Source organism: Sphingomonas sp. PSPC2-2 (assembly GCF_049897725.1).
Lineage (GTDB): Bacteria > Pseudomonadota > Alphaproteobacteria > Sphingomonadales > Sphingomonadaceae > Sphingomonas.
The window spans coordinates 1-57,671 of record NZ_JAFCWU010000001.1; the positions used below are offsets into that span (position 1 = coordinate 1).

Here is a 57,671-nt window from a genome sequence, read left to right on the forward strand (position 1 = left end):
GCGCCAGCCAGCAGCTGATCCAGCAGATCGTTCGGTATCGCAGGCTCTTTGCGTCGGGACATTTCGGGGCTCCTTCTTTCCCATTATGCCCGCCCGCACACGAAATTCCTGACACTCCCCGACCAGGATGGTCGAGAAGCGGCCATATTCGTCATAGATTAGATCGAAAACAAACTGGTAACTGTCGCTTGCGCGCCACAGCAGGCTCTGCCGCATGCCTTGAACATCGGTCGCTGGCGGAAGCGGCTGCGGATCGAAAATAACGATCTCGCCCGGCCCCTGCGGATAGAGACGATCGACCGCTATCGTCTCCGCCGACAGCGCCAGAACATCGTCGGAGACCCCGACACGTACGCATGGCGCGATCGGATCCGGGGTGCCGACCTGCCGCAATACCGTGTCTTGCCCTGCCCCGTCGACATTGAACACGAATCCGCCCGGGACCGCGACAATCCCATCCGGCGAAACCCTCGACCCCGCCGAAGGATGCAACTGAATCTGAACCTGCGGCTCCCCCGGCAATTGCGGCGCACGAACCACCAGGCCACGCGACGCGTCCTGACAGACGTCCGCCGCCCAAGTCAGCCCCCGCATTGTGAAAATTCCGGCTCCGTCATAAACAGAGAGCTGCTGCTCTCGCGGCCCTTTCGGCAGTCCTTTGGTCGCCTCCCCGCCTGCACGGTGATCGCCCACGTCCGCTTCCGTGCGGCGGATCAGCGGTTTTGCCAGGATACGAGCGCCAGCCGGCCCGGCACCGGCACCGCCCCCTTCCTGGATCAAGGCGAAATTGTAGAATGCACCTGGCGCGCCGTTGACCGTTGGCGCGGAGGTGCCGACGATCGTGCCGAAGCTGAAAATCCAGTCCGACCACTCACCGCCCGCGGCTATCGCTTGCAACCGCGCGATCGTGCGCTGGACATCGTCCGTTCGATAGGCCTGCCGCGGGCTGTAGAAGAAACATTCAGGTGCCATGAAGACTTTGAGCACCGGTCCCGCGCACGACGACGACGTCGCAGCCAGCGCCTCACGCGCGGTTTCCATAGCACGCGCCATCAACGCGCATCGCGCCTCAACATCGAGAGAAGTGCCATCCAAGGCTATATTCTGAAAATCGTCCCCGCCGGGATCGGATCCAACCGTATTTGCAACGTACGACACAAATTGAACATCACTATAATGCATTTGAAATACCCAAAATCACATTATTAAATCTACCAACGTACTTCGACATATATTGTCATATGGATTGGAACCGCGGATTTTTGGCAGAAGACACTGTTTTGGCGTCTCCGCGACGCGAGTCTGCGAATGCTGGTCGACCTTCCCCCGGATACCGCCGGTGACGCGTACCCTGCTCATTCAGCGCAGCACTTGGGCAGGCGACCATGCCGCCGTCAAAATGGAACAGGTGTTCGTGCCCTGGCTGCCGATAATGGATGTCGGCAAAAATCGTGAGACACGGCGTCCCCTCGATCAAAACGTCCCCCATTTGCCGCAGCGTGCCGTGAACATGGTAGCCCGATGAGAAGTCGACGGCGAACCAGCTTGGCCGATCTTCGTAAATCGCGACCTCGTGGCGCTCGTCGAGCGACGAGGCACATCGCACAATCGCGACAGCGGGCGGATCGAGATCCCCCGCGCGCCACGCACGGTCGAAAATGATTTCGAATACGAGGCGACCGTCGTTGGCGGTCCAGAAGCGGGTCATGTTGCGAAGCAACGACAATCCCTTTCCGCCCGAGGATCCTGCATCGCCACTCAAGCCATGACGACGTTTTGCAGGGAAAAGCGAAACGGGGTGGAAGTGGCATCGCCGCCGCCGCCGCTCATCACAATGTCCGCGCTGGCCAAGCCGAGCAAGGACAGTTCAGTTTTAACGGTGGAAAGCATTTGCGGATCGATCGCTTGCCCTTCCGAAACCGCCGACGCCGTACCCACCCACAGCGACGGCTTGAGCTGGAAGACCGCCATCTGCTGCGGCTGAACGCCTGCCTTGATGGCGAGCAGTCGGCCATCGCGTAAGACATTGGCGGTAATACGGGCATACGGTAACGCGTTGCGAACATGAACTTCGCCAGGTGCGGCTTCCGCAGCCCCCAGCGCAACCGCACAGTCGGAGCTATTGTGGCCGACCACAAAATATTGCGCGTCCCAGCCCGACACCGGACCGGTCGGCACCCCGGCTTCATCGGTTGCGACGACTTCTATGGCAGTGGGGAAAATAAAACGATGTGTTCGGCCCGGCGCACAGTCCGCAATCACCTTCCAGGCGATCGGCGCGTCGTCCGGCGTGCTCGCAAGGTTCTTCTGGAAAAGAACAACGGCGGACTTGTTCGCATCGTTGGAGTTATTGACGAAATTCAGCTCTATCGCCACCGCGCTTCCCCAAATCGCCACTCGACCGCCGAGCGCCCGCAGCCTTCACGCTGCGGAACCGCGAAGAACGCGACCCGTCGACCAGGAACAGAGGCATCGGGCGAATTATCCATGTCGGAACCCCTTCCCTCGTCCGGACAATCAGCCGTTCGAAGAATACGCGATCTTCTTGATTTCCGTGCCCATTACGGCCGCGAAAGGATGTGAAAAAACACACAGGTCGCGAAGCTATCTCGCACAGCTCCGCATATCGGGACACTCTCGGCGCACGACATTGAAGATCGAAAGGGGTTCAAAGTCGCGCCGAGCCTTGGTCCGCCCAACATAGCCGCATCGGAAGCGATCCGCATGGAACGTGGCAAGGGCCCCGGCAAAGGCTTCGCTGACATAGACCGATCCCGGCGCGACATTCGGTTCGATCCGGGCCGCAACGACGACGTGCGAGCCCACCACCGCCTGGTTTCCCAGGATCGGATTCATCAGCAGGTGGACCGGTCCGTAATGCCCGCCGATGCGCAACGCGAGCCAGCGCGGCAATCCACGCGCGCGCAAGTTCAGTCGCCGGTGCGCCGCCAGGATCGCCAACGCCGCCTCCGCTGCATCGGCCGGCTGGTCGAACACCAGGAACACCCCGTCCCCCCATGTCTCGATATGTTCGGGCTTACGCGCCAGCGTCGCCACCGCCTGCGCGATTTGCGCCATTACAACGCCGAAGAACGCCGGAATCTGATCATCTCGCAAGCTGCCGAAACCCCGCACGTCAACAAACAGCATCGCCTTCATCACCGTCGGCGGATGCGCAGTCTGAGCGCGCGGAGCCACTCGAAGGGGTGCCCGATCGAGCGTCAGGATGACCTGCCGCCGCGGTGCTGCGGCCCAATATGCCAGATCGGCAGCTACGTTGGATTGCGCGTCTCCGCCAGAAACCGCGAGTTGGACCGCTTCGGTCGCCAAAGCCTCGGCGCGAAGGATGGCACAACCGATCGCAAACTGGCTCGAATAGGTGAACACCTGATCGTCGCCGGCATATGGATCCTTGGTCGCAAGTCGAACCGACTGAGCGCAAGCAAGACATGCCTCGAAGCGACGGACCCAGCCTTGCCCAAAGGGCGCAACCGAATTTGCGACGAAGGAGCCGACAGAGGTAGGCAACACCACATGCAGTTCTGCGCCGCAGGCAACCAACGCCTCAGCCCATAAAATGTCCGCTCCGGCAGCCAGCCCCCCATAAGCGAAACCGACGCGGTTCGTGCGCAACACGCCCTGCATTTCCGCAGCCAGTGCCTCGGTCCGGCGCGCGCTCGGATCTGTTGGTTGATCGCGAGATTCTGGCAAGTTGAAGATGCGCCCCGTAAAATGCGCAACGCGCGGCGGGCGCAGCGGGGCAAGCCATGTGTTGGGAGCACCCAGCTCCTGCAAAATGATATCGATCTGCCCGAGGGTCGATGCGTGCGCGGTATAATCCTGCGGCGACCGTGCGATTGCCTGCGCCAGCGTTTCCGCCGCCGCCTCGGGCGCGCCAAGCAGGACCTGCGCCTCTGCGCGGCTTGCGAGGGCATAATAAGATTCGGTTGCGTCCCCTTCGACCACCGTGCTGGACAGCACCTTTTCGGCGGCCTGGCGCGCGCCATCCCTGTCCCCCGCGATCAGACTCATCGTGGCAACGTTGATCGCGCTGTATAGACCGCCGTGGCGCGCGTCGCTTGCCGCGTACCGCAGAGCCGACGCGCGCGCAAAAGCCCGGCGTCGCGCCCCCGACGAAGCCAAGGCGACGTCTTTTAGAAGGCGCGCACCAAGCGTCGCGGCCTCCGCATCGTCCGGATCGCCACCCAGGCGCCAGCGGGCATATTCAAGCCGCGCAAAATCGGTCGCTCCGGATCGCGCCAGACAGAGAACCGCAGCATGCGCAATTGCTGGAGAAACGCCATCGCGCTCGATGCGTCGATAGGCCAGATCATACGCAGCAAGATGCTCGCCGCGACGGATCAGCGCGGCGAGACGAGCATCCTCAACTCCTGCATCACGCAATGGCGGCAGCGGTCTTACTGACCCCCACCGTTTTCAATCTTGGGATCGAGGCCGATTTTTTGGCCGTGGCTATCGACGAACATCAAGCTATATTCATACACGCCAAGCCGTGCACATTGGAAAACCAAGCGAAATTTCGTCTTCGGGGCAGCAACATCCCCAACACTGTTATCAAGCCAGCTATAGCTGGAGAAATTTATACTGTAGTCGGCACCGACAACGAAAGGGCGATCCTGAAACGTCCAACCGGATGTAATGAGATCGTCTTTCAGGGAAAATATGATGGTGGTTGGCTCATCGACCGCCAGAACCAGCGGAACCGGGTTTTCCGGATCGATATAATTCATAAAATTGTAAGTCGAATCGATTCCGATAACAATTTCTGCTGTCAGTGCAGGCCAAACTTGAGTCATAATGATCCCCCGTCGTCACTAACTGTCATTTAAAACCGATTTCTTCCAAAAGGCAAGAAAATCTGGCCGCCGATAGCCCGAGGCGTAAAGACTTCGAACGGTTTTCTGCGCATGCTCCGCGTCGCCACGTTTCAACCATGCGCGAGCAAGCGTATCGCGCCCTTCAGGTGGCAAAACCGATTCAAGCGGAGCTAAGGCTGCGACTGCAAGATCTGCTTCCCCGCGTGCGAGCCGCGCAAAGCCAACCAGCATCGCGACTTGTCCCGGTTGTTTGCGGAGCGGGTGCGCCGTTACCTCCGCCAAAAGGGAAGCGGCCGCCCGCAAGGCGCTGTCGGGGTCGCCCGAGCGTTGCGAAAGTTCGATCTCCTGGCGCCGCCACCGCCCTTCGATCAGCGGCTTCCAGCGCCAGGTTGTCCCACCGGTCAAACGCAGCCGGGCAATCCGTTGCCGGGCGGCGGCGTGCGCCGCGCGAGCCGCCGGAAGGTCTCCCTTGGCAAGCGCCAAATCCACTGCATCGAGATCGGCGAGCGCCGTGTCCCCCAGCCACACCGCATTGCCCGAATCAAACGCGACCAGCTTGGCGAGGCCTGTCCGCGCCTGCCCCAGCACCGCGGCACTCTCGTCCAGTTTTCCAAGGTCGAGTGCCCGTCGCGCCAGGGCAATATCGGCAATAAACACCTTTTCTTCCAAAGGCCGGTTTGCCGAATCGCTCGCGAACTGGGTGTGCAGGATCGTCGAGGCGGTCGCGCGTTCGACATAGGCCTCCCGCAAATTCCCCAGAAGAAATTGCGCGTCCGCAACCCAGTTTTGTGCATCCACCAGATCCGCCAGGCGATCACTGTCTCCCGGAGCCTTCTGGCTGGCACTCTTAAACCCGGAGCGTGCCACCTCAAAGGCGGCGAGCGCATCGGCATAACGCCCTTGCTCCAGAAGGAGGGTGCCCAGGTTGCTCCGCGCATAGGCAGGCTCCAGTCGCCAGTCCGCACGCTTGGGGTCGATCTGCACCAGCATATCGGCAAGCCGGGCATATTCCGCAAAGCCGCGTTCAGCCGCTGCGACGTGATCCAGCTTCCACTGCACGAACGCCAGCCAATATACGTTCTGCGCATGGTCGAACAGGCGGGTGCCATCCTGCGGCGCACGCGCGACCAGCCGCGCCGATGTGGCCGCCGCGCTCGCAAAGGCCTGTTCGGCACCAGGCAAGTCCGCACGTTTGACGCGAATCGAACCGAGCAGCGTCAACGCCTTTGCTTGCTGGGCCAGCGCAGGGTCGTCCAGACGGTCATCGTCGATGCGGGCATAGTGATCGAGCACTTTGCGGCCAACCCCGTCGAGCACGTCCAGTCGCCCCACCGGCTCCAGCTTGCCGCGCAGATCGCCGAGCATGAAGGCGACCAGATCCTCGCTTTCGGCGGCTTGGCGCTGGGCCAGCCGCCGGGCATCGATCGCGGCAAGCGCGAGCCCGCCAAAGGCAACGCTCAGCGACACTGCAGCCGCGGTAATCGCCATCATCAGGCGCGTGCGCCGCCGCGCGTCGCGCTGTACCAGGAGGTCGAGCCCAACGCCCAGCAGTCCTGCCGCGAGTTTCAACCGGGCCAGCCGTCGCCCGTCCCCGCCAACACGCAAATCGGCGGCCAAAGGCTCTTGTCCGACAGGCAGAGCCTCGCGCAATCCCTGCGGGAGGCACTCCAACAGGGACTTTTCGGGCTGCGAATCGCCGACAAGCACGCACAGAACGCGATCCACCGAGTGCGTGGTGAGAAAATGGGCCAATTCCGCATTGACCCAACGCGACGCAAGTGCCGACGGAGAACACAATAAAATCAAATGAGAAGAGCGATCCAGCGCGCTTCGGATCGAGTCGCCAAGATCTGGCCCGGCCGACAATTCCGCCTGGTCGCGAAATATCGGACGCAGGCGGGTCGGTTTCTTCAAATCCGCGCCGATGTGGCGCGGCGGTCTGTATCGTTCCAGCGTACGGTGCAGCCACTCGGCCCAATACCGATCGCTATGGCTGTAACTGATAAACGCTATATAAGATCCAGACTGTGCCACGTACTCGCCCCCCGGCTGGCCAACGCGAAATGCCTAGGGCATTGAGCGTTTGATGCAAGATGTTGGTGGATCAAAACAAATCTCGCCGGCCGCAGTAGCGGCTGTGGACCGTTGCGCGCTGTTCCGCCACATGAGTCGCGCAGAGCGCGCGCATGTCGCCGCGCACACCGTGTGGCGGATCTATCAACGTGGTGAGCAGGTCGTGCGGGCACAGGAACCCGGCGAAGACGTCTATATCGTTGCTGCAGGAACTTTGCTGGCGAACCAGTTTTCCCGTGCCGGTCGTGAAATCGGATATCGCCGATTGGAAGTGGGCGCGCATTTCGGGGAGTTGGCCGCCATCGACGGAGCACCTCGATCGGCCAACGTCTTCGCTTTGACCGTGGCGGAGATCGGGCGGCTGCCCCAGACGCTGGTCAAAACGCTTTTGTCCGACTGCCCGGGCTTCACCCAAGCTCTGCTGGAAGATCTCACCGCAATGGTCCGCAGCCTCAGCGCCCAGGTTTTCCGACTGGGTGCGATACCGGCACCGTGCCGCCTGCAAATGGAATTGCTACGGATGGCCCGGGCGAGCGGCGTGGCGCAGGACAGGGCCCGCATTATCGGCATTCCAACGCATGCCGAGATGGCGGTATTGGTGGGAACGCAACGCGAAGTCGTCAGCCGGGAGTTTGCGAGGTTGTCCGCGCTCGGCCTGATTGCCCGGACCGGCAAGGATGTCGTAATCGCTGCCGTATCCGCGCTCGCTGCGGAAATCGAGCGCCAGGGCGGGGACGCGTCGCTGTCCGAATAACCTCGGCTCGCACCGCGCATCACTGCGCCCACCTTTAGCTTCCGGCCTGTTCAGCGTCCCGACCGCTCCCCTTTTGTAGCGAACCGGACGGGACGGCTGAGGTCATCCAATCATCCCGTCGCCCGCGCCCTTGGCCAACATTCGGCCGATCGCATCGAAGAGGGAATCCATCGCGACGGGCTTGAACAACACTTCGTCTGCCCCTTGTGCAAGGCAACGCTCGCGCAAATCCACCGCTGTGTCCGCAGTCACCACGATGATCGGGAGATGCGCCTTGGCATCGCCGCGCGCACGGATGCGCCGCAGCGTTTCAAACCCGTCCATACCGGGCATCCGTAAATCGAGCAGGACGATCTCGAAATCCTGCGCCTCGATCAGCGCCAGTCCAATTTCTCCGCTCTCCGCACCGGTCATCGTCGCACCAGCGACATCGAGCATGTCCTTCACGACGCGCCGATTCATCGGGTCATCTTCGATGAACAGAATGTTCACCGGGAGCACTCCACTACGGAATCACGAGAGTAAAAATACGCCATGGTGTGCATCTCTATCGTTTCATGCCGCTTGCGTTACAAGCACCTCCGATGCGGAAACGTCCGATGGCGCGGCATTTCCAAACATCGCGGCCGCCAGCGCCGCACCCGCGATAGGCTTGGCAATGACGCGGTCAATACCCGCCGACGCAAAGCGTGTGCAATCTTCGATATCCGGCGCGCGCCATAGCAACGTCGTGACCGCCCCGGTCGCCCCCAGCGCTGCCAGGCCCAGGTCGACATCGCTCTCCGCCTGCACTGTCGCATCGTCGATCAGAACACGGGTGACCCCGCCTTGCGCGATCCGGGCGACCGCTTCCTCCACGCTTGCTGCAAACAGCACCGTGCCCGCGCGCGCTTCCAGGACTGCGCGCAACATACTGCGCGAGATCGGATTGCGATCGAGGATCAGCAACGCTTCTGGCGTGGCAGCGGCCGAGGCCGTCTCGATCGTCGGAGCCGCTGCCAGCGCCAATGGCAGCGAAAGCGTGAACGTCGTACCTGCACCCGGCACGCTCTCCACGGTCACATCGCCGCCCATTGCACGGGCGAGGTTCTGACAGATGGTCAACCCAAGCCCGGTACCGCCATATTTGCGCGTCGTGCCGGCATCGACTTGACGAAACGATTCGAAGATAATGCCAATTTTCTCCGCTGGGATACCGATCCCCGTGTCGCTGACACCGATCCGGAGGGTCGTCCCCTCGGCGGCGGCGCGGACGGTGATCTGGCCGCTCTCGGTAAATTTCAGGGCGTTAGAGAGCAGATTGAAGGCAATTTGCCGCATCCTTGCCGGATCGCCTTCGATGAACTCGGGGCAAGATTGGAGATCGAGAACAAAATCCAGCCCCTTCCCCCGCGCCTGCTCTTCCCAAAGCCGCGAAACGTCGCGCAACATGCCCTTGAGGTCAAAGGGCACATGTTCGATCGTAAGGTTGCCCGTCTCCATCTTCGCGACATCGAGAATGTCATCCACCAGCGCCCGCATCGTCACGCCGGCACTGTGAACCACGCCGATCCGGTCGCGCAGGTGTTCCTCCAGGCCGCGATCGGCCAGCATAACCTGAGTCATGCCCAGGATCCCGTTGAGCGGCGTGCGAATTTCATGACTGGTCGTCGCAAGGAACTCCGTCTTGGCGGCCAATGCCCGGCCAAGCGCTTCGTTGGTTTTTGCCAAATCGACGTTTGCAGCTCGGACTTCGTTGCGGCTGCGACGGATCGTGACCAAGCCAAAGGCAAGCATCGACACGATGATGACGGTCGCCACGGCGAGCCCGCCAAAGATGGTTTGCTGGGTGCGTGCGCGGTTTCGGGCATCTTCGATGTTGCGCAGCAACTGCGCGCGCTTCAGCTTCTCAATTTTCAGTTCCTGGTTCGCAAAATCGAACCGGGCAGCGGCGAGCGCGGTATTGGCAGACGCGGCGAGCTTGGAGGTTTTATCGTCGACTTCTTTCAGAGCTTCCAGATGGACCAACGCCTGAGCTTGATTGTGGGTCTTTTTGTAAATGTCGTATGCGACCAGATGGCCCTCGCGCAGGTCGAGCGTCGAAGTGTTCCCATCGACGTTGACGAAAGCCCGCTCAATCAGACGTTGGGCCTCGGCAAGGTTACCGCGCAATCGCGCTGCCCAAGCCGATAACACCAGGAAATGATTGCGCGAGGTTGCGGCATCCGTTCCGCGATCGGCTTGTAACCCAAGCGCGATGCTGTGCTCGGCGGCCGCGCGCTGACCCGCGAACAATTGCGCCCGCGCGATATTCCGAAGCGTACTCGCCTCCAGTGCCGGCATTTTCAAATCGTGCGCCAGCGCCAGCGCCTTTCGAAAGGCAGTTTGCGCCTGGATAATTTTATTGAAATCCATCAAGCAAATGCCGCGGTTCGTATAAATTGAAAATAGAAGCCGCTGGTCTCCGTGATATATATCGGCCGACTGATCAAAATATCGTAGAGCCGTTTTAAAGTCACCGGCCTCCTGGTAGAGAAAACCGATACTGACGATGGCGATAGCGCGGCTGCGCGCGTCGCCAATATCCCGAAAGATGTTATGCGCCTGTTGATACGCCGACAGAGCCCCCGCGACATCTGCTTTTGCCAACCTCAAGCCGCCACGCGACAGCAATAGATCGCCATAGAGTTTTGTTGGCGAAGCGGGTTTCGCGACAAGTGAAATCGCGCGTTCGATGAGCGGCTCCGCCCGCGCTGTGTCGTTCAGGCGCAGATATGCTTCGCCCTGAAGCCATTGCGCGGTCGCCACGGCCGTATTGCGCCGCGCCATCGCGAGATGCGACGCGACGCCCTCCGCCGCTCTCGCGCGTTCAATCGCGATCAACGGGTCGCCGAACATTTGTGCCTTGGCGTCCGCCACCAGCGCGTCGTAGCGGACATCCCATTGCGCCAAGCTCTGCGCAACGGCCGGCCGATCGAGCTCCCACGCGCCGACCGCCATCAGGGATAGCGCCAGGATCAAACGGAACATAAGGTGCCTCATCGCACCCTTACTGTCAGAACAGTCCTTAAATTCGCACTAACTGACCGAAAATCGCGTTCTTAAGCGCTTTTCCAAAACGTAGCAGGCCGCTTAAACATCGATTGCCGGTCATCCTCTGCGGGGCGCGCGCGATATTCGTGCAGGAAACACCGAAAGGCATCGATCGATATCGGGCGGCTGATCAAATATCCCTGCACCATGTCACACCCCATGACCGAAAGCAGCGCCATCGCTGCCTGGGTCTCCACGCCCTCCGCCGTCACCTCCATATCCAGAGCATGGGCGAGATCGATGGTGGAGCGTACGATCAGCGGGTCACGATTGCTGCTGGTCAGCTGAAGCACGAACATCTTGTCGATCTTGAGTTCGCGTGCAGGGAGCTGCTTGAGATAGGCAAGCGAGGACAAGCCGGCACCGTAATCGTCGATCGCAATGACGATACCGCGATCTGCAAAAATCTGAAGATTGGAGATCGCGCATTCGGGATCGCGGATCACAGCCGTTTCGGTAATTTCAAAACCGATTTTTGCCCCACAATTGTGGGTCTTAGCGCATGCCGCTTCTACAAAATGTTTGTCGCTGAGAAGCTGACCCGAAATATTGATGAATATCGTCAGATCGTGTCCATCTGCCGCCAGGACTTTTTGATCCCGGATCACTTCGTCGAGCGTCCAAAGGGTGAGCGCGGAAATTTGCTGCGCCTGCTCCGCAACGGTGATGAAATCCCCTGGGAGAATCAGACCACGATTGGGGTGCTGCCAGCGCACCAGCGCTTCCGCGCTGGAAATCCGTTGCTCGCGCACATGCACTTTTGGCTGATATTGCAAGAACATCTCGCCATTCGCGATCGCCGCCGGCATCTCGCGCGTCAGGGTCTGCCGGTCGAAGGTCGGGGTACACACCGATAGATCGCGCAGCACGGGCTGATGCGTCGAACGCGCGTCTTCCAGCGCGCCTTCGGCCTCTTCGATCAACCGCACGGTTTCGATCGTCGCGAGCGGTGCTGCCGCCCCCCCAATCTCGATTTGAAGGGCGTGCGCCTCCCCATCCAAATCGAGCGGGATCTCCGCAACACCCCGCAAAACGTCCACTGCAACCCCGAGAGCAGCGAAACTTGCGCGCTCGAGCGACACCTCGATAGACGTGCGGCTGACGATCATGGTCGAGCTATCGGGTAGAACCGCCGCGATCCGACGCTCGAGATCCAGGGCGAGACTATCCGCCCCCACACGCCCGAACTTACGACGAAGGGCGGAGAAGTTCGCGATCTCGACGAGGCACACGATTTGCCACGTGTTTGAAGGATCGCCGCGGGGGGCGATGTCGATGCCCGATTGCACGAGGCCACCAGGTGCGTCTGACGCACTTTTTCGCCGCCCCGGAGGGCGACGCGGCGGATAAGGGGGTTGCACGGCACGCACCATGGATTTCGAGGTAAACGTGAGCAATAAACGAACCGTTAAACGTCCCGCTTCGGTCGCACCCGTCGCGGAAACGCGATTGCATTATCGTTAAGATTCAATTAATAACCCGAAGCACCCAACTGGGTGTGTAAGGGAGAAAATGTGATGTTGAGCTTCATCCTTGATGTGGTTTACGGCGAGGGCAGCCGCCCCTGGTAAATCGTTCCGTCGACCCGATGCGGGATTGATCCGTTCGATATTTGAGTAGGTTAACTCAGTATCGGGTCGATATTTTTGCAAAGATTGCCTGAAACGCCATCGCAATGTGCGCTGGCCGCGATGTCCGCAATGTGTCCCGATTCGGGAATGCGGGTGCGCGGTGCGAACCGTTCGAGACAAACCGCAAAAATAAATGACAACGCTGGAACATCGTTGCAGGTTGGTCGCTACGACATCGCCTCAACCAGCCGTGCCATGAACGCCGCACCCCGTTCAAATTGCGCCACCTCCAGATATTCGTCCGGCTGGTGCGCTTGCTCGATTGAGCCCGGGCCACAAATCACCGTAGAAAATCCCGCACCTTGAAATTGGCCGGCTTCGGCCGCGTACGGTACAGCTCGCGCCGGCCCATTGTCGCCAGCCAGGCGTCGCGCGAGCGTTTCTGCGGCCCCTTCCGCCTCGGGCGCGAAGGAGGGCGTTGCGGACCGCCGCACGACCGACACACCCGCATCCGCGAAGCGCGCGCGCAACGCACCGTCCTCCCGTGCGCATGCCTCCAGAAAAGGTGCCATGATCGTGTCCGGATCCTGCCCCGGCGGTGTGCGCAGATCGAACACAAAGCTGCATTCGCGGGCGAGGATATTCACCGCCGTCCCGCCCTGCATCAGCCCAATCGTCAAGGTCGCGTGCGGCGGGTGATAAAGCGGTGCCGGGTCGCCATGTCGTTCGAGCGACTCTGCCAGGTCCCGCAGTTGCGCCATGAGCCCCACCGCAACCATGTTGGCCGACACGCCAAGGTGCGTCAGGCTGGAATGCGCTTCATGCCCCTTCACCGTAACTCGCCAGGTCGAAATACCTTTGTGACCGCTGACCACCTCCATATTGGTCGGCTCGCCCACAATCACGGCAAGCGGTGCGGGCAACTCGGAGACGAGTTCGCGAATCATCGACGGGGCACCCAGGCACCCCACTTCTTCGTCGTAAGAGAAGGCCAGATGCAACGGCCGCGCTACATTTCCGTTGGCGAAGCGTGGCACCACCGCCAGCGCAAGCGCAAGGAAAGCCTTCATGTCGCACGTCCCGCGACCGTAAAGCCGCTCACCGCGCTGGGTCAGTATGAACGGATCGCTGGTCCATGCCTGTCCGTCGACAGGGACGACGTCGGTATGGCCGGAGAGCACCACGCCACCCGCCACCGCCGGGCCAATCGTCGCATAGAGATTGGCCTTGGTCTGGTCGGCATTCGACACGCGTCGGCTGGGCACGCCGTGACGGCGAAGGACATTCTCAACATACCCGATCAGCGCAAGATTCGAATCACGCGAGGTCGTGTCGAAACCGATCAGCGCTTCCAGATGCCGCAAACCGGCGCTTTTCAGGTCATCGCTCGTGGTCATATCACGCACCTTAGGCGCGCCCGTACGTGCTTGCCAATCACCCGGCTGCGGCATCCTCCCATCCGCCGCCAATCGCCTTGAACAGCGCCGCACTGTCCTGCCGCAGTTGCGCATCGCTGGCGACCAGTTGCTCGCGCGCGCTGAGCACCGCGACCTGCGCATCGATCAAGCTGTTCTGCGCGACGAAGCCGGTGCGGTACTGCGCCTCGACCGCCCGCGCTGTCGCTTGTGCGTCCGTGACCGCACGCCGCAACGCGGCGTTACGACGACGCTCGGCGTCGATGCGGGCGAGCGGATCCTCGACATCGCGCAACGCGCCAAGCACGGTCGTGCGATAGCGCAGATACGCCTGTTCCCGGTCTTCCTTGCGCAGGCCCACTGTTGCCTTGCGCCGCCCCCAATCCAGCAAGGGAAAGGTTATCCCCCCTACCCCCGTCGCCTGGATGCTATCGCCCGACACGAGCGATCCGAGCGAGGTCGAGATCAGTTGCGCCATCCCGGTCAGCTTGAATTTCGGGTAGAGGTCCGCCACCGCCACGCCAATGTCTGCGGTTGATGCCGCCAATTGGCGCTCGGCCGCCCGAATGTCGGGGCGGCGGCGCAACAGATCCGACGGCAACCCAGCCGGAACGACCGGAGCCGTCGGCAACGCGGGAAGCGGCCCGGTCAACTCCGCCGTGAGGCTTCCCGGCTCGGTGCCAAGCAGGATGCCGAGTGCATGAATCCGGACCCGGACATCCGCTCGTAGCGGCTCCAACCGGGCCTCGATGCTGGAGATCGATTGCTGCTGCCGTTTCACGTCGATCTGTGGGCTCAACCCGACTCTGGCAACGTTGTTCGCTATCTCCAGCGCACGCCGCTGCTGCCCGAGTTCGTCCTCGACCACGGCAATCTGTGCCTGATCAAGCCGTAGCGCGAAATACGCCTGGGCGACCTCGGCTCCCAAGGTGACGGCGGCATCGCGCTGCGACCAGATCGCCGCGTCGGTCCGTGCCAGGGCCCCCTCGACGCCGCGTCGCCCGCCGCCGAACAAATCGATCTCCCAACTCGCATCGAAGCCGGCGGCATAGGTGGTGATCCCGCTACCGGGCAGCGCAATGCCGCCACTCGAACTGCCGCTGTTGCTGCCACCGCCGGAAAAGAGGCTGGCGAGGGACGAGAATCCGGCATTCTTGCTGAATTCGACATGCGTCACATTGCCCGTGGCATCGACGGTGGGCTTGCCCACGGCATGCGCCGCGATCTCATCCAGGCGCGCCTGCCGCACGCGCGACGCCGCGATCGCGATCGTCGGACTGTCCTTCAGCGCGCGCTCGACCAGCGTCGTCAGCGTCGAATCGCCAAAAGCGGTCCACCAATGGGCTGGGTCGATTGCGGCACCCGGCACACCGGTCTGCGGCTCGGCAAAGGCGGCTGGGACCGCCATTGCCGGCGCATGATAATTGGGGCCGACGGTGCAACCGCCAAGCAAGGTTGCGCCGAGCAGCGCCGCCGTAACGAGAGAGCGGGTCAATGCGCCATGCCTCCACCACCGCCACCGGATTTGCCGGAGCGCATCAAGAAAACGACGGGCGCGACGCACAGCACCACGACCATCAACGAATGAAACACATCGAGAAAGGCAAGCATCGCCGCCTGCCGCTGTACCTGGCTGTAGAGCACGGCGAGCGGCGTAATGGTGTCCCCCGGCCCGCCAAACGCGCTCCCGGCCTTGGCCAGCCAGTCATTATAATTCGGGTTCAGCGGATTAAGGCCGTTAACCAGATCCGACTGATGCCGCTGCAGGCCCGATGCCAGCATCGTCTGCGACGCCGAAATGCCGATCGATCCGCCAAGATTGCGTGCCACGTTGAGCATGCTCGACGCTTGCGCGGTCTTGTTCTGCGGCAAGCCGACATAGGCCACTGCGCTGATCGGCACGAACAGGAAGGGCAGCCCCATTGCCTGATACAGGCGTGCCACCCCGGCATCGAGGAAGGTGATGTCGGCGTTGAGATGCGTCATGTTCCACAAGGCGAAGGCCTGAACGAGCAATGCCGGAAACAGCAACAGCCGGACATCGACCACCCCCGACAGCCGCCCGGCAAACGGCACCGCGACCAGCGTCGCCACCCCGCCGAAGGTCAGCGCCAACCCGGCCTGGAACGAGGTATAGCCAAGCACCTGCTGCAACATTTGCGGGATCAACTGGGTGGTGCCGAACAGGATCATCCCGGTCACGCCCATGACCAGCAACGTCAACGAGAAATTCCGGCTTTTGAGGAGCTTGAGGTCGAGCACAGGCTCGGAATGATGCGTTTCCCAAAAGCCGAGCGCGATCAGGGATACCGCCGAAATCGTCGTGGTCGCGATGATCAGGGTGCTTGCGAACCAGTCCTCCCGCTCGCCGCGATCGAGCGTGAGTTCGAAGAACCCCAGGCCGAGTGCGATGAGGATGATGCCGATATAGTCGACCCTGATACCGCGCTGAAGCAATTTCGCGCGATCATCCTTGATCGCCTTCGGTTCGTCGACAAACACGTTGACGAGAAACAGCGACACGATGCCGATCGGCACGTTGATGAGAAACACCCAATGCCAGCTGGAATTTTCGGTAATATAGCCGCCCAGCGTCGGCCCGAGTACCGGCCCGACCACGACGACGATCGCAAACGCCGCAAAGGCCATTCCGCGCAATCGCGGCGGGAAGGTATCGGCAAGCATCGATTGCTCGACCGGGGCCAGTCCGCCACCGCCAATCCCCTGCAAGACGCGCGCTATGACGAGCGTCGAGAGATTGGGGGCGAGGCCACACATCAGCGAGGACAGCGTGAACAGCGCGATCGAGATCATGAAATAGCGCTTCCGCCCGATCACGTCGGACAGCCAGCCGCTGATCGGGATGATGATCGCGTTGGCGACCAGATAACTGGTCAGCACCCAAGTGGCCTGATCGTTCGAGACCGAAAGGCCGCCCGCGATATGATCGAGCGCGACGTTCGCGATCGACGTGTCGAGCACCTCCATGAACGTCGGGATCGAGATGATCGCGACGATCAGCCATGGGCTGAAACTGCCCGCCGCCGATCGGGTCGGATCCCATCCATCCGCCCGCGGTGCGGCGCTCGCCATCTTAGCGCACCTTGACCGTGGGGATCACCGACATGCCCGGACCCAGCGGATATTTGCGCGGATCGGGTGCGTTCTTGGTATCAAACTCGATCCGTACCGGTACCCGCTGAACCACTTTGACGTAGTTTCCGGTCGCATTCTGCGGCGGCAGCAACGCAAACGCCTGGCCCGCGCCGCGCTGGATCGAATCGACATGGCCCTTGAACTTGACGTTGGGATAGGCGTCGACCTTGATATCGACGGGGTCGCCCGCAGTCATGTCGCGGAGCTGGGTTTCCTTGAAGTTCGCGGTGATCCAGATGTGATCGGGCACGATCGCCATCAATTGCGTTCCCGGCCCGACATAAGAGCCGATATTGACCTGACGGTTGACCACTTGCCCGGCTACCGGCGCGACCAGCCGGTTGTCGCCCAGCGTAACATTGGCCTGCCGTACCGATGCCTGCCGCGCCTCGATCACCGCACGGGCGGCGGCGACCTGACGGCGCGCCACCGCGATATTGGCGCTGGCGCTATCGATCTGCTGGCGCGCCGCAGCCGCTTCCGCTGCAGTGGAGCGCGCGGTCGCCCGCGCCGCATCGAGCTGCTGCCCGGCGACCGCCGCCGGATCAATCCGGCGCAGCGCTTCATAGCGCGCGAGATCCTGCTCCGCCTTGGCGGCGCTGGCGAGCGGGGCTCGTGCCTGCGCGACGGCCTGGTCATGCGTTGCCTGGCTTGCCACGACTTGCGCGCGCGCCTGCTCGAACTGGGCTTCCGCCTGCTTTGCGTTGGCCTCGGCTTCGGCAACCTGCGCCTCTGGCCCGGACGGCTCGATCACCGCCAGCAACTGGCCGGGTTGGACGTGACGGTTATCGATATCGGCAACCGCCTTTAGCGTGCCCGCGACCTTCGGCGCGATCCGCACGATATGAGCGTCGACAAAGGCATCGTCGGTCGATTCATACTGCCGCGCGTCCAGATAATAGAGCACCGCTGCGACCACGATCACCCCGACCACCGGAATGACGATGACCCAGAACAGCGGCTTGCGAAAAATCGACGGCTTCGCAGGTGCTGCGGCCGCCGAGTTATCCTGATCGGCCTTGGCGTCGGGTTGGGGCGTATCGCTCATGAAAGCTCCTGTCGTTCGGCGATCAGCCGGTCGAGAATGGCATCGGTATTGGCTGCGATCCGCGCGCCGAGCGCGGCAATCGCGGAGGCGTCCAGATCGGCGCGCTGCATCAGCTTAAGGACTGTCGCACGGGAGGCACGCAGCGTGACCACCTGCCCAATCACGGTGATCACAGCCACGCGCGCGGTGTCGCCCTCGTCCCGCCCGGTTGCGATCTGAACGAGATTGACGAGCGTTTGGAGCATCGTCCCCATCATCCCGCCGTAGATGCGCTCGAACGCCGCGGTCGGCTCCATCTGCTCGCGAATGATGAACAGCGAGTAAGACGTGTTTTTCTGGCCCGTCATCTTGTCGATCAAGCTCGCAATGATCGCGTGGATCAGCGCACGGGCGGCCGCTGGCGTAATCGCTTCGGGCACCCCGCCGCCCGCCAGATGCGATAGGGTATCGCCCATTTGCGCAGCGATATGGTCGGCGGCAGCCAGATACAGCCCTTCCTTGCCGCCAAAGTGATAGGTGATCGATGACATGGCCGTGCCGGCGGCGGCGGCGATGCTGCGCGTGCTCGCGCCTTCCAACCCCTTGGTGGCGAACTCCGCGATCGCGATTTCAAGAAGGCGCTGTTGAACCACAGTTTGTCGATAGTTCGTTCGAACGAACAAGGCAATCGGCAAATTGTGCAGCGCCGCAAAAACGCCTCTGCGCGCCTCAGGTTGCGCAGCTCAGGCGGTTATTCGGCTCTGCGCCGCACGGGTGGCCTCAGGAGTCGCAGGATTGGAAAACTCCATCCCGTCATCGACCGATCCATAGCGCAGCGCCAGCAGGTCTCGCGCGTAGTTTTGATGAACCCGCCAAGGTGTCTTGCTGCCCTGTTTCGGGAACTTTTCCATCGCACGGGTCACATAGCCCGAGCTGAAGTCCAGGAACGGCGCTGGCGTCAACGCAGCGTCGCCAACGCGCGGGGTTGCCTGTCGCAACCCGCGCTTCTTCATCGTGTTGAGCAGCCGACAGACATAGGCGCACGTCAGATCCGCCTTCAGCGTCCAGGATGCGTTGGTATAGCCGAACGAGGTCGCCATGTTGGGCACGTCGGAAAACATCATGCCTTTGTAATTGAAGGTTTTCGAAAGATCGACCGGGGCACCGTCGACGCTGAACGTTACGTCGCTCAACAATTGCAGCTCCAGCCCGGTCGCCGTCACCACCACGTCGGCGGGCAGTTCCGCGCCCGATTGCAGGGCGATCCCGTCATGGGTGAAATGCGCGATCGTGTCGGTGACCACCGAAGCCTTGCCACTCTTGATCACCGCGAACAGATCGGCGTCCGGCACCAGACACAGCCGCTGGTCCCACGGATTGTAGCGCGGCGTGAAATGCGTCGCGACGTCGTAATCGGCACCAAGCTCGCCCCGCACCATTTCGATCAAACGCTCCTTGGTCTTTTCCGGGCGTTTGCGGGCGAGGTTGAAGAAGAACATCTGGAACAGCACATTGCGCCAGCGCACGAGACTGTACGCCAGTTTTGCGGGCAATTTGGCGCGCAGCCAATTGGCCGTCGCGTCTTCGGCCGGTCGCGACACGACATAGGTCGGCGAGCGTTGCAGCATCGTGACGTGCGCGGCACTCTCCGCCATGGCGGGCACCAGCGTCACCGCGGTTGCCCCGCTGCCGATCACCACCACCTTCTTGCCACTATAATCGAGGTCGGCGGGCCAGAATTGCGGATGGACGATCCGCCCGCCGAAATCCTCCATGCCCGGCCACTCGGGCGAATGGCCGCGCGCGTAATTGTAATAGCCGCTGCACATAAAGAGGAAATTGCAGGTGAAAGCGACCGGCCCATCCGGCCCGTCCGCCTCGACGGTCCAGCGCGCGTCTGCCGTCGACCAGGCGGCGCGTTTTACGTGATGACCAAAGCGAATGTGACGATCGATACCATAGTCGCGCGCGGTATCGCTGACATACTTCAAAATCGAGGGACCATCGGCGATCGCCTTCGCCTCGGTCCACGGCTTGAACGCATAGCCCAGCGTGAACATGTCCGAATCCGAACGGATGCCGGGATAGCGAAACAGGTCCCATGTCCCGCCCAATGCCGCTCGCCCTTCGAGAATCACATAGCTTCGGTCGGGGCATTGCGTTTGCAAATGATAGCCCGCGCCGATCCCGGAAATTCCCGCACCGACAACGACGACGTCGAAATGTTCCATGCTCATAATCGCTCTCCGTAGGATACCCGATATTCGATTTTCGGGCGGACGGAAAGAGATGCGTTGCGATTAGAAATCTTTCTTGTAGCGCACCGTGATGTTCGACCCGCCAAACGAGCCAGCTTGCGACAGCACGCTGAGCGCCTTGGTCAGCGACACTTCCAACTGCGTGGCGGTGAAGCCGCGTGCATCGGTAATCACCTCCACATAGATGTTGTTGGTGATGTATTTGCCCGCCGCCAGCGACGTGCTGCGCCCGGTGGCGCTGTCCGCCCCGAGAATGCGCAAGCGGTCGATCCCCGCCACCGAGCGCAGCTTGCCAAGCGGATTGAGCCCGCCGCCCGACCCGCGCAACGAATTGAGCGCAGCGGCAAGCTGGATCGCCTGGATCGCCGATAGATTGGTGACCGAACTGCCGAACAGCAACCGGCTGAGCACCTCATCCTGTGGCAAAGCGGGGGTGGAGTTGAACGCGATTTGCGGCTTCTGGCCCGTGCCCGAGACATCGATCACCACGGTGATGCCGTTGGTGGTGGTCGTGGCACTCAGCGCAATTTGCGGATCGATCAAAGCGCCGCCGTCGAAGCGGACATCGCCCTTGGTGACGTCGAAGCGCTTGCCGGCGAAGGAATAAGTGCCGCGAACGATTTCGAGATTGCCGGTTACGCGCGGGGCCAGCGAGGTGCCGACGACGCGCAAATCCGCTTGCCATTCGGATTCGAGCCCCATGCCAGAGACGAACAACTGGTTGTCGGCGCGCACACGCAGATCGAGCTTGAACAGCCCGACCGGTTCGGCGGGCGCGGTTGCCTGGGCATTGGCCTTGGTGAGGTCGCTCTTGCGGCGGACGCCGGTCAATTCCGCGACGTCGGCCTGCCCCTGACGGATGATCTCGTAGCGTGCATTCGGGATGCGCAAATCGCCCTTGATCAGCCCGCCATTCGCCTTGCTATTGGTGATCGCGATGGTGCCGGTCGCGGTCGCGCCGAGCGCATCGCTGCTGGCGAGCCGCGCGTTGTTGAGCGTCGCGCGCACGTCGATCGGGAAGCCCGCTGCCGCCGAAAATCCGACCGATCCCTGCCCCTGCACGGTCCCCTCGCCCGCCCGCGCCGACAATTGGGTGATCTCCAGCCGATCATTGGTGAAGCGACCCGCGAGCTTCATCTGCGTGAGCCGCGTGCCATAGACTTCGTTGTCATAGGTCAGCGAATCCGCGCGGAGCAGACCGGTCAGTTGTGGTGCATCCACCCTGCCCGCAAAATCGGCCGCGACCGCAATTGGCCCCGACAGTTGCTGGCGCGACAGGCCGGCAAAGGAGAAGAGCACGCCCGAGGGGCCATTGTAGCGGATTCCACCCGACAAGGGGGCCGCCATCAGCCGCTGCGTCCAGTCACTACCGCCACCGAGCGATCCGAGCGTAACCACCAAGCGCCCGATCGTGGTGCCGCCCCGCTGCACGAGCGCACGAATATCGCCGCCATTGCCGTTCAGGCCGATTTGCGTGATCAGATCGACGGGTTCGGATACGCTCGCCAGGCTCGACCGGGTAAACCGCGCGACGCGGAATTGCCCGGCGATGGTCGGCACTGCGGCCCCGCGCGGCTGGGTATAATCGAGCGAGCCCGTTGCGGAACCGCCGAAACCGAGATCCGGCACGATAGCATTGGCGACCGACAGGTCCAGCGCATCGAGCCGCAGTTTGGCAACCAGCCCCGCGCCATAATCGGCAGCAATGCGCGCGCTGCCCTTGTCGAAATCGATCCGCGTCGGCTGGAGATGATAGGTCCCGCGCTCGATCGCGATCCGCGCGGGCGTGCCGGTCTTGAAACCGATGCCGTTGGCCTGGCCCTGCGCCGCGACCAGCCACAAGGTTGGGCTCAGCCGCGCATTGGCCGCAATATGGAACGGCACGCCGTTCGAGCCCGAAGCCACCGCCTGAGCGGTCCCGTTGCCATTGACGTAATGGATCTTCGCGCGCGCGCTCGACAGCACCGCCGCGCCGTAGCGCAAATCGGCGACTTGCGCGTCGGCGATAATCTGCGGCGCATTCGGATAGAGGATCGCCTGTGCGTTGACGATCGCGCGCCCGATGGTGAAATCGACCGCGCCCGGAACCTTGGCATTGCTCGCCCGCGCGGCGACATCGACGCGCTGCACCTTGCCCTGCGCGCCAAGCAGCGCGGCACCGCTAATCCCAGATCCGGCGAACTGAACGCGCCCGGCAAACGGCCCGGCGGGGAGTTGCTGCAGCTTGCCCGTGACATCGACCCCGGCAAAACGTGCCTTGCGGATGTCGATTGCCAATTGCGTGCCGGGCGTGACGTTTAGGTCGGCGGTGAACGGGCCATATTGCGTCCCGCCCTTGGCGAGCACGGCATAAGACGATCCCGTCCCGCGTACCGTCGCTTCCAGATCGACCAGTCCCACCCCAACGCCGGGGCGCGGCGCGCGCAGCAGCACGACCGGCTTGGTCGCGGTGCCCGTGACGCGGGCGAAGAGCGGGCCATATTGGGCCGAATACGCATCCGCTTCGACCAGCAACGGGCCCTTTGGATCATAGCGCCCCTGCCCACGCGTCACGCGGAACTGCGGCGCGGCCAAATGCAGGTTGCGAAAAGTGACGATGCCGTTCGGGTCGTAGCCGACGTCCGCCGTCACCACCGCATTTCCACCGAGGAAACTGCGCGCGCCTTCGTTGAAGATTTGCGATGTCCTGGCGGCGACGTGGCCGGTGATCCCAAACCCGCCGCTCGCTACCGTTACCAATTTGGCGTCGGTGCGCAGCGACACGATGCCGACGCCATCGATCCGGTAATTATTGACCCGCCCGTTAAGAGCACCGCGATACAGTCCGGTCTTGAGATTGGCGACGACCAAAGCTGTCGCGTCGATCTTGTTCGAGCGAATCCGCAAATTGTCGGACAGCAGCGTGTTGCCGGTGATCGCGATATCGCCATTGATCGCGACATTGTCGAGCAAGCCACCCGCCGCCGCATTGAGCCCGGTGACGCGCGCGGCGCGGGCGGAGAGCGGGACGATGATATGGTCGGCGTTCACCCGCGCCAGCCCCGACGCGTAGAGCCGCTCGACCTGCGTCTCGCCAAAGCCCAGTACACCCGCCGTCACGACATAATTGACCGTCGGCGTGGCGAATTTGCCGTCGAGCACCACGCGCGCCGCGACATCGCGCCCGCGCAAATTGGGGGCAATCGCGCCCGGCGTCAGCAACTTCGCATCGACCGCGAATTGGCCGAAACGACTCTCGGCAAGGTCGAGCAAGCCCTTGGCATTCAGCGCCAGCGCATCGGAGCGCAGCGCCCCCGACAGCGTCAGCCGTCGCTGGTCGAGCGTGGCGCTAAGCGAGACCTGCACGCGCGGCGCGGTCAGCCGGGCCAGCGGGTTGATCGCGCTCGCCTCGGTCTTGGGTGCGCCGCCGGGATACAGGCCCGGATTGGCGAAGCCGCGCACGGTGAAGGTGCCGCTGTTCGCGGTCAGCGCCAGATCGGTGAACGACGCGCCGCCCAGCGTGCCGGTCGCCTTGCCCTGCCATGCCTTCCAGCTACCCTTGCCGCCAATGCTGAAATCGAGCGGTGCCTTCAGCCCGCTCATGCTGGCGACCACCCCCGTTGCCGGGGCAACCAGATGCGCATCGAGGTCGAGCCGGTTTGCATCGGGCACGGCGTCGAGCTTGAAGTTCAGCCGATCGCCGCCCGCAATACCGCGCCCGGCCAGCGCGACGACGCTGGCGCTCACTTGCGCACGCCGCTCGGCAATGTGGGTTGCGCCGTCGATCTTCAGGATATGCACCGCCCCCGTCACCGGTTGCGCGAGCACCATCCGCGCGACGGTCAAGCGCCCGATATCGATGTCCAGATCGGGCAGGATTGGCGCATTGGGGTCGCTCGGCACCGCCTTGAAGGCCGGGGAGCGTTGCATCGTCACCAGCGCCGCCTGCGCCGAGCGCACGTCGATATGGTTGCCGAGATAGGCGAACGGTCGCCAATCGACCGCGATGCGCGGCGCGGTCAGGAACACGCCCTTGGGGTCGCTCACCCGTACATCGGTCAACACCATTGCGCCGTACAGCGAGCCCTCGATCCGCCCGACCTTGATGTTGAGGCCAGAGGCCGTGGTGTAGCCGCCCAGCGAATTGGCGATGATCCTGCGCCCAGGTGCGGTGTTGAGCCCAAGCACCAGCACCCCGGCCAGCACGACCAACCCCAGCAGCGCAAGCCCAACCCATTTAAGGGCTCGCTGCCACAAGGGAGGACGGGCGATGACGACTGTCTCTTCGGTCATCAGAAAGCCTGCCCGATGGAAATGTAGAGCGCGATCTTGCCATCGCCCTTGCGCGGGTTGAGCGGCGTCGCGACGTCAAAGCGCAGCGGCCCGAAATTGGTGTAGAAGCGCCCGCCAATCCCGGCCCCGAAGCGCAAGTCGGTCGCCTTGGGCAACACGCTCTCATAGGCATTGCCGCCATCGAGGAAGGGCACGATGCCGAAATTGCCGAAGCGATAGCGTGCCTCCAGCGCGAATTCGTTGATCGATCGACCGCCGACCGGATCGCCATTGGGATCGAGCGGCCCGAGCCGTTGATAGCCATAGCCGCGCACCGATCCCCCGCCGCCGCCATAATAGCGCCGCGACGGGGCAAGATCGTCCCGATCCGTCCCGACGATCGACCCGGCGCGGACGCGCCCCGCCAGCACGATGCTGTCGCCGATCGGATAATAGCCGCTCGCTTCTACAAGCGTCCGCGCATACGGCCGGACCGCACCCCGCACCGAAGTTTCCGGACTGAGGCTGAGCTTCAGGCGATACCCCTTGGTCGGGTTGAGCAAGCTGTCCGAACGGTCGAATTCCACCTGCCCCGGAAGCGCCGCGATAAAATAGGTCGCCCGCCGCCGCGCACCGCGCCCGAAATCATAGACGCTTTCGTTGGTGCCAGTCAGTTCGAACCCATAGGCATAAGTGAATTTCTTCTGCCAGATCGGCGTGGAATCATACGAGATCCGGCCCGACAGCGTCGTCGTAAAGGCGTCGAAGGCATCGTAATTGGAATGGTCTGCGCCAGCCGTGATCGTCAAGGTCCGGTCGCGCCGTCCGGCGTTTGAGCGGCGGAAGGTGGCGGTGGCCCCTTGCTCCTGCGTGCCCGCCACCGCCGTCACGATCAGCGCGCCTTCGGGTGGGAACAGGTTGCGATGCGTGAACGATCCTTCCAGCCGGATGCCCTGCCCTGTGCTATAACCGCCGCTGACCGCCACCGAGCGCGGCGGTCCCCGTTCCTGCTGCACCAGCAGGTTGACTGCCTCGGTGCCATCGGGGTTGATATTGCCGGTGCGGACCGGCTCCACCGAAACGGTCGAGAACAAACCTGTCGCCACCAGCGCCGCGCGCAAATCGTCGACCTTGCGATTGTCGTACAACTCGCCGGGCTTGAAGCGAGTCAGCACGCCGACATGCGCCGCGCCGAACGCCAGCCGCCCCTCGGTAGTGAAGGTGCCGAACGAGGATCGCGGACCGACATCGACCGGCAAGGTGTAGTCACCGGTTCCAGCAACGTCATCGAGCAGGATGTCGCGCTGCCCGACCTTGGCAAAGGGATAACCACGCTGCGGCAGGACCAGCGCGACATTGGCTTCCGCGCCCTGCACCCGCTCGGCCTCGATTGCTTCACCGCTGTGCAGCGGGAGCAAACTCTCAACCAATCCGGGCGGAACCGTGGGTGCCGCCTGCACAGCGATCGAGCCAAACTTATATTGCTTGCCCGGTGTTGCCGAAACGATTGCGCGGACCCGTGCGGTGTCTCCGGGAATTTGCTCGATCGTCGAAATCGCGGTGCCGTCATAATATCCGAGCGACTTCATCAAGCGGACCGCGAGATCTTCGTCCTCGCGCCCGCGCGCCGAGACGACGGTGGCATTGGCCGCCTTGCCATCGCCGCCTTTGAGCGCCGACAGGCTGTTGAACTTACCCGCGAGCCCCAACGTATCCAGCCCACGCACGACGGTGTCGTAGCGGATGTCGGGAGCCTTCGTGTCCTTGACGGTCACGTCGACGAGCGGCGTCGAATCGAACACCTGCAACGCCGGCAGCGGCTGCGTCAATTCTGGCGGCACCGTTTCCGCGGGCACCATCGGCGCAGTCGGCGGGACGATCGGGGCAAGCGGCTCCAACGGCGCATTGATATCGCTCGACAGCGGCGGCAGCGCCTTGTCGAACGTGTCGTCAGCGACGATCGGTGGCTCGGTCGACGGGGGCGTGCCCATCTTCGGGGTCGGAACAGGGATTGCGGGCTGCGCCTGCTGCACGCCGCCAGCGGCTACAGCAATCAGTCCCGTTGAAAATAACAGCAAACCCAAAACCCGCGCTTCCCCGCTTCATGTCAGAGGGTCTCGCGAATCCAGCCCCCGCTTTCCCGTCTAACGCGCCAAGCGGAATAGGTTTCCCTAAACCGCCTTCGCCCGCAACCGATAGGCGTGGAGCAACGGCTCGGTATACCCGTTGGGCTGGGAAATCCCTTCGAACACCAACGCACGCGCCGCCTGCCAGGCGAGGCTTTCAGGGTGTCCGCTCATCGGCCGGTACAGTGGATCATCGGCATTTTGCGCATCGACCTTCGCCGCCATGCGCGCAAAGGCGGCATCGACGTCTTCGGTCGTCGCAACGCCGTGCAAAAGCCAGTTGGCGATATGTTGTGAGGAAATCCGCAGCGTCGCGCGATCCTCCATCAGGCCGATATCGTGGATGTCGGGCACCTTCGAACACCCCACCCCCTGATCGATCCAGCGCACGACATAGCCGAGAATGCCCTGCGCATTATTGTCCAGCTCGGCACGGACTTCCTCGGGCGTCCAGTTACGACCGACCGCGACCGGTACGGTCAGCAGCGGCGTCAGCCCCGGCACCGCTTCCCTGGCGATCTCGCGCTGCCGCGCAAACACATCGACCTTGTGATAGTGCATCGCGTGCAGTGTGGCCGCCGTCGGCGACGGCACCCAGGCGGTGTTCGCCCCCGCCATGGGATGGCCGATCTTCTGTACCATCATGTCGGCCATGCGATCGGGTGCGGCCCACATGCCCTTGCCGATCTGCGCCTTGCCGCTCAACCCCGCCGCCAGCCCGATGCGGACGTTGCGATCCTCATAGGCCTTGATCCAGTCGCTGGATTTCATCTCGGCCTTGGGGATCATTGGCCCTGCGCGCATCGCGGTGTGCATTTCGTCGCCGGTGCGATCGAGGAAGCCGGTGTTGATGAAGACGATCCGGTCCTTCACCGCTGCGATACAGGCGGCGAGATTGGCGGAGGTGCGGCGCTCCTCGTCCATCACGCCGACCTTGATCGTGTGCCGCGTCAGACCCAGCAAATCCTCGACCGCATCGAACAAGGCGTTGGTGAAGCCGCATTCGGTTGGCCCGTGCATCTTGGGCTTGACGATATAGACCGATCCCGCGCGGCTGTTGCGGAAGGTGCCCAGCCCACGCAGATCGTACAGCGCGATCGTGCTGGTGACGATCGCGTCGAGGATCCCCTCGGGCGCATCGCCGCCATCGGCGAGCCGGATCGCCGGGGTTGTCATCAAATGCCCGACATTGCGCACGAACAACAGGCTGCGCCCGGGGAGCACCAGCCCGTCATCATAGACGCGATCGGGGTTGAGCCGACGCGTGACGGTCTTGCCGCCCTTTTCGAACGCCTCCGCCAGATCACCCTTCATCAGCCCAAGCCAATTGGCATAGGCCGCAACCTTGTCCTCGGCATCAACCGCCGCGACCGAATCCTCCAGATCGCAAATCGTGGTCAGCGCGGATTCAAGGATGACATCGGCGATCCCGGCCCGGTCCTCGCGCCCGATCGGATGATCACGATCGACCACCACTTCGATATGCAGCCCGTGGTGACGCAGCAGGAGTGATCGATTGGAACGCCCAACGATCTCACCGCCACCATCGCGCCCGAGAACAGTTAGATTTGCAGCAAGATCGGCGACGGAGTCGCCCTTGAGGTCATCCCATTTGCCTTGGATCAGCGGCACCGCCTCGTCGAGAAACGTCTTGGCCGCCGCGACGACTTGCCGTCCGCGCACGGGATCATAACCGCCCGGCACCGCCATCCCCGGCAACGCATCTGTGCCATAGAAGGCGTCATACAGGCTGCCCCAGCGCGCATTGGCGGCGTTGAGCAGGAAGCGCGCATTCAGGATCGGCACGACCAGTTGCGGCCCGGCCATCGTCGCCACCTCGGCGTCGACATTTTCGGTGCCGATCGTGAACGGCGCAGGTTCGGGAACGAGATAGCCGATCTCGCGCAGGAACGCCTCGTCCACCGGCTCGCCCGCCTGATAGCGCGCGTCGATCTGCGCCTGCAGTGCATCGCGCACGCCAAGCAGCGCCCGGTTTTGCGGGGCAAACGCATCGTAAATCGCCGCCACGCCCTGCCACCAGCCACCAGGCTCGATTCCGAGCCCGGGAAGTACGCGCTCCTCGATGAAACCAGCCAGTGGTGCTGCGACCGAGAGTCCGGCGCGGTCGAGCATGACGGGGACAGGCGTAGCGGTCATGGGAACATCCTCCTGAAAAGCAGCACGGCCTGGGGAGGGCTATGCGGCGCTTAGGCCACCAGCCCCCCGCCCTTCAACCCCCATCGTTCAACCGCGATCCGCATCGAAGGGAGCCGCCGACGCCTCGATCCGGTCAAGCATCTCGCGAAAACTGGCGATTTCTTTCGCGGAAAAGCCTTCAAAGACTTGCGCTTCCAACTCGAGCGCCTTGGGCGCGACATCCTCGTACAGCGCCCGCCCGGTGCTGGTCAGCATCAGCAGATGCGAGCGCTGGTCGCCCGGATTGGGCTTCCGCGCGACCAGTCCGCGCTCGACCAGCGCGGTCGCGGCGCGGCTGACCGTCACCTTGTCCATGCGCGTCGCCACCCCCAGCGCTTGTTGGGTAATGCCGTCATGCTCGGCGATGATCGCAATCAGCCGCCACTCCGGAATCTTGAGACCAAACAACGCCTGATATGCACTCGCAATTGCCGCCGATACGCGGTTGGAGGCGATCGACAACCGATAGGGCAGGAATTGGTCGAGCTTCAGGCCGGTCACGCCGCGTCCTCGGCGATCGGCACCCCGAACAGCACCTCGCCGTGGAAAAGCGTAAAAACCGCCAGCACGACCAGGACCGCCGATGCGATCCACAATCCACCAAAGCCAAGCAGCGGGAAGGTTGCTGCCCCCGTGATCGCGCCCCCGACCAACCCGATCCACAAATAGAAATGCGGCAGCCACGCCCAGCGCGGGCCGCCAAGCACCGCCGCCGCCAGCCTTTGCCCCAGTTTGACCAGCGTTCCCGTCATATAGGTCAAGCCGAGCCGCACCTCGCCATCCTCTTCAAACACGGTATTCTCCGCGCCCATCGCCAGCGCCATGAGGCCGGCCGCGCTCCAGACCGCACCGAATTGCCCTGCCGTTCCGGCAAGCGCGAGCAAGAGCGCCATCCAAGCCAAAATCAGCGGGTGACGATACCGCCCCGCCATGCGACCGATCATCGACCCGATCACCACACCGCCGACAAAGGTCGCGATCAATTGCAGTGCAAACAGCGCCGCCGCGTGATGCTGCGCAACGCCGACCGCAAGCCGGGTCGAATTGCCGCTCATGAACGACACGAAAAAGCCGCCAGTCGCGATAAACCCGATCGCATCGACAAAGCCCGCCAGGGCGGACAGGCAGACGGCAAAGCTGCGTTGGCGGGCATCGTAACGGATCACCGGCTTTGTGTATCGGGCCAACGCGGCCCCGTCATCCCCCGCTGGACGTTCGTCGCGATCACAGGTATAGTTTCATTTGTTACCAGTTTCGCCGGAGCACAGACCGATGACGACCCATGCGACCAAGCCTGAAAACCCGATGGGCCTTAACGGCTTCGAATTCGTCGAATTCACCTCGCCCGATCCGGAGGCGCTGGCCGACTTGTTCGTGAAGATGGGCTTTACCCATGTCGGTACGCACAAATCGAAGAATGTCCGGCGCTATGCGCAGGGCGACATCAACTTTCTGCTGAATATGGAGAATGCGGGCCAGGTCGCGGGTTTCCGCAACGCGCACGGCCCCTCGGCCAATGCGATGGCCTTCCGCGTTGCCGACGCCGACGCCGCCTTGAAGCTGGCGCTGGAGCGCGGTGCGACGGCGGTGTCCGGCGCGCATGGCCCCGGCGAGCTCGATATTCCCGCGATTGAGGGGATTGGCGGAGCGAACCTCTATCTGGTCGACAAGCATGGCGGCGAGACGATCTACGACACCGATTTCCTGCCCACCGGCGCGACCGCCGAAGACCATAGCGTTGGCCTGCACACGCTCGACCATCTGACGCACAATCTGCAACGTGGGCGGATGGCCTATTGGGCGGAGTATTACGAGCGCATCTTCAACTTCCGCCAGATCCGCTATTTCGACATTGAGGGGCAGTCGACCGGCCTGTTCTCCAAGGCGATGACCGCGCCCGACGACAAGATCCGCATTCCCTTGAACGAGAGCCAGGACGAGCATTCGCAGATCGAGGAGTTCATCAAGGACTATAAGGGCGAAGGCATCCAGCACCTTGCACTGTCAACCGACGACATCTTCGCCACGGTCGATGCGCTGCGCGCCAATGGCATCCGCTTCCAGACGACGCCGCAGACCTATTTCGACCTGATCGACAAGCGCTTGCCCGGCCACGGCCATGACGTCGCCGAAATGCGCAAGCGCGACATCCTGATCGACGGCGCGCCCGAAACGGGTGGCGGGCTGCTGCTGCAGATCTTCACCGAGAATATGGTCGGCCCGATCTTCTTCGAGATCATCCAGCGCAAGGGCAATGACGGCTTTGGCGAGGGCAATTTCAAAGCGCTGTTCGAGAGCATCGAACTCGACCAGATCCGCCGCGGCGTGGTGCCGGGCAAGGTCGAGGCCTGAAACCTTCTCCCTCGCCCCTGGATAGGGGAGAGGGATACCGCAGCTTGGTCCCGCTTCTTCAGCGGGGCCTAGCGGAGGTTGGGAGAGGGGTCGATCGCGCGAGGCCGCACACTTTGCCGCCCCTCTCCCCAGCTTCGCTAGGCAGCAAGCTGCCAAGCTGCGCTACCCTCTCCCCGCCAGGGCGAGGGAGAAAGGGAGATGATGACCCACTACATGACCGGCTTCGGCAACCATTTCGCCACCGAGGCCGTGCCCGGTGCCCTCCCCCTTGGCCGCAATTCGCCGCAACGCCCGGCGTTCGGCCTCTATGCCGAGCAGTTGAGCGGCACCGCCTTCACCGCGCCGCGCCACGAAAATCGCCGGTCGTGGCTCTATCGCTTGCGGCCGTCCGCCGCGCATCCGGCGTTCACGCGCTATGACGGCGCGCCGTTGTTCACCGCAGCCCCATCGGACGCCCCGCTCGCGCCCAATCGCTTGCGCTGGGGGCCACTCGACGGCGTGGATGCCGACTGGCTCGATTCGCTCACTACCATGATGGTGGCAGGCGATGGCGCGCGCGCGCAGACCGGCGTCGCGATGCACCTCTATCGCTGCACCAAGGACATGGTGAACCGCGCCTTCGTTTCGGCCGATGGCGAAGTGCTGATCCTGCCCGAACAGGGCGCGCTAACGCTGCTGACCGAATTGGGGCGGATCGACGTCAAGCCGGGCGAGATCGCGCTGATCCCCCGCGGCGTGCGCTTCCGCGTCACCCTGCCCGATGGCTCCGCGCGCGGCTATGTCGCCGAAAATTACGGGGCACCGTTCCGCCTGCCCGATCTCGGGCCGATCGGTGCCAACGGCCTAGCCAATCCGCGCGATTTCGAAACGCCGGTCGCCTGGTATGAGGATGTCGAGGGCGACTATCAGCTCGTGCAGAAGTTTCTGGGCACGCTGTGGGAGACCAATCTCGGCCGATCGCCGCTCGACGTGGTGGCATGGCACGGCAATTACGCGCCGTGGAAATATGATCTGGCGCACTTCAACACGATCGGCAGCATCAGCTTCGATCACCCCGACCCCTCGATCTTCACCGTGCTGACCTCGCCCAGCGACATGCCCGGCACGGCCAATGTCGATTTCGTGATCTTCCCGCCGCGCTGGCTGGTGGCGGAGGACACCTTCCGCCCGCCCTGGTTCCATCGCAACACGATGAGCGAGTGCATGGGGCTGCTGCGCGGCGCGTATGATGCCAAGGTCGGCGGCTTCGTTCCGGGGGCACTGTCGCTGCACAATCAGATGAGTGGGCACGGGCCGGATGTTGCGAGTTGGCAAGGCGCGAGCGCAGCCCATCTCATTCCCCAGAAGCTCAGCGACACGATGGCGTTCATGATCGAAAGTCGCTGGGTGTTCCGGCCGACCGACTTTGCGCTCGAGACCAGCGCGCTGGATGCCGATTATGATGCGGCGTGGGGCGGCTTTCCCAAGGCGATACTTCCCTGATGACTTGATCCCGATCAGTAGCATTTTCGGGAACTTAGCGGGAGGTTTGCTCGTCTTGACGAACATGCCAACGCCCATCACCCCCCTATTTCCCTGGCAGCACCGCGCGCAGGGCGACTTTCAGGCTCTGCTCGACGCGCATGTCGCGGCGGCGGATTTTCCCTGTGTCGGCGCAAAAGCGGCGCTCGCCAAGGGCACTCTGTCGGTGCTGGCGTGCGACCGGATCGACAGTGCATGGGACGATTTGCGCATCCATGATGGGTTGCTGCATTTTGCCAAGGCCTATCGCGAGCAGCCAAGCCTGTTTCGCAGCTTCGCGGTGATCTTCGACGGACCCGACACTCTATCCGAGGAAGCGTTCGAAGCGGCACTGTGGGAGCGTGCGCAATCCTTGTCGGATAAGGACGTCTGGCGCGGCCAGGGCTATGATCGCGCGGTAAGCGCCGATCCGGAAAGCGCGCATTTCTCGCTGAGCTTTGGCGGCGAAGCGTTCTTCATCGTCGGGCTGCACCCGCGCGCCAGCCGCCCGGCGCGCCGCTTTGCGCGGCCGACCATGGTGTTCAACCTGCACGACCAGTTCGAGACGCTGCGGGCGCAAGGCCGCTATGAAGGCATGCGCGAGAAGATCCTGGTTCGGGACGAAGCCTTGGCCGGATCGCGCAACCCAATGCTCGCGCGGCACGGCGACGCGAGCGAGGCGCGGCAATATAGCGGGCGCGCGGTGGAGGATGGCTGGAAGTGTCCATTCCATTATTCGGGATCGCCCGAATGAGCGCCACGATCGAAATCCCCGAGCGCAGCGGCACCGCTTTCCGTCTTGCCAAAGGTGACACTCTGACGGTGATCGATCCGCGCGGGCGTCAGGTGGCCGATCTGCTCGCCTTTAACGCTAGCGACCTCGACGAGGTGATCTCGTCGGGACGGACCCTCGATTATGCCGAGACGATCTATCTGACCACCGGGCACATGCTCTATTCCAATCGCTCGCAACCGATGTTGGAGATCGTCGCGGATACGGTCGGGCGGCATGACTTCCTGCTGACGCCGTGTTCGCACGACACCTTCGCCCATTTCTACCCTGACCTGCCAACGCATCGCGGTTGCTTCGGCAATCTTGCCGAAGCGCTGGCACCCTATGGCATCACGCCCGATCGCATCCCGGTGGCGTTCAATTGCTTCATGAACGTGCCGGTCGACGGTGCCACAGGGAAGCTCGAAGTGCTGCCGCCGATCAGCCAGGCGGGCGACCATATCGTGTTCCGCGCGGCGATGGACCTGGTCGTCGGCCTCACCGCCTGCTCGGCCCCTGCGAGCAATGGCGGAAGCTTCAAACCGATCCACTACCGGGTGGACACGGCTTCCGTCACTTCATCTGCCGCTTGACGCTGGCCATCGTCGCCTTGCCGTAGGGCGGCTTGAGCCCGGCGAGTTTCGCGACGTCGAGCTTGGCTTGTTTGAACACCGCTTTGCCGTGGCTGAAGGTCTTGAAGCCGTCAAAGCCGTGATATGAGCCCATGCCCGATGGCCCGATGCCGCCAAAGGGTAGCTCTTCCATCGAGACATGGAAGACCACGTCGTCGAGCGTCACACCGCCGGAAATAGTACGATCGAGGACCGTGCGACGCTCGCTCTCATCTGGCCCGAAATAATAGAGGCCGAGCGGACGGTCGCGGCGATTGACCTCGGCGATCGCGCTGTCGATGTTAGTATAGCGCCGCACCGGCAGGATCGGTCCGAACAGTTCCTCCTGCATCACGATCATGTCGTCGGTTGCGTTGCGGACGATGTGGAGCGGCATCTTGCGCGCGTTGGACCCGGCGAAATCCTCATTGGCGGGGTTGACCGTCTCCACCGTCGCGCCCTTGGCGCGGGCATCGGCGACCCAGTCCTGCAGGCGCTGGTGGTGGCGGTCGTTGATGATGGCGGTGTAATCGGGGTTGGCGAGCAAAGTCGGGTACATGCTCGACACCGCCGCTTTCAGCCCGTCGACCACGGCTTGCTCCTGCGCCTCGGGCACCAGCATGTAATCGGGCGCCAAGCAGATTTGCCCGGCGTTGAGCATCTTGCCGATCGCCACGCGCTCGGTTGCGCGCGCGATGTCGGCGTCCTTGCCAATGATAACGGGCGATTTGCCGCCCAGTTCCAGCGTCACCGGCGTCAGATTGTCGGCAGCGGCGTGGAGGATATGCCGCCCGATCCCGGTCGCGCCGGTGAAGATCAGATGGTCGAAGGGCAATTCGGAAAAAGCCTTGCCCACCTCCGGCCCGCCGCTGAAGAAGGCCAGTTCCTCGATCGCGAAATATTTGGGGCTGACTTCTTCGAACAACGCCGCCGTGCGCGCGGTGAATTCGCTGGTCTTGACCATCGCGCGGTTGCCGGCCGCGAAAATGCCAGCGATCGGGCCCATCACCAGATTGACCGGGAAATTCCACGGCGCGATCACCCCGACCACGCCCTTGGGCTGATACTCCACCCAGGCACGGGCGCCGAGCAGCCCCAGCGGAAATTGCACCGCGCGCGTGTCGCGCCGTGCCCAGCGATCGAGCGATTTGATGGCGTGCTTGATCGGCGCGATCGATGCCGCGATATCGGTCAGCATCGATTGCTCGCGGCTGCGATGCCCGAAATCCTCGCTCAGCGCATCGCAAAAGGCAGCGGCATTGTCGGCGATCATCGCCGCCGCACGCGCGAGGCGATCCTTGCGGACCGCCAGACCAACCGGGAGTTCGGCCATGAACGCCGCGCGTTGCCGCGCCAGCACATCCTGCATCGTCATCCTCATCCCCTTTTGGAGTGTTATCGTATCACGTCGCGCAGCCGATCAAACCTCCGACCGGAATCACTACCGTATCCTGCCCGGCGCGATCGAGCTGCAACAAGCCTTCGGTCACCACCGCGCCACCGCTGATCGATTCGCGCGTCTCGATCTTCATCGTCAGCTTCGCAGATATCCCGGCGGCACCATAGTCATTGCTCTCGCCAAAGCCGAAGCCGCCCGCCCCGGTCTGGCTATTGCGATCAAGATCGGTGATCGTCCCACCGATCGACAGACGCAGGCGCGCCGGATCGGCCTGCGCCATCGCCACCAGCGCGCGCGTGCCGCTCGCCGTCCATAGATAGGCGGCGCAGCCCTTGGCCGGGAGATCCTGCCGAGGAATGGCCCCAAGCGGCAGACCATCGATCGAGGACGGCAGCGGAGTCGGCGTCGGCGCGCTTTGCGGAGCGGCAGCGAGCAGCAACGGCGCGAGCGGGAGAAGCGCTTTCATGCGGCCAAACCTAACAGGAACAGCCACGCCGGGTAAGCCGCGATCGCCAGCAGCGCGCCGAACGGCAACCGATCGCCAAGCGATGCGGCGCGCCCGCGCATCATCCCGAACAACACCACCGTCAGCCCGGTCAGCGCCGCGAGCAACACCACCACCGGCAACATCCGCCAGCCAAGCCACAGCCCGATCGCGCCGAGCAGCTTGGGGTCGCCGCCACCCAGCCCGTCGCGGTGGCGCAGCGCCTTGTAACCCGCCCCGACCATCCACAAGGCGGCAAATCCGCCGACGCCACCGATCACGCGTTCGGTAAGCGTCGGCTCAACCCCCAACATGCCGGTCGCAAGCCCCGCCCCTGCCAGCGTCGCGGTCAGCGCATCGGGCAACCAGAATTCAGCAATGTCGAGTGCCGCCAGCGTTAGCAGCAACCAGCCAAACACCGCCCCGGCCAGCCCCGTCGGCCCCGGCACGGCGAGCCCCGCCAACAGCCCGATCGCCACACAGCCCAGCTCGATCTGCCAGTGTCGCGGGTCGATAGCGGCACTACACGCGCGACACCGCCCTCGCGACAGCGCCGCACTCAGCAACGGGATCAGATCGCGCGGGGCCAGCGTGACCCCGCACGCATCGCACCGCGACCGTCCACGCGCGACCGATCGCCCCTCCGGCCAGCGCACAACGATCGTGGCCAGAAAGCTTCCGACGATTGCGCCCAAGGCTGCCAATGCCAAAAGCCAAAGCCAGTCGGTCATGGGAAGGTGGCGGATTCGGGCACGGTGGCCGGGCCTCGACGCCCGCGCCGGTCGCCGGACTCCATGCTCACAGCGCTCGGGTGAAATAGGTGGAGAAGGCGACGTCGCTATACCCGTTGAACGGCCCGCACGGTGTAAAGCCAGCGCGTGCATAGAGCGCACGTGCCGCTGCAAACGGAGCGTTGGAGCCCGTCTCCAGGCTCAATCGCCCATAACCGCGCTGTCGCGCGACCTCGATCACATGGTCCAGTAGGTGGGCCGCGACGCCTCGCCGCACCTGCTCCGGCGCAGTGCGCATCGACTTCACTTCGCCGTGCGTCGCATCGAGCTCCTTCAGCGCCGCCATGCCGAGCAGGGTCTCTTTCTCCCATGCCGTCCACAGCGTCACCCGAGGATCGCGCAACCCGCTGAGGTCGAGCGCGAAGACGCTGCCCGGCGGCGAATTTTCGTGCGCCGCGCGCAAATGCAGTTGGACCAGCGCGACGACATCGGGATGCGTAAGATCATCCCGGATGATCCGCCAGCCTGCCGCGCTGCCGCTCAATTCAGCGTCTCGCCCGGCTCCACGCCCCACAAATGCACCGCCTCGACGAAACCGCCGCGACCGCGCACATCAAAATAGCACCAGCCCTGCGCGCATTTGCTGATCCGTCCGACCACACCCGGAGCCGCGCGCCACAGCACCCGTCCGGCATCGCGCGGCGAATCGCGCAGCTCGGCGACGGTGCCCATCACCAGTGCCGTCCGCGTCTCCCGGATCAACGTGCCCATCATCCAGCCTTGCGTGCCGTCCGGATCTTCGACCTTATACCATTGCCCACGACCATAAATGTCGAGCACCTTCACCGGCAGATCGGCCCGCTGATACAGCCAGCTCGACGGATAGGTGCGTGCCGGGCCGGTGCGCATCCGCGCCTTGCCCGCGCCGATCGAGGCGAAATAGGGCGGCTTCTTCTGCACCAGCCCCGCCACCGACGGCACCGCCAGCGCCCCCCCCAACACCGCCAGCAAAACTCTGGCTCGCAACCGCATCTCAATCCCCCACAAAATCCGTCGCCGTTTACAGTGGAAGCACGGCGCGCTTCAACACCCGTTGACGCCGCCAGACACCTCCGCCAAGCCTTGGCCATGCCCGAAATGACACGTGCCGCGAACCCGAGAGTGCCCAACCCGAAGGTTTGGGTGACCCGCGAATTGCCCGATGCGGTAATGGACCGCATGGAGCAATTGTTCCACACCACTATCCACCGCGGCCCCGCCGCCCTTACCCGCGATGAACTCGCCGCCGCCATGGCGGAATGCGATGTGCTGGTGCCCACAGTCACCGACGAAATCGATGCCGGGCTGATCGCAAGCGCGGGACCCGCGTTGAAGCTGATCGCAAATTTCGGCGCGGGCGTGAACCATATCGACCTGAAGGCAGCCCGCGCGCGCGGCATCATCGTCACCAACACCCCCGGCGTACTGACCGAGGACACCGCCGACATGACGATGGCGTTGATCCTGTCGGTGCCGCGCCGCCTGGCCGAGGGCGAGAAGCTGGTGCGGTCCGGCGAATGGAAGGGCTGGACGCCGGGCGGGATGCTCGGCCACCGCATTGGCGGCAAGGCGCTCGGCATTCTCGGCATGGGGCGGATCGGCCAGGCGGTCGCAAGGCGGGCGCGCGCCTTTGGGCTGACGATCCATTATCACAATCGCCTCCGCCTGCCCAAGGTGGTCGAAGCCGAACTGCAGGCGCAGTGGCACCCCAATCTCGACGAGATGCTGTCGACGATCGACATTCTGACCATCCACACCCCGCGCAACCCCGATAGCGAAGGGCTGATCGACGCTGGCCGGATCGCGCTGTTGCGGCCGCATGTCTATGTCATCAACACCTCACGCGGCGGGATCGTCGACGAAGGCGCGCTGATCGTGGCGCTGGAAGGCGGACGGCTGGCCGGGGCCGGGCTCGATGTATGGCAGCACGAGCCGCAAATCGACCCGCGCCTGCTCGCCTTGCCCAATGTCGTGATGACCCCGCACATGGGCTCCGCCACCTTCGAGGGACGGCTGGCGACGGGCGAGAAAGTTATCGCCAACATCCGCATGTGGGCCGACGGTCACCGCCCGCCCGATCAGGTGCTGGAAGGCTGGGCCTGAGCGCTCTTTGCTCATCCCCGCCGGAACGAGCCACGATCTTGTCGGTGCCCGTTCCGGTGGTCTTAAGCGCTATTGAAGCGGCAAGAACAGGTCGGTGATCGCTTCATGCTCGGGCACATCGGGGAAAAACCGAACGCGCTGGGCATAAAGGGGAAAGTCGCGGAGCTCTTCCCCGCTCGCCGGTAGCCATGTTCCATAGAGAAACGCGGCGGCGGGTCGCAGATTGTCGCTTGCGCCGACGATGCGCAATACGGCGCACCGCCCGGCCGGAATAAGCCCCGCCTCGATGCCACCATCGGCAGCGGTGATCGTCCGGTCGGTGGCGGCGGCAAGGTCGATTTGATAGTCCTCTGGTGCCACGCTGTCTGGGTCATTGTGGAAAATGGTGTAGGTGGCATGGCTTGCCGCACGCACGCCACTCGCCTTGCGCCAATCGATGAAGCGGCGGATCGTCTCTCCCAGCCGTTCAGGTGCCCCCTTATGCGTCAGGAACGCCACGGGAATGTCGGCTTCCTCCCGCACCATCACATCATCGATCGAAAAATTCTGCGTCATCATCAGGCTCCGTGCTTCGGCCAGTGGCACCATTGCCGCTGCCCATGCCGCCCAATCCGGGTCCTCGCGAAATGCCGTTGGCGCTTGCCCCAACCGCTGGCGAAAGGCGCGGGCAAAGCTGTCCGGTGCCTCATAGCCAGCATCGAACGCAATCTCCGTAACCGAATCCCCGCTGCGATAGGCAAGTCGCCAAGACGCCCGTTTCATCCGCGCCAATTGCACGTACCGATGCAGCGACAGCCCGAAAATGGCGCTGAACTGCCGATGGAAATGATAGGGTGAGAACGCCGCCACGGCGCTCAACGCCTCCAATCCCACATCTTCGTCGAGATGGCGGTCGATATGCGCAAGCACCCGCTGCATCCGCGAATGATAGTGTGCTGGATGGATTGGGCGCTTCGACATCGTTTGGTCCTTATGGGTGGCCCAGCCGAAATAGCGGACAAGCCAACCGCGACGCTCGACCGATGTTGCGGTTGTGCGCAACGCTGCGCAAGGGATCGCAGTCGACAGGTCCATCACCGCCCGACATCAGCGCGCGCTGTCCGTCAACTTTCCGATTGACGGCCGTCACGGCGCATTGCAGCTTGTCGTCAAGAATAAAAAATCGAGGAGAGTGATGATGGACCGTGCTGGGTCGTTTACCGTGGGTGCCGCACTCGTCTTGTTTTCGGCTTTGCACATCGTGAGTGCCCCCGATTACCTCAATATCCTTCCGGCGGCTGTTTTGCTCTATGGGATCTTCCGCCTCGTCACCAAACGCAGCATCGCCGAGACGCTGGCCGACGAAGAGCTGTCGTTCGCGCCGCCAGCCGAAGGCTGAACGGATCGCGTTACGTGAGCCCCCCTCCCCGTGAGGCCGCGCTCAGCGCGCGTGGAAGAAGTCGTAGAGCTGCTGCGCGACCGCCGCGCTGACGCCGGGGGCCTTTTGTAAATCCTCCAAGCTGGCATTGCGCACCGCGCGCGCGGTGCCGAAGTGCATGAGCAGCGCCTTCTTCCGTGCAGGGCCGATGCCGGGCACGTCATCGAGCGGTGATGCGCCGATTGCCTTAGCCCGTTTGGCACGGTGGGCACCGATCGCGAAGCGGTGGACTTCGTCGCGCAGCCGCTGGAGATAGAATAGCACCGGCGCATTGACCGGCAGCTGAAACTCGCGCCCGTCGAGCATGTGGAACACCTCGCGCCCATCGCGGCCGTGGTGCGGGCCTTTGGCGATGCCGACCAGGCACACATCCTCGATCCCCAATTCCTCGAGCACGCCCTTCACCGCGTTGAGCTGCCCGCGTCCGCCATCGATCAACACCAGATCGGGCCAGTCGCCCGCGTCGCGATCGGGGTCCTCATTTTGCGCGCGCGCGAAACGGCGGGCGAACACTTCGCGCATCATGCCGAAATCGTCGCCCGGAATGGTGTCGGGGTTCTTGATGTTGAACTTTCGATACTGGCCCTTGCGGAAGCCCTCGGGTCCGGCGACGACCATCGCGCCCAGCGCATTGGTGCCCTGGATATGGCTGTTGTCGTAAATCTCGATGCGGTCGGGCGGCTCGGGTAAGTCGAACAGTTCGGCCACTTCGCGCAGCAACTTCGCCTGGGTCGTGCTCTCGGCCAGCCGCCGGTCGAGCGCTTCCTCGGCATTGCGTTTGGCCTGATCGAGCAATTTGCGGCGCGCGCCACGCTGCGGCATCGACAGCGTGACCTTGAACCCCGCCTGCCCGCCCAGCGCCTCGCCCAGCAGCACCGCCTCGTCCAGTTCGCGGTCGAGCAATACGGTGCGCGGCGGTGGAACCTCTTCGTAAAATTGCGCAAGGAAACCGGTCAGGATCTCGTCCTCGGGCACGTCGGCGGTGTGCGCGGGGAAGAAGCTGCGATGCCCCCAATTCTGCCCGCCGCGAATGAAAAAGGCCTGGATGCCGATCACGCCATTCTTGTTGGCCATCGCAAAGATGTCGGCATCGCCCAGCCCCTCGGCGTTGATCGCCTGGCTGCCCTGAATGAAGGTCAGCGCGCGCAGCCGATCGCGCAGGATCGCAGCGAGTTCGAAGTCCATCGCCTCGGCCGCCGCCTGCATCTGCGCGCCGAGCTTCGCCTGCACCTCGGTCGACTTTCCGGCGAGAAACGCCTTGGCGTCGGCCACGAGTTCGCCATAGCCAGCCGCATCGATCCGCCCGACGCACGGGGCCGAGCAGCGCTTGATCTGGTAGAGCAGGCACGGTCGGTCGCGATTCTTGAAGAAACCGTCGGTACAACTGCGCAGCAGGAACAGTTTTTGCAGCGCGTTCAAGGTGTTGTTGACCGCGCCCGCGCTGGCGAAGGGGCCGTAATAATTGCCCTTGGCGCGCCGCGCGCCGCGATGTTTCTGGATCCGCGGAAAGTCATGATCGGCGCGTAACAGGATGAACGGAAAGGATTTATCGTCGCGCAGCAGGACGTTATAGGCAGGTCGGTAGCGTTTGATCAGTTGCGCTTCGAGCAGCAGCGCTTCGGCCTCATTATTGGTCGTGACGATCGTCATTGCGCGCGTCTGCGCGACCATGCGCTGCAAGCGCCGCGACAGCCGCTCCACCTGCGTGTAATTGGTGACGCGGTTCTTCAGCGCGCGCGCCTTGCCGACGTACAGCACGTCCCCCCGCGCATCGAGCATCCGATAGACGCCGGGCCGTGCCGGGAGCGTCGCCAGCACGTTGCGGATTGCGGCAACCCCGGCATCGAGATCGGGCGTGTCGCTGCCGCGGACGGTGAAGGTGGCCTTGTCTTCGTTGAAGCGTGTCGGGGCGTTGGGATCGGACATTATCGTTTGATCTAGGCATTCGTGCGCCGGGATGCCACGCCTTCCTTGCTGGGCAAATGCCGCCGTCGATGAAAGCAGGGCACGATGTACATTTCGATTACCGGGCTGAAGCCCAAAAGCGCGCTGCAGGTGCCCCGCTTCTGGTGGCATGCGATCCGCTCAATGCGGCAAGCGCAACGTGCGGCCGGCAATATCTCGGTCGAGGCGCGCACGATTGACGGCACACACCACACGCTTACGCTATGGGTCGATCGCGCGGCGATGCGCGCCTATCTCAGCCAAGGGGCCCACCGCGGAGCGATGCGCGCGTCGCGCAGCATCGGGACGGGCACTGTGTTTGGGTATGAGGATGACACCGCCCCGGCCTGGAGCGAGGTGCCAGCGCTCCTGCGCGACCGGGGTCGCGTGATCTGAATTGTGCAACAGCGGCGACGGGATACCCGCCGCCGCCAAAGCTCACTTGATCGCGGCGAGGTCAGCCTTGACCTTGGCCAGCGCGGCATCGGTCAGCGCGCCCTGCGACAACGGCTGCACCTGGTTGAGCGACATGCCCTTGAACGAGTCGTACATCGGGTGCGCGGTGATGTTCTGCAGATCTGTGTCGAGTACCGTCTTGCCGGCCGTGTTAGCGGCGATCGTCTCGATCGGGGTGTCGAGATCGAATTTGGCGGCACCGGTTGCGGTGGCGGTCGTAGCCGGTGCAGCGACGGCAGGAGCCGATGCGGTGGCCGGCGCAGGCGCGGTCTGGGCAGCGAGCGGCGTTGCGATAAAAGCGACGGCCGCAGCGAGAACGACAGACTTCATGGGAGGGCCTCTTTCGAAAGGTAAGCGGCGCGAATCACCGCGATGCCAACGTTACCCCGATAAGTGGCGAAACGAAATGCACCCGCGACAACGGGTGCATTACGGTCAGTTGAGCTTGCCCAACCCAGCGATGGTCCGGTCGACCAGGGTCTTGTCCGCTTCGGCACCGTGACGCTGGGCGATGATCGTCGCGGCAGCGCGGGTTGCAGCATCGGCTGCGCGCGCGCGGACCTCGGCAATGGCGGTGCGTTCGGCACCGGCAATCTTGTCTTCGGCCATCGTCTGACGGCGTGCGATCAAATCGGTGAGATCGGCTTCAGCCTTGGCCAGCATAGCTGCCGCCTCGGCTTCGGCATGGGCGACGATAGCGGCGGCATCGCCAGCGCTGGCGGCGTTACGCGCCTTGGCCTCGGCAAGCTGTGCCTCGGCTTCCGCGCGCAACTTGGACGCTTCCTCCAACTGACCACGGATCGTCGCGATGCGGCTGTCGAGCATGCCCGCAATCATCTTGGGCACTTTCTGCCAGATCATGATCGCAATCACGACCAGCATCGACAACGCGACGAACATCGGCGGGGTGATGCCGAGGAATGCCATTTCGTGATGCAGCTCGGTGGCTCCGGTATGCTCCATCGTCTTGACTGCTTGACCGTCAGCCATGTGCCAGCTCTGCCTTAACCTGCGTTTCGATGGTCGTGCGGTCGACCGCCACGCCCGAAAGCTTGGCGACGATCTGTTCGACCGCCTCGACCGTATTGGTCTCGATTTCGGCGAGCGCCTGCACCTTTGCGGCACCGATGCGACCGGTGGCGGCATCGAGTTGCGCGGCCAGCGCGGCGTCGCTGGTCTTCAGCTTGGCCTCGGTGCCGGCAATCGCCCGCGCCTTGGCTTCGCCGAGAGCGACGGCCGCCGTGGCACGCGCGGATTCGAGCCCCGCCTGATAATCGCGCTCGGAGGTGAGCGCAGCAGCGCGCGCCGCCTCCGCCGCAGCGATGTCCCCCGCAATCCGGCCGTTACGATCTTCGATCGTCGCCTCGATCTTGGGGACCATCGCCTTGCCGATCCCGAAATAGATCAGCGCGAATACGATCGCGAGCCAGAACAGCTGCGAGGCGTAAATCTCGCCAATCTGGGAAATCTGCGGCATTGGTGGCGCTCGCTCTTGCTTACTTGACGACGAAGAGGATGAGAATCGCGACGACGAACGCGATCAGACCCAGAAGTTCCGAAGCCGCGAAGCCGATGAACAGGCGACCCTGCTGACCGTCTGCGGCACCCGGGTTGCGCAGTGCGCCTTCGAGGAACGAACCGAACACGTTGCCCACGCCGAGCGCGGCCAGACCAACGCCGATCGCCGCGAGGCCGGCACCGATGTACATTGCAGAAGTATGATCCATGATAGGCTCCTTGAGAATTGCGTAGTGAGGGTATTGAAAAGATTAGTGCAGGTGCACCGCGTCGTGCAGGTACAGCGACGTCAACAGCGCAAACACATAGGCCTGGATCGCACACACCAGCAACTCCAGCGCGCTGACCCCGACGATCATCACGAAGCTGAGCAAGCTGACGACGGGCCCGAGCGCACCGCCCGCGTTGAGGCCCTGCACGACGAAGCTACCGAACACTTCGAGCAGGATGTGCCCCGCCGTCATCGCGACGAACAGTCGCAGACCGAGCGAGAACGGGCGCACCATGAACGAGACGAATTCGACCGGGATGATCACCGGCATCAGCCAGGCGGGCGCCCCGTGCGGCACGAACAGGCTGAAGAACTTCAGGCCGTGCGTCGCGAAACCGACCGCCAGCACGATGCCGAAGGACAGGAATGCCAGCACCGCCGTCACCGTGATGTGGCTGGTGACTGCAAAGGTGTGCAGACCCGGCAGGATCGCCAACGGCAGCACGCCGACCAGGTTGGCGAACAGGATGAAGAAGAACAGCGAGAAGATATAGGGCGCGAACTTCTTGCCGCCCGAACCGATGTTTACCGACACCATATTGTCGATGAAGCTGACGGCGTCCTCCGCGGCGACCTGCCAGCGGCCAGGCACGAGCTGACGCTTCAGGCCACCAGCCATGAACACGGCGAGCAGCACGAACACCACCACCATGAACAGCGCCGAGTTGGTGAAGGATACGTCATAGCCAAACAGGTCCAGATGCCGGCCCAAGACGGGCTCGACCTTGAACTGTTCCATCGGATCGATTTTGCCGGCGCTCACTCCGCGCGCTCCTTCGAAATCTTGATGATGTTAAGGAACGCCCCGATAACCGCGAGCGTCAAGACGATCAGCAGCGCCCAGGGCGAGGTTCCCAACCAATGGTCGAGCGCCCAGCCCATGACCCCGCCACCGAACAAGGCACCCAGCAGCAGCGTCAGCACGCGCGCGCCCTGCGAATAGCCTTTCGCCGGGGGCAGCGCGACACCAGCACGCACCTGGCCAGCCGCCTTCGCCGAAGCGATGCGGGCATCCAGGTCGTTCTTCTGGTGTACGTCGGCCAAGGGGCGCTTATCCTGATAAGAAAACGCCGCCGTGCCTTTGGCACCGCGACGGTGAACATCGGGGATCGTGGGGAAAGAGCCCCGTTCACGCGCCGTTTAGGAAGGTGACCGGGGGGTGTCAACTGTTGTGGCCGATCCGGACCGCCGCGTTTGCCTATCGCCCCTGCCCGCGATACTCCTTTGGTCCAATGAGCGAGCCCCTCCCCGATCATGCCGGACACCGCGCGCGACTGCGGCAGCGCTTGATCGAACAAGGCGGGGACGCGTTGCTCGATCACGAATTGGTCGAATATCTTTTGGCGCTGGCGATTCCCCGGCGCGACACCAAGCCGCTGGCGAAAGCATTGCTTGCCGAATTCGGCGGGGTCGGCGGGCTGTTCAGCGCCGATCCCGAGGCATTGCTGCGCGTCGCCGGCATGGGCGAAACCTCCGTCGCGGCGATCAAGATCGTGCAGGCGACCGCGCTGCGGCTGTTACGTGTGCAAGCCAGCGCGCAACCCGTACTGGCCAGCTGGCAAGCCTTGATCGACTATCTCCACGCCGACATGGCGCACCGCACCAACGAACGGGTCCGCGTGCTCCATCTCAACACGCGCAACATGCTGATTCGCGACGAAGCGATGAGCGAGGGCTCGATCGACGAAGCCGCCTTGTACGTGCGCGAGGTGATCCGGCGCGCGATCGATCTGGGCTCCGCTGCCATCATTCTGGTGCACAACCACCCGAGCGGCGACCCCGCCCCCAGCCGAGCCGACATCGAAGTCACCCGCAAGGTCGCCGAAACGGGCAAGCGCCTGGGCATCGCAGTACACGACCACATCATCATCGGGGCGAGCGGGCATTCCAGCCTGCGCGCGATGGGGTTGTTATAGAAAGCCAAGCGCCCGCCGCCCCGGACGGGGCAGCGGGCGCTGTGGTGACACGGTGAGGTTTAGCCTTGCTGCGACAGGAAGCCGGTCAGCTCGGATTTGCTGACCTTCTTATTCTTGTCGGTATCGGCCTGCGCAAACGCCTGGTTCAGCCATGCCTTGGTTGCTGGCGAGGTTGCCTTGGTCGAGGGGGCGCTCGCGCTTTTCAGCGCGATCATCCAGGCGTCGAATTCCTTCGCATTCAGCACGCCATCGCCGTCCTTGTCGTAGTTGGAAAATTCCTGACTGACGACCTGCGCCACTTGCGTGCCCGTCGCTGGCTGAGCGGCGACAGCTGAATCAGCCGCCGGGGCAGTTGCCGAATCGGCGGGTACAGCGCTCTGTGGTGTGGCCGACGCAGGTTGAGCCGGAAGAGCTTGGTCAGTCGTCGTTGGCACAGACTGTGCGGGTTGCGGGCTGCTCGGCATGGATTGCGTGTCCTGCGCAAATGCAGGCACAGCAAAAGTCATTGCACTTGCAAGTAAAGCATATTTGAACATCGGATCTCTCCATCTGACTGTTGCATATCTCGTTGAACGCGACGCCTTGCGTCCTAACCAGCGTTCCTTGTCTGAACCCCTGTGCTTCCGGATCGGTCCCTTTATTGCCGATTTGAAGGATCGGCTTGTCCCTGCTAACGCGCGTGTCATCGCGGACCCGTTGCGATTCCGCGATGGCCCGACTCTGCCGCATCAAGGAAATCCGATGGTCCCCCGCTATTCCCGCCCCGACATGGTCGCGATCTGGACGCCCGAAGCGCGTTTTCAGATCTGGTTCGAGATCGAGGCGCATGCGACCGATGCGCTCGCCGAACTGGGTGTCGTCCCCAAGGAAGCCGCCGCCGCGATCTGGGCCAAGGGTGCGTTCGAGGTCGAGCGCATCGACGAGATCGAGCGCGAGACCAAGCACGACGTCATCGCTTTCCTGACCAATGTCGCCGAACATGTCGGCCCCGAAGCGCGCTTCATGCACCAGGGCATGACTTCGTCCGACGTGCTCGACACCTGCCTTGCGGTGCAGTTGGCGCGCGCGAGCGACTTGCTGATCGCCGATCTCGATGCGCTGCTGGCGGTGCTGAAGCGTCGCGCGGTCGAGCATAAATTGACCCCGACGATCGGCCGCAGCCACGGCATTCATGCCGAGCCGGTCACGTTCGGGCTCAAGCTCGCCCAGGCCTATGCCGAGTTTGCCCGCAACCGCGCGCGGCTCGTCGCGGCGCGGGCCGATATTGCCACCTGCGCGATTTCGGGCGCGGTCGGCACCTTCGCCAATATCGATCCGTTCGTGGAGGCGCATGTCGCCGAGAAGCTCGGCCTCACCGTCGAGCCGGTTTCGACCCAGGTCATCCCGCGCGACCGCCACGCGATGTTCTTCGCGACGCTGGGCGTGATCGCCTCGTCGATCGAGCGGCTCGCGACCGAGATCCGCCACTTGCAGCGCACCGAAGTGCTGGAGGCCGAGGAGTTTTTCTCGCCGGGCCAGAAGGGCTCGTCGGCGATGCCGCACAAGCGCAACCCGGTGCTGACCGAAAACCTGACTGGCCTTGCCCGGATGGTGCGCGGGTATGTGACGCCTGCGCTGGAGAATGTGGCGCTGTGGCATGAGCGCGATATCTCGCACTCCTCGGTCGAGCGCTATATCGGCCCCGACGCCACGATCACGCTCGACTTCGCGCTGGCGCGGCTGACGGGCGTGATGGACAAGCTCGTCGTCTATCCGGCGCGGATGGACAAGAATCTCAATAAGATGGGCGGTCTGGTCCATTCGCAGCGCGTGTTGCTGGCGCTGACGCAAGCGGGGGTGAGCCGCGAGGACGCCTATCGCCTGGTGCAGCGCAACGCGATGAAGGTGTGGGATTCGGACGGCGCGCTATCGCTGATGGAATTGCTCAAGGCCGACCCGGAAGTGACGGCGGCACTGTCGGTTGCGGAGATCGAAGACAAGTTTGACCTCGGCTATCACCTGAAGCATGTCGACACGATCTTTGCGCGCGTCTTCGGTAACGACTGAACGACATTTTTGCACGCCTCAACGTGCAAATGCTGCATGCGCGAATGCGCGTAATAATATTGCGCGCATAAGCAACAATCTCCAAATGCCTCCCTGCCGGAACGGTCCGGCACGGAGATCCTACCATGCGCATTCTGCAAAGCCTCGCGAGCGGCCTCATCGCCGTTGCCGGCGTCGCGCTGGTGGTCGAGGTTCTTAGCCTCTAACCCATCGGCCCACCCGCCCCTTCTTCTTGACGGGGCGGCCAGGGCTGTGGGGTTGAGAGCAGTTTTTCAAATCTTTAGCGGAAGGCGTCCGCCAAACATCCGTCGTCACCCCGGCCCTGTGCCGGGGTCAACCGTGCCGCAAATCCTGTGCGTGCGGTGGGTATTTCCGGTGGACCCCGGGACGAGCCCGGGGTGACAGGTCATAGCGCCGGCCCCGCCCCGCCCCTTAACCCCAGGCGCTCTTCATTTTCTTGAAGAAGCCGCTGGTCTGCGGGCATTCCTTGCCGGTTTCGGTCGCACGAAATTCCTCGAGCAATTCGCGCTGGCGCGAGGTCAGGCTGCTCGGCGTTTCCACCTCGATGCGGATGACCAGGTCACCGCGCCCACGCCCCTGCAGCACCGGCATTCCGGCACCACGCTGCCGCAATTCGCGGCCCGACTGGGTTCCCGCTGGAATCTTGATCGTGTGCTGGACACCGTCTGGTCCCGGGATGGTGATTTCCCCACCCAGCGCCGCAGTAGTGAAACTGATCGGCGCACGCGCAAACAACGTGGTGCCCTCGCGCTGGAACAACGGATGCCGCGCGACGTGCAGGAAGATATAGAGGTCACCCGGAGGGGCACCCCGCATCCCCGCTTCCCCTTCGCCAGTGAGGCGCACGCGCGTGCCCTCATCGACGCCGGGCGGGATGTTGACCGTGCGGGTCTTGGTCTTTTCGACGCGGCCCTCGCCGCGGCAATTGCCACACGGATCGGAAATGGTCTGGCCCGCGCCGTGGCAGGTCGGGCAGGTGCGCTCGACCACAAAGAAACCTTGCTGCGCGCGGACTTTGCCATGGCCATGGCAGGTCGTGCACGACTTCGCCGCCGTACCCTTGGTCGCGCCGGTGCCGTTGCACACGTCGCACACGCCGGTCACATCGATCGTGATGTCGGTGGATTTGCCGTGGAACGCCTCTTCGAGGGTAATTTCCATGTCGTAGCGCAAATCGGCACCACGCCGCGGGCCGCTGGCACCGCCACGCTGCCCGCCCATGAATTCGCCGAAGATATTTTCGAAGATATCCGAAAAGGCGCTAAAATCCTGCGGGCCGCCGCCGCCACCGCCGCCCTGCCTGAACGCGGCATGGCCATAGCGATCATAGGCCGCGCGCTTCTGCGGGTCCTTCAGGCATTCATAGGCTTCGCTGATCGCCTTGAAGCGCGCCTCGGAATCATCGCATCCCGGATTTTTGTCGGGGTGATAGCGCATTGCCAGGCGACGATAGGAGGATTTGAGCGTGCCTTCATCGGCGTCGCGCTCGCATTCCAGCAATTCGTAGAAATCGACTTCAGTGCTCATCTTGCGCCTCTAGGCCCTGTCCCGAGCGGGAGAGGGTTTGGGAGAGGGAATGATGAGGAAGCCGCAGTGCGATCTGCATCGCAGCACGGCCCCTCTCCCCGACCCTCTCCCCACATGTGGGGAGAGGGAGATAGTATTTTACGCCTTGTGATCGTCGACTTCGGAGAATTCCGCGTCGACCACGTCTTCCTTCGGAGCCTCGGCGGCGTCAGCGCTCGGCGACGCTTCGGCCTGGGCCTGCTTTTCGTAGATCGCCTGGCCCAGCTTCATCGCGACCTGCGCGAGCGCGCCTGCCTTCTCCTTCATCGCTTCGGGATCGCCACCTTCAACGGCAGTCTTGGTCGCGGCAATCGCGGCCTCGATCTCGCCCTTCAGCGCGGCGTCGACCTTGTCGCCATTTTCGGCGAGCTGACGCTCGGTGGTGTGAACCAGGCTCTCGGCGTTGTTCTTCGCTTCGGCCGCGTCGCGGCGCTTCTTGTCGTCCTCGGCGAACTGCTCGGCGTCGCGCACCATCTGCTCGATGTCGCGCTCCGACAGGCCACCCGAAGCCTGGATGCGGATCTGCTGCTCCTTGCCGGTACCCTTGTCCTTGGCCGAGACATTGACCAAGCCGTTGGCGTCGATGTCGAAGGTCACTTCGATCTGCGGCACACCGCGGGGTGCGGGCGGAATGCCGACCAGGTCGAACTGGCCGAGCATCTTGTTGTCCGCCGCCATTTCGCGCTCGCCCTGGAACACGCGGATGGTCACAGCCTGCTGGTTGTCGTCTGCGGTCGAATAGGTTTGCGACTTCTTGGTCGGGATCGTGGTGTTGCGATCGATCATGCGGGTGAACACGCCCCCCAACGTCTCGATGCCGAGCGACAACGGCGTCACGTCGAGCAGCAGCACGTCCTTGACGTCGCCCTGCAGCACGCCTGCCTGAATGGCGGCACCCATCGCCACGACCTCGTCCGGGTTGACGCCCGAATGCGGTTCCTTGCCGAAGAAGTCCTTCACCACCTGGCGGACCTTGGGCATGCGCGTCATGCCGCCGACCAGCACCACTTCGCTGATGTCGGACGCCTTGACGCCGGCATCGGCCATCGCCTTGCGGCACGGCTCGAGCGTGCGCTGGATCAGGTCATCGACCAGACGCTCCAGATCGGCGCGCGACACCGACTTGACGAGATGCTTCGGACCCGTCGCATCGGCGGTGATGAAGGGCAGGTTGACCTCGGTCGTCGCAGCCGACGACAGCTCGATCTTCGCCTTTTCTGCCGCTTCCTTCAAACGCTGGAGCGCCAATTTGTCCTTGGTGAGGTCGATGCCTTCGGCCTTCTTGAAGTCGTCCGACAGGAAGTTCAGCAGCTTGTTGTCGAAATCTTCGCCGCCGAGGAAAGTATCGCCATTGGTGGCCTTCACTTCGAACACGCCATCGCCAATCTCGAGGATCGAGATGTCGAAGGTGCCGCCGCCAAGGTCATAGACCGCGATGGTCTTGTTGGTGTCCTTGTCGAGCCCGTAAGCGAGCGCGGCTGCGGTCGGCTCGTTGATGATGCGGAGCACTTCGAGCCCGGCAATCTGCCCGGCGTCCTTGGTTGCCTGGCGCTGCGCGTCGTTAAAGTATGCAGGAACGGTGATGACCGCCTGGGTCACCGTCTCGCCGAGATAGGCTTCCGCGGTTTCCTTCATCTTCTGGAGCGTGAAGGCCGAGATCTGCGAGGGCGAGTATTCCTTGCCGCCGGCACCGACCCATGCGTCGCCATTGTTGCCGCGCACGATCTTGTACGGGACCAGCTCGGTGTCCTTCTTGGTGATGGGATCGTCGAAGCGACGACCGATCAGGCGCTTCACCGCGAAAATGGTGTTTTCAGGGTTGGTCACCGCCTGGCGCTTCGCAGGCTGGCCGACCAGTCGCTCGCCATCCTTGGCGAAGGCGACGATCGACGGCGTGGTGCGCGCGCCTTCGGCGTTTTCGATAACCTTGGGCTTGCCGCCCTCCATCACCGAGACGCAGCTGTTGGTGGTGCCGAGATCGATTCCGATTACTTTTGCCATTGGTCCTCTGGGGCCCCCGTCTGTCAAAAAATTGCCATTCCGCCGCGCCCTTACGATAAGCAACGCGACACTTCACTCCGGCGATATAGGGGGGCTTTCGCTTGTCGCAAGATTTCGCAGCACGTAGAGTGACGCGATAAGTTCCCAAAGCGGGAGAAGGTGGTTGCAGATGCGAAAGATTCTGGTGGCGGCAGCACTGGCCGTGGGTGGGTGCAGCCAGCCGCCGGTGCTGTCGGTCGACAAAGGCTATGTGCGGCTTGCGGCAATCCCCAGCCGTCCCGCCGTCGCATACTTTACCATTCATGGCGGCACCGCAGACACCACCCTGCTTTCGGTCAGCAGCGATGTGTCGGTGAAGAGCGAACTGCACGAATCCATGATGTCGGGAAACATGGCGACGATGAAGCCGATCGGCGACCTGCCGATCCCCGCCGCCTCGACCACCGTGTTCAAACCCGGCGGCAAGCATGTGATGTTGTTCGACATGAACCCCGGGATCAAGCCGGGCCGCGCGGTCACGCTGACCTTCACCTTTTCGAACAACCAGCGCGTCCTGTACGACGCACCGACCATCGCGGCAGGGGCCCCTGCCCCCTCCGAGTGACCGGGCGTGCGCTGACAACAGGCGAGATCTCGCTTGCCCGCGGCGTGTTCGGCGACGCAATCGATTATGCGCCGGTACGGCTCGAGCAACGCAAATGGGCATTTTTCCAGCCGCGCGAAACGGTGATGGCACCGACCGGCACGATCCACTTTCATCCGGAAGGCACCCGCTACCGCGCCGATTTCTCGTGCGGCACCCTTGATGACCAAGGGCTCCTGATCCACGAATTGACGCATATCTGGCAAAGCCAGCAGGGGACTTTCCTGCCGCTGCGCCGCCATCCCTTCTGCCGCTACCATTACGCCATCCGGCCCGGCCTACCGCTGCACCGCTACGGGATCGAGCAGCAGGCCGAAATCGTGCGCCATACCTTCGTGCTGCGCCATGGCGGCTTCGTGCGCGGCGCACTGCCACTCGCTACCTACGAGAGTATTCTGCCGTTTTGAGATAATTGCTCCCTTTTGCGGAATCTGTAATATTGATCCCGGGGGACGACACTATGAAACAAATCGACGATACCCGCATATCGTTAGCAGTAACGCTGCTCGCTCTACCTTCGATTGGCGTATTCTTCCTTAGCGACATGCTGGGATGGATCTTCGCTTGGCAAGGAAAGGTTCCCATCTTAACTGCACTGGACTCCGCAGCAAAGCAAACCGATGCCACGAGCCGCCTGTTCGTAATCGCGGCAGCGTTGGCGGGTTTTGGCCTGTCGTACCTGATTGTGCTGCGTTTTGTCGCGGATCTTCGCGACGAGTTCGGCCCGCAAGTGCGCGGCTGGATTTTACGTTGGTATGGCGGTGGCATCCTGGTGGGCACGCTCTGGGTAGCCGGCGGCTATCTCCTGGTGCCAACCAGCGCCCAGCCCGGAGGTGACCTTTTGGCAAGCGCTCTTGGCTTGTTCGGGTCGATGCAGGGCGTCCCCGATGATACGCTGCTTCTCAAGTTCCAGGCTTTGGCGGTGTGCGATCGAATAGCCTTCATGGTCGCGGCCGGTATTGTGGTGACCGGCGGCATCTCCTCGCTGGTCGAATCCATCAAACCGCTCACGGGAGAAGAAGCGTATGCGTTTCTCCTCCACCAGCGCCTTCGCTTGCGCAGTTATGTCAACGCGGCGGCGGGACTGCTGGTCATTTCGCTCTTGTTCCAGATTGCTTGGATGCGCTGGACGCTCATCGCGGCGACACCAGCCGTTGCGGACGCGATGAGCCATCAGGTCGATGCCTGGGCGGTCTTCACTGGAGTCAGTGGCTCCATCGTGATTGCACTCTTTGCGATACCCGCAGCCACGATTCTGGATGCCCGTGCCACGGGCGCGCCGCAAACGCCGAGCGACGGGAAGACGGCCCCGCTGCTCGACGCGGGCTTGCTTCCCGCCCTCGGCAAAGTATTGGTGGTTCTCGCCCCGACACTGGCCGGTGCATTGCCGACGATACTCGACTTTGCAGGAAAGGCGACCGGACTTTCTCCTAGCTAACCCGCTGACGGGCCGGAATCCGTATCAAAAACAATCCGTGTTCCGCGTGACCTTGCGGCCTTCCGCGCAGCAGTCAGCCTTACGCCGCAATCTCGCTGGCAGCGCGCGGGGCGAGCCCCAGCGTCAGCACGGCGACAGCCCCCCGGCCCGGGCCTTCGCTTTCCAACCGGAGCGTGCCGTGCATTGCCGCCATCGAATTGGCACACCAATGCAGGCCAAGCCCGCCCGATTTGTGCCGCCGGGTGGAAAAGCCGCGCTGGAACAGCGTCGGCGTCGCATCTGCTGCAAAACCCTCGCCATCGTCGCAAATCGCGATTCGCGCGGTGTCGCCTTGCTCCTCGATCGAAACCGAGATCGAACCGCTGGCGGTGCCTTTGGCCGCAATCGCATCGGCGGCGTTGGAGAACAGGTTACCGATCACCTGGCTCAAGATGATGCGGCTGGCGAGCACATAACAGGGCTGGGCCGGAAAGCTGAACGCGATCGAGACGCTACCCGAATAGCGCGCGATGGTCGCGTTCTTGGCGATGATTTCGGTTACGTCGCACGGCTCCACCGCCGGGCGCTCGTGCGCGGCGCTTTGCTGCTCGCCGATGATTTCCAGCACATGGCTCATCGCCTCACGCCCGATCTGGAGTTGGTCGCGGCGGTGCGCGCGATCCGCGCCTTCCGCTTCGATCGCCGCCGAGACGAAGGCGATCAACTTCGCGCGGCGCGGCGCGGGCAGATCGTCCTTGGCCAGTTCCGCCACCGCCCGCTCCAGCACTGCGCGGTCGACCGGGGCCGGTTGCGCCATTCCCTGGCTCAGGATCGTGCTGATCGGATTGAGCGCGTTGCGGACATTGTGCATCACCGCCACCGCGCTCTCGCTCTTGCCCAGAGCGAAGCTCTGCACTTCCAACTGCTCGCGCAGATCCTTCAATTGCTGCAGCATCGCGTTGAAACTCTTGCCAAGCGAGCCGATCTCGTCGCGACGCGCCTCGTCGGGCAACAATCCCAACGTGCCCGAGGACCGCACCATCTGCATATGCCCCTCGACCCGCGCGAGCGGGCGCAGCACCAGCCGGGTGATCATGCGCCGCAGCATCACCAACACGCCCAGCAGCAAAACGATCGCGCCGGTCACCGCGAGCAGCAGCATCCGCTGCCCCAACACCGACACATCGCGCGGCACGGTGAAGGCGGCGCTCGCGACGGCATGCCCGTCCGCGCCCTGAATCGGCACGGCAATGCGCATGGTCGCGTTGGCAGCGACAATCCGGTTGGCGTCGGGCGCATTGGCAAGATCGATCGTGGCGCGCAATTGCAGCACCTCCGACAGCGCCCGCGACGTGATCCGCCGCGCCATCACCACATAGCCGTGCGGATCGCCGGTCCCGTCGCTGCGCCGCACCTTGGCCACGCCGATCGCCGCCAGCTCATCGCCGAGCCGCAGATAATAATGGCCTGAGCTTTTCGCCCCCAGGAACCGTTTGAAATCGGTACGGACCAGCGCCGCCGCAAAGGCATCGCGGCGATCAAGCCGGTCCAGCCCGCGCGCGAGATCGCGCCAGCGCGCGATCACGATCCGCCCGTCATTGCCGATATAGGCCATGCCATCGACATTGAGATTGGCCATCGCCAGCGTCGAAAAACTCTCGCGCTCAAATTCCGGCGTGGGATGCGCCATATAGGTGTAGCTTGCGGTCCAATCGCCATAATCGCGCACCGCATTCTCGACCTTGGTCGCGAAATCGCTCAGCGCGGCATGGGTCCGCTCGACCTGGGCATCGATCGACTTCGCCTCAAGCTGGTTGAAGCTCGGGACAATAACGCTGGCGAGCAGCAAGGTAAGCGCCAGCGAACCGGCGAGGCCGACTGCGGTCAGGATCAGGACGAGCTTGACACCGAGCGAGCCGCGCCCGCGCCATCGTCCGATCCGGCCGCGCGCGGCACGGATCATGCTGCCCGTCATCCGTGCGTCCCGTTACCCAGCTCGGGTATGTCGGCCGCCACGTCGAGCACCCCGGGAACCGCGATGAAGCGCGCCTCGGCAATCTCTTTCGCGCGCTCTTGCACCACCGGACGCGAGAAGAAATAGCCCTGCATATGGCTGCAGCCCGCAACCCGCAGCGCCTGCAACTGGGTTTCGGTCTCGACGCCTTCGGCAACGACGCCAAGCCCGAGCGCGCGACCGAGGTGGATGATCGAATGGACGATCGCGGCACTCTCGCGCTCGCGGCCCATGCCGTCGATGAAACTGCGGTCGATCTTGAGGCAATCGAGCGCGAATTTGCGGATGTTGTACAGGCTCGAATAGCCCGTTCCGAAGTCATCCAGCGCGATGCGAAAACCCATCTGGCGCAGCTTGTAGAGCGTATCGGCGGCGCGATCGGCATCGTCGAAAATCGCGGTCTCGGTAATCTCGATCTGTACGCGACGCGGATCGATCCCAGCCTGCTGCACGTTCTCGACCAGCCGCCCGACGAAATTGTGGCGACGGAACTGACGCGGTGAAAAGTTCACCGACACATATTGGCCCGGCCACTCGGCCAGCACCTTGAGCGATTCGGCCAGCACCCAATCGCCCAGTTCGTGGATGAGGTTCGATTCCTCGGCGATCGGGATGAACACGGCGGGAGAAATGGGCCCGTGATCCTCGGTATTCCAGCGCAGCAGCGCCTCGAACCCGACCACTTCGAACGCTTCGCGCGCCACGATCGGCTGATAGACTAGGCTCAGTTCGCCCTTGGCAATCGCTTGCGAGAGGCCCCCCTCGATCGCGCGGCGCAGACGGATGTTCTCGTCCATGCTTTCATCGAACACGCGCACCACGCCGCGCCCGTCCCGCTTGGCGTCGTTGAGCGCCAGGTCCGCTCGGCGCATGAGATCGGTCGGATCGCGCGATTCGCCAGCCTCGGTCACGATCAAGCCGATCGACGCGCCACCCTGCACCGAATTGCCCAGCACCTTGAACGTGCCCGAGCAAGCCTTCAGCACGCGGGTGCAGTCCATTTCGGCGGCCTGGATTCCGGGCGTATCGAACATCAGCCCGAATTCGTCCCCGCCAAGCCGCGCGACCATGCCGCCGGCTGGCACATTGGCCTGCAAGACCGAACAAATCTTGCGAATGAGTTCGTCGCCGGCGAGGTGACCGAGCGTGTCGTTGACCAGCTTGAAGCGATCGAGATCGACCATCGCCACCGCAAAACGCGCGTCGGTCCGCGCACGGTCGGTCAGCGCGCGGCGGAACGCCAGCCGGTTGGGGGCCTCGGTCAGCGAATCATGATTCGCCATGTGGATCGCGCGGCTTTCGTTCGCGGCGAGTTCATGGCCCTGCTCCTGCAACTGCACCACTTGCGCGGCGAGCACTTCGCGCGCTTCGGCCAGTTCGCGGTCGCCCTGCCAGCGATGCGCCAGCGCGCTCGCCATTTGCGTCACCTCGGCGACTTCGAACGGCTTGGCGATGTAGAAAATCTTGTCGGCCGGACCCGCCGCCTTGGAGATTTCGACCGGCGAAAAGTCGGAATAGCCGGTCACGATGACGAGATTGATATTGGGATCGAGCGCGCGGATCCGCACCGCAGTTTCCTTGCCGTCGATCCCCGGCGGCATCCGCACGTCGATAAACGCCACCGCAAACGGATCTCCATCGCGGAGCGCCGTCTCAACCGCAGCGACGGCGTCGAGCCCCTGCATACAATGCGTCAGTGCGAAATCGGGCCCG

General features: G+C 63.3%; 51 protein-coding genes and 1 pseudogene (1 of these 52 running past the window's edge). 13 read left to right on the forward strand and 39 right to left on the reverse strand.

The genetic code is table 11. The features are described from left to right. From ACP7BY_RS00005 to ACP7BY_RS00035, 7 genes and pseudogenes are all read right to left on the reverse strand, one after another. The coding region (locus tag ACP7BY_RS00005; RefSeq protein ID WP_426287947.1) for a hypothetical protein at positions 1-1,182 on the reverse strand (1,182 nt) is incomplete at its 3' end. A 55-nt stretch (positions 1,183-1,237) separates the two neighbouring features. Continuing rightward, a complete protein-coding gene (locus ACP7BY_RS00010) occupies positions 1,238-1,708 on the reverse strand; it encodes a hypothetical protein (protein ID WP_310304199.1) in 471 nt (156 codons plus the stop codon). A 50-nt stretch (positions 1,709-1,758) separates the two neighbouring features. Next, positions 1,759-2,376, reverse strand: coding sequence for a hypothetical protein (locus ACP7BY_RS00015; RefSeq protein ID WP_126846208.1), 618 nt, complete (start codon positions 2,374-2,376; stop codon positions 1,759-1,761). A 228-nt stretch (positions 2,377-2,604) separates the two neighbouring features. Next, entirely contained in the window at positions 2,605-4,404 is a 1,800-nt protein-coding gene (locus ACP7BY_RS00020; RefSeq protein ID WP_137902274.1) for an adenylate/guanylate cyclase domain-containing protein, read from the reverse strand. Between the two features lie 14 nt (positions 4,405-4,418). Next, a complete protein-coding gene (locus tag ACP7BY_RS00025; protein ID WP_033962950.1) occupies positions 4,419-4,817 on the reverse strand; it encodes a hypothetical protein in 399 nt (132 codons plus the stop codon). A gap of 18 nt (positions 4,818-4,835) precedes the next feature. Beyond that, positions 4,836-6,455, reverse strand: a complete 1,620-nt coding sequence (locus tag ACP7BY_RS00030) for a hypothetical protein (protein ID WP_197057663.1) — start codon at positions 6,453-6,455, stop codon at positions 4,836-4,838. Positions 6,456-6,533: 78 nt separating this feature from the next. Next, a pseudogene (locus ACP7BY_RS00035) lies at positions 6,534-6,872 on the reverse strand (toll/interleukin-1 receptor domain-containing protein); the annotation flags it as partial. Positions 6,873-6,924: 52 nt separating this feature from the next. Here ACP7BY_RS00035 and ACP7BY_RS00040 point away from each other — a divergent pair. Next, positions 6,925-7,665, forward strand: coding sequence for a Crp/Fnr family transcriptional regulator (locus tag ACP7BY_RS00040; RefSeq protein ID WP_052191946.1), 741 nt, complete (start codon positions 6,925-6,927; stop codon positions 7,663-7,665). 102 nt (positions 7,666-7,767) lie between these two features. On the opposite strand, the gene ACP7BY_RS00045 is transcribed toward ACP7BY_RS00040, so the two are convergent. The 14 genes from ACP7BY_RS00045 to ACP7BY_RS00110 all read right to left on the reverse strand — a co-directional run bounded on the left by ACP7BY_RS00045 (position 7,768) and on the right by ACP7BY_RS00110 (position 29,903). After that, the gene (locus tag ACP7BY_RS00045) at positions 7,768-8,157 is read right to left on the reverse strand and encodes a response regulator (RefSeq protein WP_033962951.1); all 390 of its coding nucleotides are present in this window, start codon (positions 8,155-8,157) and stop codon (positions 7,768-7,770) included. Between the two features lie 63 nt (positions 8,158-8,220). Beyond that, on the reverse strand, positions 8,221-10,674 hold the full coding sequence (locus tag ACP7BY_RS00050; RefSeq protein ID WP_426287951.1) for an ATP-binding protein: 2,454 nt from the start codon (positions 10,672-10,674) through the stop codon (positions 8,221-8,223). A 71-nt stretch (positions 10,675-10,745) separates the two neighbouring features. Continuing rightward, the gene (locus tag ACP7BY_RS00055) at positions 10,746-12,026 is read right to left on the reverse strand and encodes an EAL domain-containing protein (RefSeq protein WP_231564793.1); all 1,281 of its coding nucleotides are present in this window, start codon (positions 12,024-12,026) and stop codon (positions 10,746-10,748) included. A 509-nt stretch (positions 12,027-12,535) separates the two neighbouring features. After that, complete coding sequence (gene argE / locus ACP7BY_RS00060; protein ID WP_126845609.1) at positions 12,536-13,705, reverse strand: acetylornithine deacetylase; 1,170 nt, start codon at positions 13,703-13,705, stop codon at positions 12,536-12,538. A gap of 37 nt (positions 13,706-13,742) precedes the next feature. Next, positions 13,743-15,218 carry an efflux transporter outer membrane subunit gene (locus tag ACP7BY_RS00065; RefSeq protein ID WP_137902271.1) on the reverse strand — a complete coding sequence of 492 codons (1,476 nt, stop codon included), beginning with the start codon at positions 15,216-15,218 and terminating at the stop codon, positions 13,743-13,745. Continuing rightward, a complete protein-coding gene (locus ACP7BY_RS00070) occupies positions 15,215-16,816 on the reverse strand; it encodes a DHA2 family efflux MFS transporter permease subunit (protein ID WP_033962957.1) in 1,602 nt (533 codons plus the stop codon). Before ACP7BY_RS00070 ends, ACP7BY_RS00065 begins: the two co-directional genes overlap by 4 nt. A 1-nt stretch (position 16,817) precedes the next feature. Next, positions 16,818-17,927 carry an HlyD family secretion protein gene (locus ACP7BY_RS00075; protein WP_137902270.1) on the reverse strand — a complete coding sequence of 370 codons (1,110 nt, stop codon included), beginning with the start codon at positions 17,925-17,927 and terminating at the stop codon, positions 16,818-16,820. After that, entirely contained in the window at positions 17,924-18,559 is a 636-nt protein-coding gene (locus tag ACP7BY_RS00080; protein WP_033962958.1) for a CerR family C-terminal domain-containing protein, read from the reverse strand. The genes ACP7BY_RS00075 and ACP7BY_RS00080 overlap by 4 nt, the downstream gene beginning before the upstream one ends. A gap of 90 nt (positions 18,560-18,649) precedes the next feature. Then, a complete protein-coding gene (locus ACP7BY_RS00085) occupies positions 18,650-20,143 on the reverse strand; it encodes a flavin-containing monooxygenase (protein ID WP_137902269.1) in 1,494 nt (497 codons plus the stop codon). 63 nt (positions 20,144-20,206) lie between these two features. Further along, complete coding sequence (locus ACP7BY_RS00090; protein WP_033962960.1) at positions 20,207-24,436, reverse strand: translocation/assembly module TamB domain-containing protein; 4,230 nt, start codon at positions 24,434-24,436, stop codon at positions 20,207-20,209. Then, entirely contained in the window at positions 24,436-26,406 is a 1,971-nt protein-coding gene (locus ACP7BY_RS00095) for an autotransporter assembly complex protein TamA (RefSeq protein ID WP_231564800.1), read from the reverse strand. The genes ACP7BY_RS00090 and ACP7BY_RS00095 overlap by 1 nt, the downstream gene beginning before the upstream one ends. Positions 26,407-26,586: 180 nt before the next feature. After that, entirely contained in the window at positions 26,587-28,698 is a 2,112-nt protein-coding gene (locus ACP7BY_RS00100) for a malate synthase G (RefSeq protein WP_231564802.1), read from the reverse strand. A gap of 87 nt (positions 28,699-28,785) precedes the next feature. Then, entirely contained in the window at positions 28,786-29,238 is a 453-nt protein-coding gene (locus ACP7BY_RS00105) for a MarR family winged helix-turn-helix transcriptional regulator (protein ID WP_033962964.1), read from the reverse strand. After that, positions 29,235-29,903, reverse strand: coding sequence for a YoaK family protein (locus tag ACP7BY_RS00110; RefSeq protein ID WP_033962989.1), 669 nt, complete (start codon positions 29,901-29,903; stop codon positions 29,235-29,237). The genes ACP7BY_RS00105 and ACP7BY_RS00110 overlap by 4 nt, the downstream gene beginning before the upstream one ends. 106 nt (positions 29,904-30,009) lie before the next feature. Between ACP7BY_RS00110 and hppD the strand changes: the two genes are divergently transcribed. The 4 genes from hppD to ACP7BY_RS00130 all read left to right on the forward strand — a co-directional run bounded on the left by hppD (position 30,010) and on the right by ACP7BY_RS00130 (position 33,954). After that, positions 30,010-31,089, forward strand: a complete 1,080-nt coding sequence (gene hppD / locus ACP7BY_RS00115) for a 4-hydroxyphenylpyruvate dioxygenase (protein ID WP_426287958.1) — start codon at positions 30,010-30,012, stop codon at positions 31,087-31,089. Positions 31,090-31,290: 201 nt separating this feature from the next. Further along, on the forward strand, positions 31,291-32,571 hold the full coding sequence (gene hmgA / locus ACP7BY_RS00120; RefSeq protein WP_033964224.1) for a homogentisate 1,2-dioxygenase: 1,281 nt from the start codon (positions 31,291-31,293) through the stop codon (positions 32,569-32,571). A 64-nt stretch (positions 32,572-32,635) separates the two neighbouring features. Further along, the gene (gene gntA, locus ACP7BY_RS00125) at positions 32,636-33,343 is read left to right on the forward strand and encodes a guanitoxin biosynthesis heme-dependent pre-guanitoxin N-hydroxylase GntA (RefSeq protein ID WP_033964225.1); all 708 of its coding nucleotides are present in this window, start codon (positions 32,636-32,638) and stop codon (positions 33,341-33,343) included. Further along, positions 33,340-33,954 (forward strand): DUF1989 domain-containing protein, encoded by a 615-nt coding sequence (locus ACP7BY_RS00130; protein ID WP_033964184.1) that lies wholly within the window; start codon positions 33,340-33,342, stop codon positions 33,952-33,954. The genes gntA and ACP7BY_RS00130 overlap by 4 nt, the downstream gene beginning before the upstream one ends. On the opposite strand, the gene ACP7BY_RS00135 is transcribed toward ACP7BY_RS00130, so the two are convergent. The 5 genes from ACP7BY_RS00135 to ACP7BY_RS00155 all read right to left on the reverse strand — a co-directional run bounded on the left by ACP7BY_RS00135 (position 33,935) and on the right by ACP7BY_RS00155 (position 37,618). After that, entirely contained in the window at positions 33,935-35,353 is a 1,419-nt protein-coding gene (locus tag ACP7BY_RS00135) for a coniferyl aldehyde dehydrogenase (RefSeq protein WP_331386006.1), read from the reverse strand. The two genes, ACP7BY_RS00130 and ACP7BY_RS00135, sit on opposite strands and share 20 nt — an antisense overlap. 22 nt (positions 35,354-35,375) lie before the next feature. After that, entirely contained in the window at positions 35,376-35,837 is a 462-nt protein-coding gene (locus tag ACP7BY_RS00140) for a hypothetical protein (RefSeq protein WP_033964187.1), read from the reverse strand. Then, positions 35,834-36,586 carry a prepilin peptidase gene (locus ACP7BY_RS00145; RefSeq protein ID WP_033964188.1) on the reverse strand — a complete coding sequence of 251 codons (753 nt, stop codon included), beginning with the start codon at positions 36,584-36,586 and terminating at the stop codon, positions 35,834-35,836. Before ACP7BY_RS00145 ends, ACP7BY_RS00140 begins: the two co-directional genes overlap by 4 nt. Positions 36,587-36,653: 67 nt before the next feature. Then, a complete protein-coding gene (locus tag ACP7BY_RS00150; protein WP_052192240.1) occupies positions 36,654-37,130 on the reverse strand; it encodes a GNAT family N-acetyltransferase in 477 nt (158 codons plus the stop codon). Further along, positions 37,127-37,618: an SH3 domain-containing protein gene (locus ACP7BY_RS00155; RefSeq protein WP_033964189.1), complete on the reverse strand. Its 492-nt coding sequence runs from the start codon at positions 37,616-37,618 to the stop codon at positions 37,127-37,129. The genes ACP7BY_RS00150 and ACP7BY_RS00155 overlap by 4 nt, the downstream gene beginning before the upstream one ends. Positions 37,619-37,723: 105 nt before the next feature. Here ACP7BY_RS00155 and ACP7BY_RS00160 point away from each other — a divergent pair, with 105 nt between their 5' ends. Beyond that, on the forward strand, positions 37,724-38,728 hold the full coding sequence (locus ACP7BY_RS00160) for a 2-hydroxyacid dehydrogenase (protein WP_409574473.1): 1,005 nt from the start codon (positions 37,724-37,726) through the stop codon (positions 38,726-38,728). A gap of 69 nt (positions 38,729-38,797) precedes the next feature. Here ACP7BY_RS00160 and ACP7BY_RS00165 read toward each other — a convergent pair whose 3' ends face one another. Then, positions 38,798-39,688: an AraC family transcriptional regulator gene (locus tag ACP7BY_RS00165; protein ID WP_033964229.1), complete on the reverse strand. Its 891-nt coding sequence runs from the start codon at positions 39,686-39,688 to the stop codon at positions 38,798-38,800. 73 nt (positions 39,689-39,761) lie between these two features. Between ACP7BY_RS00165 and ACP7BY_RS00170 the strand changes: the two genes are divergently transcribed. Next, positions 39,762-40,106, forward strand: a complete 345-nt coding sequence (locus tag ACP7BY_RS00170; RefSeq protein ID WP_156142973.1) for a hypothetical protein — start codon at positions 39,762-39,764, stop codon at positions 40,104-40,106. Between the two features lie 42 nt (positions 40,107-40,148). On the opposite strand, the gene uvrC is transcribed toward ACP7BY_RS00170, so the two are convergent. After that, on the reverse strand, positions 40,149-42,071 hold the full coding sequence (gene uvrC, locus ACP7BY_RS00175) for an excinuclease ABC subunit UvrC (RefSeq protein WP_126845624.1): 1,923 nt from the start codon (positions 42,069-42,071) through the stop codon (positions 40,149-40,151). Positions 42,072-42,155: 84 nt separating this feature from the next. On the opposite strand from uvrC, the gene ACP7BY_RS00180 reads away from it, so the two are divergent. Continuing rightward, a complete protein-coding gene (locus ACP7BY_RS00180) occupies positions 42,156-42,485 on the forward strand; it encodes a hypothetical protein (RefSeq protein WP_033964191.1) in 330 nt (109 codons plus the stop codon). 42 nt (positions 42,486-42,527) lie between these two features. On the opposite strand, the gene ACP7BY_RS00185 is transcribed toward ACP7BY_RS00180, so the two are convergent. The 6 genes from ACP7BY_RS00185 to ACP7BY_RS00210 all read right to left on the reverse strand — a co-directional run bounded on the left by ACP7BY_RS00185 (position 42,528) and on the right by ACP7BY_RS00210 (position 45,378). Continuing rightward, positions 42,528-42,875 (reverse strand): hypothetical protein, encoded by a 348-nt coding sequence (locus tag ACP7BY_RS00185; protein ID WP_033964192.1) that lies wholly within the window; start codon positions 42,873-42,875, stop codon positions 42,528-42,530. 105 nt (positions 42,876-42,980) lie between these two features. Next, a complete protein-coding gene (locus ACP7BY_RS00190) occupies positions 42,981-43,535 on the reverse strand; it encodes an ATP synthase subunit B (RefSeq protein ID WP_033964193.1) in 555 nt (184 codons plus the stop codon). Continuing rightward, entirely contained in the window at positions 43,528-44,022 is a 495-nt protein-coding gene (locus tag ACP7BY_RS00195) for an ATPase (protein ID WP_033964194.1), read from the reverse strand. Before ACP7BY_RS00195 ends, ACP7BY_RS00190 begins: the two co-directional genes overlap by 8 nt. A gap of 19 nt (positions 44,023-44,041) precedes the next feature. After that, positions 44,042-44,272, reverse strand: a complete 231-nt coding sequence (locus tag ACP7BY_RS00200) for a F0F1 ATP synthase subunit C (protein WP_029622390.1) — start codon at positions 44,270-44,272, stop codon at positions 44,042-44,044. 42 nt (positions 44,273-44,314) lie between these two features. Then, positions 44,315-45,073: a F0F1 ATP synthase subunit A gene (locus ACP7BY_RS00205; RefSeq protein WP_033964231.1), complete on the reverse strand. Its 759-nt coding sequence runs from the start codon at positions 45,071-45,073 to the stop codon at positions 44,315-44,317. Positions 45,074-45,093: 20 nt separating this feature from the next. Beyond that, positions 45,094-45,378 carry an AtpZ/AtpI family protein gene (locus ACP7BY_RS00210; RefSeq protein ID WP_126845626.1) on the reverse strand — a complete coding sequence of 95 codons (285 nt, stop codon included), beginning with the start codon at positions 45,376-45,378 and terminating at the stop codon, positions 45,094-45,096. 188 nt (positions 45,379-45,566) lie between these two features. Here ACP7BY_RS00210 and radC point away from each other — a divergent pair, with 188 nt between their 5' ends. Then, the gene (gene radC / locus ACP7BY_RS00215; RefSeq protein WP_033964195.1) at positions 45,567-46,250 is read left to right on the forward strand and encodes a RadC family protein; all 684 of its coding nucleotides are present in this window, start codon (positions 45,567-45,569) and stop codon (positions 46,248-46,250) included. 59 nt (positions 46,251-46,309) lie between these two features. On the opposite strand, the gene ACP7BY_RS00220 is transcribed toward radC, so the two are convergent. Beyond that, positions 46,310-46,786 carry an EF-hand domain-containing protein gene (locus ACP7BY_RS00220; protein ID WP_033964196.1) on the reverse strand — a complete coding sequence of 159 codons (477 nt, stop codon included), beginning with the start codon at positions 46,784-46,786 and terminating at the stop codon, positions 46,310-46,312. A 205-nt stretch (positions 46,787-46,991) separates the two neighbouring features. Here ACP7BY_RS00220 and purB point away from each other — a divergent pair, with 205 nt between their 5' ends. Continuing rightward, the gene (purB, locus tag ACP7BY_RS00225; protein ID WP_033964233.1) at positions 46,992-48,296 is read left to right on the forward strand and encodes an adenylosuccinate lyase; all 1,305 of its coding nucleotides are present in this window, start codon (positions 46,992-46,994) and stop codon (positions 48,294-48,296) included. Between the two features lie 432 nt (positions 48,297-48,728). On the opposite strand, the gene dnaJ is transcribed toward purB, so the two are convergent. After that, positions 48,729-49,844 carry a molecular chaperone DnaJ gene (dnaJ, locus tag ACP7BY_RS00230; RefSeq protein ID WP_033964198.1) on the reverse strand — a complete coding sequence of 372 codons (1,116 nt, stop codon included), beginning with the start codon at positions 49,842-49,844 and terminating at the stop codon, positions 48,729-48,731. A 138-nt stretch (positions 49,845-49,982) separates the two neighbouring features. Further along, positions 49,983-51,884, reverse strand: a complete 1,902-nt coding sequence (dnaK, locus tag ACP7BY_RS00235) for a molecular chaperone DnaK (RefSeq protein WP_033964200.1) — start codon at positions 51,882-51,884, stop codon at positions 49,983-49,985. A 169-nt stretch (positions 51,885-52,053) separates the two neighbouring features. Here dnaK and ACP7BY_RS00240 point away from each other — a divergent pair, with 169 nt between their 5' ends. Genes ACP7BY_RS00240 through ACP7BY_RS00250 form a run of 3 tightly spaced genes read left to right on the forward strand, consistent with a single transcriptional unit; the run spans position 52,054 to position 53,965 of the window. Next, positions 52,054-52,488, forward strand: a complete 435-nt coding sequence (locus ACP7BY_RS00240) for a copper chaperone PCu(A)C (RefSeq protein WP_033964203.1) — start codon at positions 52,054-52,056, stop codon at positions 52,486-52,488. Then, positions 52,485-52,934, forward strand: coding sequence for a hypothetical protein (locus tag ACP7BY_RS00245; RefSeq protein ID WP_033964204.1), 450 nt, complete (start codon positions 52,485-52,487; stop codon positions 52,932-52,934). The genes ACP7BY_RS00240 and ACP7BY_RS00245 overlap by 4 nt, the downstream gene beginning before the upstream one ends. A 53-nt stretch (positions 52,935-52,987) precedes the next feature. Next, positions 52,988-53,965, forward strand: a complete 978-nt coding sequence (locus tag ACP7BY_RS00250) for a hypothetical protein (RefSeq protein WP_137902268.1) — start codon at positions 52,988-52,990, stop codon at positions 53,963-53,965. Positions 53,966-54,044: 79 nt separating this feature from the next. Here ACP7BY_RS00250 and ACP7BY_RS00255 read toward each other — a convergent pair whose 3' ends face one another. Both ACP7BY_RS00255 and ACP7BY_RS00260 read right to left on the reverse strand, forming a co-directional pair. Beyond that, positions 54,045-55,919, reverse strand: coding sequence for a sensor histidine kinase (locus tag ACP7BY_RS00255; RefSeq protein WP_231564977.1), 1,875 nt, complete (start codon positions 55,917-55,919; stop codon positions 54,045-54,047). Then, positions 55,916-57,671 carry the 3' portion of an EAL domain-containing protein gene (locus tag ACP7BY_RS00260; RefSeq protein WP_137902267.1) on the reverse strand. The gene runs 146 nt beyond the window's last position, so 1,756 of the gene's 1,902 nt are visible here — the last part of the coding sequence; the start codon falls outside the window, past its right edge; it ends in the stop codon at positions 55,916-55,918. Before ACP7BY_RS00260 ends, ACP7BY_RS00255 begins: the two co-directional genes overlap by 4 nt.

What these genes read in the sequence shown, in the direction of transcription:
- ACP7BY_RS00010 (WP_310304199.1), bottom strand. Translation starts at nt 1,708, where the DNA reads ATGACCCGCTTCTGGACCGCCAACGACGGTCGCCTCGTATTCGAAATC.
- ACP7BY_RS00025 (WP_033962950.1), bottom strand. Translation starts at nt 4,817, where the DNA reads ATGACTCAAGTTTGGCCTGCACTGACAGCAGAAATTGTTATCGGAATC.
- ACP7BY_RS00040 (WP_052191946.1), top strand. Translation starts at nt 6,925, where the DNA reads ATGCAAGATGTTGGTGGATCAAAACAAATCTCGCCGGCCGCAGTAGCG.
- ACP7BY_RS00050 (WP_426287951.1), bottom strand. Translation starts at nt 10,674, where the DNA reads ATGTTCCGTTTGATCCTGGCGCTATCCCTGATGGCGGTCGGCGCGTGG.
- argE (WP_126845609.1), bottom strand. Translation starts at nt 13,705, where the DNA reads ATGACCACGAGCGATGACCTGAAAAGCGCCGGTTTGCGGCATCTGGAA.
- ACP7BY_RS00070 (WP_033962957.1), bottom strand. Translation starts at nt 16,816, where the DNA reads ATGGCGAGCGCCGCACCGCGGGCGGATGGATGGGATCCGACCCGATCG.
- ACP7BY_RS00075 (WP_137902270.1), bottom strand. Translation starts at nt 17,927, where the DNA reads ATGAGCGATACGCCCCAACCCGACGCCAAGGCCGATCAGGATAACTCG.
- ACP7BY_RS00085 (WP_137902269.1), bottom strand. Translation starts at nt 20,143, where the DNA reads ATGAGCATGGAACATTTCGACGTCGTCGTTGTCGGTGCGGGAATTTCC.
- ACP7BY_RS00090 (WP_033962960.1), bottom strand. Translation starts at nt 24,436, where the DNA reads ATGACCGAAGAGACAGTCGTCATCGCCCGTCCTCCCTTGTGGCAGCGA.
- ACP7BY_RS00095 (WP_231564800.1), bottom strand. Translation starts at nt 26,406, where the DNA reads ATGGGCACGCCCCCGTCGACCGAGCCACCGATCGTCGCTGACGACACG.
- ACP7BY_RS00100 (WP_231564802.1), bottom strand. Translation starts at nt 28,698, where the DNA reads ATGACCGCTACGCCTGTCCCCGTCATGCTCGACCGCGCCGGACTCTCG.
- hppD (WP_426287958.1), top strand. Translation starts at nt 30,010, where the DNA reads ATGACGACCCATGCGACCAAGCCTGAAAACCCGATGGGCCTTAACGGC.
- hmgA (WP_033964224.1), top strand. Translation starts at nt 31,291, where the DNA reads ATGACCCACTACATGACCGGCTTCGGCAACCATTTCGCCACCGAGGCC.
- gntA (WP_033964225.1), top strand. Translation starts at nt 32,636, where the DNA reads ATGCCAACGCCCATCACCCCCCTATTTCCCTGGCAGCACCGCGCGCAG.
- ACP7BY_RS00130 (WP_033964184.1), top strand. Translation starts at nt 33,340, where the DNA reads ATGAGCGCCACGATCGAAATCCCCGAGCGCAGCGGCACCGCTTTCCGT.
- ACP7BY_RS00135 (WP_331386006.1), bottom strand. Translation starts at nt 35,353, where the DNA reads ATGAGGATGACGATGCAGGATGTGCTGGCGCGGCAACGCGCGGCGTTC.
- ACP7BY_RS00140 (WP_033964187.1), bottom strand. Translation starts at nt 35,837, where the DNA reads ATGAAAGCGCTTCTCCCGCTCGCGCCGTTGCTGCTCGCTGCCGCTCCG.
- ACP7BY_RS00145 (WP_033964188.1), bottom strand. Translation starts at nt 36,586, where the DNA reads ATGACCGACTGGCTTTGGCTTTTGGCATTGGCAGCCTTGGGCGCAATC.
- ACP7BY_RS00155 (WP_033964189.1), bottom strand. Translation starts at nt 37,618, where the DNA reads ATGCGGTTGCGAGCCAGAGTTTTGCTGGCGGTGTTGGGGGGGGCGCTG.
- ACP7BY_RS00160 (WP_409574473.1), top strand. Translation starts at nt 37,724, where the DNA reads ATGACACGTGCCGCGAACCCGAGAGTGCCCAACCCGAAGGTTTGGGTG.
- ACP7BY_RS00165 (WP_033964229.1), bottom strand. Translation starts at nt 39,688, where the DNA reads ATGTCGAAGCGCCCAATCCATCCAGCACACTATCATTCGCGGATGCAG.
- uvrC (WP_126845624.1), bottom strand. Translation starts at nt 42,071, where the DNA reads ATGTCCGATCCCAACGCCCCGACACGCTTCAACGAAGACAAGGCCACC.
- ACP7BY_RS00180 (WP_033964191.1), top strand. Translation starts at nt 42,156, where the DNA reads ATGTACATTTCGATTACCGGGCTGAAGCCCAAAAGCGCGCTGCAGGTG.
- ACP7BY_RS00185 (WP_033964192.1), bottom strand. Translation starts at nt 42,875, where the DNA reads ATGAAGTCTGTCGTTCTCGCTGCGGCCGTCGCTTTTATCGCAACGCCG.
- ACP7BY_RS00190 (WP_033964193.1), bottom strand. Translation starts at nt 43,535, where the DNA reads ATGGCTGACGGTCAAGCAGTCAAGACGATGGAGCATACCGGAGCCACC.
- ACP7BY_RS00195 (WP_033964194.1), bottom strand. Translation starts at nt 44,022, where the DNA reads ATGCCGCAGATTTCCCAGATTGGCGAGATTTACGCCTCGCAGCTGTTC.
- ACP7BY_RS00200 (WP_029622390.1), bottom strand. Translation starts at nt 44,272, where the DNA reads ATGGATCATACTTCTGCAATGTACATCGGTGCCGGCCTCGCGGCGATC.
- ACP7BY_RS00205 (WP_033964231.1), bottom strand. Translation starts at nt 45,073, where the DNA reads ATGGAACAGTTCAAGGTCGAGCCCGTCTTGGGCCGGCATCTGGACCTG.
- radC (WP_033964195.1), top strand. Translation starts at nt 45,567, where the DNA reads ATGAGCGAGCCCCTCCCCGATCATGCCGGACACCGCGCGCGACTGCGG.
- ACP7BY_RS00220 (WP_033964196.1), bottom strand. Translation starts at nt 46,786, where the DNA reads ATGTTCAAATATGCTTTACTTGCAAGTGCAATGACTTTTGCTGTGCCT.
- purB (WP_033964233.1), top strand. Translation starts at nt 46,992, where the DNA reads ATGGTCCCCCGCTATTCCCGCCCCGACATGGTCGCGATCTGGACGCCC.
- dnaJ (WP_033964198.1), bottom strand. Translation starts at nt 49,844, where the DNA reads ATGAGCACTGAAGTCGATTTCTACGAATTGCTGGAATGCGAGCGCGAC.
- dnaK (WP_033964200.1), bottom strand. Translation starts at nt 51,884, where the DNA reads ATGGCAAAAGTAATCGGAATCGATCTCGGCACCACCAACAGCTGCGTC.
- ACP7BY_RS00240 (WP_033964203.1), top strand. Translation starts at nt 52,054, where the DNA reads ATGCGAAAGATTCTGGTGGCGGCAGCACTGGCCGTGGGTGGGTGCAGC.
- ACP7BY_RS00250 (WP_137902268.1), top strand. Translation starts at nt 52,988, where the DNA reads ATGAAACAAATCGACGATACCCGCATATCGTTAGCAGTAACGCTGCTC.
- ACP7BY_RS00255 (WP_231564977.1), bottom strand. Translation starts at nt 55,919, where the DNA reads ATGACGGGCAGCATGATCCGTGCCGCGCGCGGCCGGATCGGACGATGG.